Origin of the sequence: Sulfurospirillum sp., assembly GCF_036802865.1 — a bacterium.
GTDB lineage: Bacteria > Campylobacterota > Campylobacteria > Campylobacterales > Sulfurospirillaceae > Sulfurospirillum.
The window spans coordinates 493,547-551,217 of record NZ_DAIRVK010000001.1 but is presented as its reverse complement, the minus strand read 5'-3'; the positions used below and the strand labels follow the sequence as shown (position 1 = coordinate 551,217).

Sequence of the window (57,671 nt, the reverse complement as noted above, 5' to 3'; positions counted from 1 at the left end):
AAAATTTCTTCACCACTTTCATCAGGCTCTAATTCCATTAAAGAGCTTGTTTCAAGGGTGTTAATAGGAGTTTGTACTGGGACAACATCCACAATTTTCAACTCTTGTGAAATCATATTTTTATAACCATTATGGATTAGAATAACTTTGTCTGTTTTACCTTCGACAAAATCATCAATAGCACTTTTGATAATTTCTTGCGCTTTTTCATAACTTGGAGATGAACTTACCCCTGCATAAGAGGTTAAAAGTTCTACACCTTGGAAATTAAAAAATGCCATGCCTTTTCTTCCAACAGCACGTAGTCTGACCGTTACTTTTTTCTCTGCGTAGTCCGCTAAGAGGTTACGAACAGCTTTAATGGTTTGAATATTAAAGCCACCACATAGACCTTTGTCGGCTGTCACGAAAATAACATCTACTGTACCTGGAGTTTCATTTTTATCAAAAAAACGACTCTCAACCGCACCATTTTTATACTGGTTGATTTTATAAGCAATCTCAGAGAGTACCTCGTTAATTTTAACGGCATACACACGAGATTGTTTAGCGGCCATTTCGGCTCGTTTCAACTTTGCAGTTGAAACGAGCTTCATAGCACGTGTTGTTTTTTGAGTATTTTGAACACTCTTAATTTTTCTTTTTATCTCTTTAAGGTTTGCCATAGCTTATCCTTACTTAACTGCAAATGTCGCTTTAAACTCGCTCAATGCCTTATGTAATTGCTCTTCAAGCTCTTTATCAATCGCTTTTTTAGCCTTTAGTTGTTCAAAAATATCTGGATATTTTGCTTCAACATAAGAGTTAAGTTCTGCTTCAAAACGCCCTACTGATTTAACATCAATACTGTCTAAATAACCTTTTGCACCTGCAAAGATAACAAGTACTTGCTTTTCAATTGCAATTGGAGCATAAGGAGGTTGTTTCAAGAGTTCAACCATACGTTGGCCTCGCTCTAACTGTTTACGACTAGATTCATCAAGATCACTTGCAAATTGAGCAAATGCTTGAAGTTCACGGTATTGTGCAAGATCAAGTCTCATTGTACCTGCTACTTGTTTGGTTGCTTTAATTTGTGCGGCACCACCAACACGAGAAACAGAAAGTCCTACGTTAATCGCTGGACGAATACCTGAGTTAAAGAGGTCTGACTCTAAGAAGATTTGACCATCTGTAATTGAAATAACGTTTGTTGGGATATATGCAGATACATCACCCGCTTGTGTTTCAATGATTGGAAGAGCTGTTAGTGAACCAGCACCTAACTCATCATTAACTTTTGCAGCACGCTCAAGAAGTCTGGAGTGTAGATAGAAAACATCACCAGGATATGCTTCACGACCCGGAGGACGTCTTAAAATCAATGACATTTCACGGTAAGCAACCGCATGTTTAGAAAGATCATCATAAACGATTAATGCATGTTTACCACTATCTCTGAAATATTCACCCATAGAAACACCTGCATATGGCGCCAAGAATTGCATTGCAGCAGAATCACTTGCACCTGCATTAACAATAATAGTATATTCCATTGCACCGTGCTCTTCAAGTTTTTTAACAACTTGAGCAACAGTAGATTGTTTTTGACCAATTGCAACATAAATACATGTTACATTTTGACCTTTTTGATTGATGATGGTGTCGATTGCAATGGTTGTTTTACCTGTTTGTCTATCACCAATGATAAGCTCTCTTTGTCCTCTACCAATTGGAACAAGTGCATCGATTGCTTTAATACCTGTTTGAAGTGGTTCATGAACTGATTTACGCGCCATAATACCATGTGCTTTTTCTTCAACGAAACGTGTTTCAGTTGCATTGATTGGACCTTTTGCATCAATAGGATCACCTAATGAGTTTACAACACGACCCACAAGTGCTTCACCTACTGGAACACGAAGAAGTTTTGCCAATCTTTTAACAGAAGAGCCTTCTTTAATTTCATTACAACTACCAAGAACAACGATACCAACGCTTGATTCTTCAAGGTTAAGTGCCATTCCTCTCTCGCCATTTTCAAACTCGACCATTTCACCAGCCATCACGTTTTTTAAACCATAAACGTTAGCAACACCATCTGCTACAGAAATAACTTTTCCTGTCTCTTCGATGTCAACATTGAGCTCAAAGTTTTCAATACGTTCTTTAATGATTGAACTGATTTCGTCAGCTTTCATTTTTGCTCCCACAAACTACTCCTTAACTTTCTTTTTATCTATTATTGTTATTAAATTGCTTTTAAGATATGCTCTGTCATTTGAGCTTTAAGTCGCTCAACTGAGAAACTCACTTCTACACCCAAATCATCCAGCTCAACTTTAATCCCTGGATAACTATTTTCATTAACATTCAATTTTATTTTAGCATTGAATTTTTTACTAAAATTCTCTTCTAGCATTGAAATTTGTGCTTGACTCATTTTAAAGTTTGTTGACACACTGCCTTCGAAAGTATTATTTTTCAAAGAGAGTTGATATTTTAACTCTTTGATCACAATAGGGATCAATTTTAATCGATCATTATTACTGAGCAATCTAATGAAATTTTGGAATTTCATATTTTTGTTTTCAACTAAAGATAAAACTAACTCTTCTTTAGCTTTTGAAGAAACATCAGGAGAGAGAACAATGTTATTAAATTTCTCTAACTTAAATGCTTCAACCACTTGAAGTAATAGCCCATATACTTCTGCTAATTCGCCATCATCACATCCACTCATCAGAGCATTAACATATTTTTTTGCTATCGCTCCACTCATTATGCAACCTTCTTATTGACAATTTTAACGATTTCGTCGTTATCAAGAGCAATAGATCCCTCTCTAAACATCTCATCTAAAACTTCACTCACGATTACTCTTTGCATTTTACGACGCTCAATAGTAACACGATCTTCAAATACTTTTTCTAAGCCTTCAATCTCAGCTTCTGCTTCAAGGGCAACTTTATCAGCTAATAAAACTGCTTCTTTTTTAGCAGTTTCAACAAGCACTCTTGCATTTGCTTTTGCCTCTTCAACTTTTTGAAGTGCAATTTCTTTTTTGCTATTAGATTCTTTCAGTTTTACTTGAATCGAATCTAATTTCGTTGCAATTTCAGTTTTTCGTCCAACATACCATTGTTTAGCAGCATCTGCTACATAATAGTACATAATTGCAGCGAAAATTAAAAAGTTAATGGTTCTAGGCAAAATATCCGTTGATCCACCACTTTCACCACTATTGGCTAAAAGCGCTATTGGAGCTAACAAGAGTAAAAAATAATTCATTTTCATACAGTTACTCCTTAAATATGGCTCAGTTTAGCAGCAACACTCTCTTTGAAAAGAGGCATTTGTGCCAACAGACCATTTTTAAACTCATCTTTTTCTGACTCTAACGCTTTAAAAAATGCTACACTTTGAGCTTCAAGATCACTCTTTTTTTGCTCAACTTTTTTTGCAGCTTTTTCTTTAGCCTCAGTCAATGCAGCTTCTCTAATTTTTGCTGCCTCCACTTTGCCCTCAGACAAAATCGTTTCTACTTCTTTATAGTAGGCTACAACGTCACTGGCATTTTTTCCTGCATTTTCTAAATCACGATTAATAGAGTTATTTCTATTGTCGATAAACTCCAAAAGGGGTTTATAAAGCGTTTTGTTAAGAAGTATTAACAAAACTAAAAATACAGTTCCAGTCACCAGTAACAGTGCTGGGATAATATCCAACATATTTCTTGCTCCTTTAGCTCGAGATCAGACTCAATTTTTAAGATTTTTTTAGCACAAACAAGATTGCTGTATCAAAATTTTGCGCGAATTGTAACACAGCAAAGGAAAATAGTTTATTAAATTAACGCAAACAACTAATTATCTTACTTTAATTGCTCCAAAAAAGTATAAATTGCTTCACCGTTTTTAAAATGGATTGTAATTGTATTAGCTTTTGGTGTAGCCTCAAAACCAAGCTCTTTTAGCCTACTTTTAAGTGTTTGGAGTTCTTCGGGAATAGCAGGGCTGGTCTTTTCTTGTTTACCAGTTGTTTCATCAGCGCTTTTGAGCTTTTTAACTAATGCTTCGGTCTCACGAACACTCAGTTTTTGACCTAAAATCGTATTAACAATCGTCTCTTCATCTTTAGGATCAAGTCCAACAAGCACTTTTGCATGGCCTTGAGAGAGAACGCCTTCTGCGAGATATTTTTTAGTTTGATCACTTAGGCTTAGTAACCTTATTGTATTGGTGATTTGTGTTCGGCTCTTGTGAATAATCTCTGAGAGTCCATCTTGAGTTATTTTATACTCTTCAATCAACTCTTTGTAAGCAATTGCTAACTCTACAGGATTAAGATCTTCTCTTTGAATATTTTCAATAAGCGCTAATTCGCGCAGATTTTTCGATTCAATGTCTGCGACAATCGCTTTAATCTTTGTAAAACCCGCAAGTTTCGTAGCACGTAAACGACGTTCACCTGCGAGAAGCATATAACTATCATCTTTAGCAACAACAATAATTGGTTGCAACAATCCATGACGCTTAATTGATTCACTGAGTTCTTTTAATGCTATTTCGTTAAAATGAGTACGTGGCTGATAAGGGTTTGGGACAATACGTTCAACATCAATTTCACGTACTAAATCTTTCGCTTGCTCAATATCTTGTTTGTAAGCCTCTTCTACATCCTCAATAATGGCACTCAGTCCTCGTCCTAAGACTTTCTTTGCGCTCATCACCTTAACTCACTAAAATTGAATTAGCAAGATTTTGGTACGCTTTAGAACCTGGAGATTCGACATCATATAAGATTATAGGTTTGCCGAAACTTGGAGATTCTGCAAGTTTGATATTACGTGGGATAACCACATAAGATGCACTCTCTTTATCAACAAATAGCTTGCTCTTAAAATGCTCTTTAAGGTCTGCGAAAACTTGTTTTGAGAGATTATTTTGGGTACTGTACATTGTTGGTAAAAAGCCCTTAATCTCTAGTGTTGGATTGATCGTTTTTTTAATCAATTTCACAGTATTGAGTAACTGCGCTAAACCTTCTAATGCAAAAAACTCGCATTGGATAGGAATAATCACTGAATTTGCTGCACTAAGTGCATTGATAGTAATACTTCCAAGTGCAGGAGGCGAATCGATAATAATATAATCGTATTGATCTTTAATCTCTTCAATTTTTGTTTTCAAAATAAGCTCGCGCCCTTTAGTGTTGTTGTCGTAAAATTCTTTTTCAACACCCACAAGACCAATATTGGAAGGTGCGACATGTAACGTTGAAAGTGATGTCTCAAGAATGACTTGCGAGAGACGTTTTCTGCCAATAAGAACGTGATAGATGTTGTACTCATAGTCACTTCTGTGAAAACCAAGACCTGTTGTAGCATTGGCTTGAGGATCGATATCGATCAATAATACGCGCTTTTCAGCAACTGCTAAGGAGGCAGCCAAATTGATAGCAGTGGTTGTTTTACCAACACCGCCCTTTTGATTTGCTATCGCTATAATCTCACTCATCGTAAACTGTACACCTTTTTATTTTCTAGCTCTATAGAGCCATCATCACACAATATCGCGTCACGCAACGAGACCAATTTGCCATCTAAATGGAAAGAGAAGTTTCTATTTTGATCAAATTCTATCTTATATTTACTAAAAACTTTCTTCCACGATATTTTTTCCTCAACCTTTTCAATCAAACCTTCGGCTAAAGTATTTGGTGTAACGATGATATCTAAAGTCCCAAAATTTTCAGGTGCAATACGAATATTAAGTCCAATAGAACCTACAATAATCGCACCTATTTTTGAAGTGATCATTCCCCCAACTTTTTTTTCATCACAGTAAAAATCATTGGGCCATTTCAACCATACTTTCGAGCCTTTCTCTTCTAAAATTTCTTTCATTAAAACAGAAAAATAGATAGAGACTGAGGCAAGTGGTAAATCAAATGGCAACTGTTTCTCTTCTACACAAAAAGAAAAAAAGAGATTTCCTGTTTCGCCAACCCAACTGTTACCACGACTTCCCACACCTTTGGTCTGCATCGTAGCTCCAACACCACATGGTGCAAGAAGTGTACCATCTCGTAGTTTTCCAATAAGATATTGATGTGTCGATTCAAGAGAATCAAACCAGTGGATCACCAATGTTAAGCCTTTTCCCACGAATATAATCAAGTGCACTCATCGCATTTTTAGAGACCGGTTGAAGCGTTTTAAGAAGCAACGAGCCTTGTTTACATGTTATCACAACACCATCAGACGTTATTGCTTTAACAACTCCTGAGATTACCTCATTTTCGTGACTAAAAAGACTGAGATCCATGAGTTTTAAACCAGAGTCTATAAAAAGCCCTGGCCAAGGGGTGAGTGCTTTGTAACGGGTAATAATATCTTGAACATCTTGATTAAAAGAGACTAATCCATCTTCTTTTTTTATTTTTTTACAATGCGTTGCATTGGCACTGACTTGTGTAAGAGGAGAGAGTAAGCTGAAATTTTTCAGTGTTGTGATGATAAGTAATGCTGCCAAATCTGCTAGTTTGTCAAATAAGGCAGAAGCATTATGCTCTGGCGTAATTTTCAAATAAGAAAATCCCAACATAGCTCCAGTATCAAGGCCTTCTTCCATCAACATTGACGTAACACCTGCGTACGCATCATTGGCAAGAAGGGTGGATTGGATAGGACTTGCTCCACGATATTTGGGTAGCAGTGATGCGTGAAGATTGATACAAGGGGCAATATCTAGCACTGCTTTAGGCAATATTTGTCCATAGGCCGCAACCACAATAAAATCAGGCTGATATGAAGCTATTTTTACTTGCGCTTCTTCCAAACGTAATGTTTTGGGCTGATAAATTTCAATCGAAGTATTCTGTTCAAGAAGCCATGCTTTGGTATGAGGAGGTGTTAAAAGTTGTTTTCGACCTACAGGCTTATCTTCTTGGGTGATTAAAAGTACTACTTCAATCCCAGCGTCCTTAAGTAGTGCTTCTAAGATAGTTGTTGCATAAGAAGGTGTGCCCATAAAAACAATGCGCATCTTAATCCTTACAGGTAAAGAGTGTTCCGCCGTTATGAACGCCCTCCAACATATAACTTTTTACATCACTGAGATCAAATCCACTGGCAATAAACATTGACTTGCCACGCTCTAGTAAAAAGTCCGCGGCTTTAAGTTTTGTTACAATACCACCTGTTGCAAAAGCAAAATTGGCTGACTTTTCAACTTCAAGCTCTGTTGGTTCAATCTCATGGACAATCTTACGCATAATAGCATCGGCATGTTTATGGGGATCTTTATCGTAATAACCATCAATGTCAGAGAGCAAAATAAGAAGATCTGCCTCAAAATAGTATGCTACACGTGAAGAGAGTTGGTCATTGTCGCCAAAAACAAGCTCTTCGGTTGCCGTAGCATCGTTTTCATTGATAATTGGAAGTATGCCATTTTCGAGAAGCGTATCAATCGTACACTTTGCGTGATAGCAACGTTTTCGTGAGTCAAAATCATCCGCAGTTAAAAGAAGTTGCGCACCACTTTTGCCAAATTTCTCCAATTTTTTATTGTACGTTGCCATAAGTTGTGGTTGCCCTACCGCCGCAATTGCTTGACGATTATGTAATAATTTCTTATCAAGCTTTAAAATAGAATAACCCGCAGCTACAGCACCGGAAGAGACCAAAATAACCTCATACTTTTCCATAAGTGCGACAATAAATTCTACTAAATTAAGAATACGCTCTTTGCATAAACGGTTTTGCTCGCTGAGTACATGCGTACCAACCTTAACTACTACTCTTTTCATCACGAACCTTTGTTATAACATCTGATAGGGCATATTTGATAGGATCAATATTGATCTTTGAAACAGAAGAAATTGGCATAACAAAAAATGGTAATGCACGTTCTCTCTCATGCACATCTTGACAATAAGAATGCAAATCTTCTCGTACTTTATACTTAGAAGCAAACCCATTAGCTTCAAGATCTAGTAACTTCAAAAACTGATCTACTTTTTCATTGGTTTCTTCAGGGCTTAATGTATCACAACGTGTAAGGGCAATCGCATAATCACGAAGCGCTAGTTTTTCTGAAAATTTTCGTAACTCTTGTTTAAGCGTATAGTACTGTTCTTTAAGATCACGGTAATTTGCAAGATCGACCATGAAAAGTAAAAATTTTGTACGTTCAATATGACGTAAAAATTCAATACCTAGCCCTTTACCTTCACTCGCACCTTCGATAATTCCAGGAATATCTGCCATGACGTAAGAACGAAAATCGTCTGTCACAACAACACCTAATTTCGGGGTGAGTGTTGTAAATTCATAGTTAGCGATCTCTGGTTGTGCATTAGAAAGAACTGAAATTAGTGTTGATTTTCCTACATTTGGGAAACCAACCAGTCCAACATCTGCAATAAGCTTCAACTCTAGTTTGATCGCTTTGGTCATGCCTGGACGTCCAGGTTGAGCAAATTCAGGTCTTTGATTAGTTGAGCTCTTAAAGTGTGTATTTCCAAGACCACCCATACCGCCTTCTAAGAAAAGCTTTTTGTCAGTATCTTCTAAAAGATCTAAAAGAATTTCACCTGTTTCAGCATCTAAGACTTGAGTACCAGGGGGGACAGTGACCACAAGGTGCTCTCCCATTTTACCGTACATTTTTCGCCCCATACCTGCTTCACCATTTTTGGCTTTGAGGTGTTGATTGTTTCGGAAATGCGAAAGTGTGTGAGTATTTTTATCAATTTGGAAATAGACATTGCCACCACGACCGCCATCACCACCATCAGGACCACCTTGAATAACATGTTTTTCCCTACGGAAAGAGACACTACCAGGTCCGCCTTTACCAGAGCTAAGTGTGAGTGCTACATTGTCTATAAACATCGTAAAAACCTTTTAATATGTAGAGTAATACCTTTAATCATTACATGTAATCGTATAATCATTAGAGGTATTTTTTTGTTTTTGAGGAGAAAAAAGTAGGTGGAGCGAACTCCACCTGTAAATTACAAACTTGCGGGGATAACAGAAACTTTGTTTCTTATTTTATCTTTACGTTGAAATTGTACAAAACCATCAATCAATGCATAGATAGTGTGATCAACACCAATACCTACATTATTTCCAACATGTACTTTTGTTCCACGTTGGCGAATAATAATATTGCCTGCACGTACAAATTCGCCACCAAATTTTTTAACACCCAGTCTACGTCCAGCTGAGTCTCTATTATTCTGGGTACTTCCCTGACCTTTCTTGTGAGCCATCGGTTACTCCTAATCTTTATGTATCTTAATTGGAGTTTTTAAACTCCTCTTCATGCTCTTAAAGCAAAGCTTTTCAAGCGATATTAGCCACTATGGCACTAAAGCTTGCCAACCTAAATTGGCAGAATTTTCTATTGTTTTTTGTTAAGCTTTAATGCTTACAACTTTTACTCTAGTATATTGTCTTCTAAAACCACGTTTAACTTTTGAGTCTTTACGTCTACGTTTTTTGAAAGTGATAACTTTTTTGTCTTTGCCTTCAGTAACAACTTCTAGTTCTACTGTAGCACCACTGACGAATGGGGCACCCACTTTAAGTTCGCCATTGTTCACAGCTAAAACTTCCGTCACTACGATTTTCTCTTTTGGCTGAGCGTCAAGTCTATCGACATTTAAATAGTCGCCTTCTTGAACTTTGTACTGCTTCCCGCCATTTTTTATAATTGCATACATGCGTATGTCCTTCTTGGGAGAGATTTATTTTGAGGTTGGATTGTACCTAAACCTTCTTTAAGGTAATATTAAAATAAATCCTACCTACAGGATCAAACTAAAGTACCATATCGGTATAGTATTCAATCTGTGCTTTTTTCAAGATACGAATAAAGTTTGTACTTCCCTCAACACCTGCAGGATAGCCAGCTGTGACAATATAAGATTTTTCTTTATCGATCAATCCACGTTCAATACCTTTTTGAAGTGTTTTACCAAGCATCATATTGAGATTACTTGCTTCAATATTCATAATCGGTTTAATACCCCAAGCAATGGTTAAAGAGCGTGCTGTTCGCTCATCGTGTGTAACCGCATAAATGTCTGCTTTAATGCGGTAACGTGCTAATTTACGTGCTGATTTTCCTGAGCTGGTCAGTGAAATCATAGCCTCAACACCTAAACGATCTGCGAGACGTGCTGTTGAAGAGGAAATGATATCGGTTTCATCCAAGAAAGGATAGACTTCAAATTTTCCATATGGGTAAATTGCTTCAATCTCTTTAATAGTATTAGACATAACCTCAACAACATGAATAGGATTTACGCCAATAGCACTCTCTTCGGAGAGCATAACAGCATCTGTTCCATCAAGAACAGCATTGGCAACGTCACTAATTTCTGCTCTGGTCGCCATCTCTTTTTCAGCCATGGAGAGAAGCATTTGTGTTGCTGTAATAACCGGTTTAGAAGCAGCATTTGCTTTGGCAATCAATCTTTTTTGAATACTAGGAACCTTATAGTAAGGTACTTCAATACCAAGATCACCCCTTGCAACCATAATGCCATCACTGACTTCTAAAATTTCATCAATTTTTTCAACCGCATCAAATTTTTCAATTTTTGCAAAAATATGCGCACGTGATTTATGCTCTTTAAGAATTTTACGTGCATGTAAAACATCTTTAGCGCTTTGAACAAATGAAACGGCGACAAAGTCAACACCATGTTGCGCACCCCATAAAAGGTCAGCCTCATCTTTTGGTGTAATGACTTCGATGTTAATTACAGTATTCGGGAAATTGACACCTTTATTGGACGAAAGTTTACCACTGTTCTCAACCTCAGTTACAATTTTTGTGTCTGCTTCAATAACTTTTGCTCTAATATTGCCGTCATAAAGATAAATGTACTCACCCTCTTTAAGCATGTCTAAGATTTGAGGTTGATTGATGCAAAGCTCATACTTGCCCTCTTCAATTTTTTTACCGACAATTTGGTCTTTGGTAAAATATAACTTGTCGCCTACTTCTAAATGAAAGTCTTCTTCTAACTTACCAACACGAATTTTAGGGCCACAAATATCTTGCAAAACACCTACTTTTTTTTGTACATTTTTTTCGGCTTCTCTAATCTTTGCTAATGTGCTTGCATGGTATTCATGGGTTCCATGACTGAAATTGAGTCGAAATACGTTAACACCAGCTCTAATTAATCCCTCTAAAATCTCTACGCTATCACTTGCTGGTCCGACGGTTGCTAGGATTTTTGTCTTTTTATCCATATCTGTTTCCTTTTTCAAAATGAGTTCTATTCTATCACTTTTTTGTTACAAAATTATATCATAAGCGTTACAGGTAACGCCTAAAGTTATGATGAAGTTTTGTACATTGTGTCTTTTCCCATATCATCAAATAAAAGCTTATAAATCTGCTCTGCTCTACTTTCAATATACTCAAAGGAATGCGCCTTTTTACATAATCCTATAAAATGACTCATAACTGCTTCATTAATTTTAATTTGTGCTTTTAGTAGGGCCTGAAGAAGATAGGTGTATCGCTCACTGCCATACGTTACCTCTAAATGATAGGTATCGATCACTTTTGCAGCATCTACTTCCCATACATGCCACTCATAAGGAAGCTTTTTTCGTAATATTTTTTTAAGTTTTTGAGTTGCTTTTTTAAAAACATCAAATTTAATAGTGTAACTGGAAAAGAAAATTAAATCTTCAAGTTCTTTATTTTTTTCTAAAGAAATTTCATTTGCGACATACGCACTGATGGCATTATCGATATCTGCAAAACGAGATTTCATCGGTATTCACACCTCATATTTTTCTTAATTCCTCATTATAGCGTTAGATCCATTCAATAAAATTAAAAGCTTTCTGTGGTATCATCTCTACTCATAATCCTAATTAATATAAATGGTTGAACTAAGGCAATGACAAATACTATCCAAAATTCTATTCTCATTTTTAACTACAACGAATCTATTCTTGAAAATCGCAATACTGTTTTATGTAATACCATTCTAGGACAAAAAGCTACTTTGAAAGAAAAAGGCATTAAAGGTATTTTTATTTCCTTAAAAGATGCACCTTATTCACCGCTTGTTAAAGAAGATCCCAATCTAGCAAACCTCGTTAAACAACTTGAAAAACTCAGTCTCACGATTGATATTCCACTATCGATTGGTGACTACAAACGAGATACTTTTACCTATCTTAGAAAACTTAGTTCCGATACATCGGTAAAACTTTTTCAAAATATTAATGTAGCCCTCCTCTTCTTTAACCCAAAAGCACTTAAAAAAGAGCTTGCCGTACTCATTTATGATGACGATAAAGTAAATGCCGATAAAATCTCAAGTGAACTTGTTAAGCTTGGCTATTCTATTGTCCATGCACATGATGCTGAAGATTTTAAACTCAAAGCATCTGCAAAGAAATACGATATGACTATTACACATACGGCTATCAATCAACTTAAAAGCAAACCTTCAACTTCCCAGAGTTTAGGGCTTTCCAAAGAACTTATTATTAATCTACCTGTCTTTATTGACACTGCGGTTAATTCTCTTGTTACGATTACAGGACTTGAAGCACAAAAAATTAAACACGAAATAAGACCTTTTAATGAAAAAATTCCATCGCAAGTCATTATCGCTGCGATGAAATTTAAAGGCGATATTAGTGGTGTTTTCTTTCTTGTTTTTCCACGAGAACTTGCTTTAATTTCACTTGAAGCAATGCTTGGAGAGGCTGTTGAATACGATGATACAGCAGCGATTGTAGATGGTGTCGCAGAGCTATGCAATATCATTACAGGTGGAGCAAAAGTCATCTTCTCTAACAAAAAACTCAAAGTTCTTTTTGAACTGCCTAAAACCTATCTCTCTTTGCAAGTAGCCCTAAGCGATACACTAGGATCCAATGGTGTTTGGATCGATATGCAATTGGATGAAAAACCTTTTTACATGTTTATCACAAAGTAGTTATTTTTTTTGTAAAAACCGCAATGCCTCTGCAAGAGGAAGATCTTCCTCTTCTTTTCCATGACTGACTTCAATATTAGGAATTACTCCACTAGGCCAAACACTTTTCCCTTTAGGTGTACTCCAACGCGCTGTTGCAAATTTAACCGCAGAAGTGTTGGTGCTCAGAGGGAAAAGTGTTGCAAAGGTGTCTTTACCAAAAGTGGGTGTTCCTATGATAGTCGCACGATTATACTCTTGTAACACAGCAGCAACAATTTCGGAACTACCTGCAGAATCACCATTCACCAAGATGACTAAAGGGATCGTTTTTAAAAAACCGAGTGCTTCAATTTTGTCAGCATACTCGCTCCCTTCATAATCTTGTGGCGTGTTTTTATACTGCTTCTTTCCCTCTTTACTGCGACCTTTTACGGTTAAAATCAGCTTTTCATTTTCTAAAAATAGAGAAGTTATGGCAATACCACTGTTCAAAATGCCACCAGGATTATCACGAAGATCCAATATCATACTATTGATTTTGCGGTGTTGCGCTTCGTAAAGAACTCCGATATCTTCTAACATTTCAGGTAATGCATCTTGTGCAAAGGAGCTAATTTTAACATATGCGACATCGTGTTCAAACATAAATGAACTAATGAGGTCAATGTTAACAACTTTGCGTGTTAATTGAAGCTCAATGGGCTTAGAACTCTTGGCTTTTAGAACAACGAGTTTGATTTTAGTGTTTGGTGAACCTCGAAGCTCCGCAACAACTTTATCAAAACCAAGATCCCGAACAAGAACACCGTCAATTTGGACAATTTCGTCTCCCTTTTTAAGATTTGCATTTTGGGCAGGCGAGTCATCAACAACAGATTTTACAAGAATACGGTTACGTTTTTGTGTAATAAACAGACCAATACCAGCAACTGGCTTAGAGCTTAAATAGAGTGTTTCGTACTCTTCTTCATTTAAATAGCGTCCGTTTTTATCAATGCTTGTTACCATTCCTTCCAAACAGCTATCCATGAGCTGTTTTTCATCAAAAGAATGAATGGATTCTTCTTTAATTTTTTGTACAACTTCTTGATAAAAAAGGTAAGGATCATTGGGAGTACTTCCAGCACTTAAAACTATTTCCATTACGACTAAAAAACAAAAAAACAATCTCAAATATACATCCTTTATCTTTTGAATAGCTATATAGTACTACTTTTATTTTATTTTTCCAAAAGTAAAACTTAAAAAACAACCTTCTCCTCTAGCATAATACGCATTGGTTGCATCAAAGAATTTTCAAAACCTAAGCGCTCATAAAAGCGATGTGCTTCATAATTGTCTTTGTCTGTTAAAAGTGTAATACGTTTGCAGCCAAACTTTTTTGCATATACAAGGCTATGTTCAAGTAACAACGTACCACCGCCTTTGCTTTGCCATAAAGGATCAACAATCATATCTTCTAACATAGCAACTTTTCCACCTAAAGCCGTACTGATCGTCCATAATAAACTAGCCATCCCAATGATATTTTGCTCAGATTTAAGGACAAAAATAGTACCAATGGTTACATCTTCTAAAATCTGCCTCAGTCCATCTTTTTGAACATCACGGTTGGGGATAAACTCAGCTTCTTTGGAAAACAACACGGTCAATAAATCAATCAAACGCTCAATATCTGTGAGCTTTGCCTCTTCAACAACCAGCATAGGACTCCTTTCTCGTACTATAATTGTAACATAGGAACCTTTTTTGCTTGTTATAATCATAAAGCTATAAGGAGTCTTTGATGACTATCAACGATACTCAAAACAAAATCAATACATTGTTTGGTGCAACACCTTCAACAACGAAAACTGAAAACTCCGCCGCACTTTCAACTTTTGAGGAAGAGTTTCAAAAACAACTTGCAAGTAACAGCAGTACAAACTCAAATCCAAATAAACCAGCTGCAACAGAACTAAGTGAATCCGATGCCATGGTAGAAGAGTTCAAAAATACATTGGGTAAAAAAGGTGCGCTGACATTCTTGCAAGATTATAATGCTGATAAAATTCAAAAGATACTGGATGAAAAGAAAGCGGAACTTATGGATAAGTTAGGGCTTAGTGATTCAGCCCAGCCATCACTCACAGGCGATGCAAGAAGTGAAGCACTTTCTACATTAGATCAAATGATGAGTGACTTTCAAAAACAGCTTATGGAAAAATTGAATGCAGACGATAAGCTTTCACAACAAAACACTATGCTGAGTACTTTCTTACAAAAAATGAGTTAACGTTTTTGCAACACTAAAATAGTTTTATCAGGCTCGTCACCAAAAAGCGTGACGGACTTGGTAGAGCAGAGTTTGAACGCTTTTAATTTCTTAAAAAATGAAAGTGCATGAAAATATTGGGTAATGATACCCTCTTCTTTACGGTAAAACTCACCCTCTTTTTCAAACAAAACAATTTTCGTTAAAAGCTCTTTATTGGAGAATGTGGCATCAACGCATAAAAACTGATCGCCTTTGTCTTGGCACATAACGCCTTCCGCTACCCCTTCAAAACCATATAAGGTATTGATATCGCACACAAAATAGCCCTCTTTTGGCAATACTCTTGCAACTGCTTCCAAAAAAGATTCTAATTCGCTAAGCGAAATATAATTCAATACATCTGCAATAGCCACAACACATTCAAAACTTTCTGACTCAAATTCATCCAACTCTTTAGTACTTGCACGCACACCTATAGCAATGGCACGTTCAACCATAGCAGCACTTCGATCAATTCCACACGCTTCAAACTGTTCGCGGTGCAAGTGCTTTAAAAACTTACCATTACCGCATCCAACATCTAAAATAGTTTTTACATGTAAAGATTTTAGCAGTGCCAAATACGTTTGATAGAGTGTTTCATACTGTTCATCGAAGCCAATGAGAGATTCGATTTTTGCGTAAAGATCAAGAGGATTTATCATATGTTAGCTTTATTTGGGGCTTTGAATTCAAAGCCCCAGTAAGATTTAGTCAACCAATTCTTTTTTGAAGAGTGTTTCATCAAATGTTTTGCCTAAGTAGTCACAAACGATTCGAATGTCACGTCTAGCATTACCAAGACAGCTTGTTGCACCTGGACTTGGTGTCATATTAAAGATGATACCCGTACCTGGGTTGATACTTGCTTCGCCAAGCATCAATTTTTTCTCTGTTTTGTTGATAACTTGAGGTCTTACACCACCAAAGTTATGCGCATACTCAAGCTCATCAAGTTGTAATGATGGAACAATTTTACGTGCATCTTTGATGAAAAGCTCTTTACCAAATTTAGGAATTTCAAAGAAAAAGTTTCTAAAGATATAATTTCTAATATCACTATCTTTCATCAAATCATAAAAGACTTTTGCGACTTTTCCATCAAACTGTAATGTTTGCCAGAAATCAAGATACGTACCACCCGTATAGCGTTCCAATTTTGGAAGTACCAATGCGGTTGGTCCAAAACGAGTACAGCCATCGGCTAAAATATCAGGATCACCATGCAATGCTGCAAACGGAAGTTTTGGGTGTTGTACCATGTAAACTTTACCATTGAGCATTTTTTTCTTGGTCATATAAAAACTACCCGCAACTGGTAAACACGCAAAGTCAAGACCAAAACCCATTTCATGAGCAAGGTATAGTGAATGTGCGCCGGCATTAACAACCACAAAATCAGCGGTAAACGTTTGATCTTTGGTCATAACAACGTGCATATCACCCAGTTTTGTAATGTTGGTTACTTGAGAATTCAAAAAGACATCAGCAACTTTACCTTCAACTTTTTGTGCTTCACTAACCAAACTCTCCGTCATAGCACCAAAATCTACGGTACTAAACTCTCCACCTTCAACACCTACACCAATAATGTTATCAGGGCGTTCTTTACCATCAATATCGTAAATAAGCTTTGGCTCAATTTGTGAGAGTTTTTCTTTGTCAAATACTTCCAAATACGGATACAGCTCTTTGAACTCTTCGTATCGTTTTTGCATGTATGCAACTTCAGTATCGCCAACACCAATTGCCATTTTCTGATGTGCAAATAAAATTTTGCCTTCAAGCCCATGATTCACGCAGTATTTTGAAATCATACTGGCAGTCTCTTTAACTTTTTTGGCTTTTTCTAGAGTATAGTTGGTCTCTATGTCACCACAGTGAATGGTTTGCGAATTCGATGTTCCAGCAGAATTTAGTTTTGCTAGACGATCATATTTTTCGACAAGCGCAATACGCTTGACATCTGTATATTTTGCAAGCTCATAAAACAGAGCTGCACCTGAGATTCCGCCACCGACGACCAAGACGTCATAGTGATTTTTTGTCATATTTAACAACTTCCTACTCTAAGATTTTTAGGGGGGGCGATATTCTATTATAAAAATCCTATAAAAACTTTAAATGAAGTTTATTTTAGGTTTTTAAAATAAAATTTTTACTTTACTGCGATTGCTTCGATTTCAACCAGCGCATTTCTAGGCAAGGTTTTTACACCAACCGTACTCCGAGAGGGTTTATGCTCTCCAAAGAAAGAGCCATACACACCATTAACTTTTACAAAATCATCCATGTTTGCTAGAAAAATGGTCGTTTTAACCACTTTTTGTAAACTACTGCCCGCTTCGTTTAACACTGCTTGGAGATTTTCTAACACTTGGGTCGTTTGCGCTTCCACATCACCATCCAAAAAGCTACCATCAGGCTTTAGTGCAATTTGCCCAGAAGTAAACACCATGTCATTCACAACTATAGCTTGTGAATAGGGACCAATTGCAGCAGGTGCATTGGTTGTTGAGACTATCTTCATACATCTTCCTTTTCAAAGTTTTCAATCACATTTTTAAATACAGCTACTAAAGAATCTACTTCATGCAATGGACAACACTCATTGGGAGCATGAATGGTGTCATTCACCACGCCACACTCGACGGTTGCAATGCCAAAACTTCCAAAAAAACGTGCATCGCTGGTTCCTCCAGCAGTCGAGAGTTTTGGTATTGTGCCTTTTACATCTAAAAGGGCCTTGCTCATTGCGCTAACAATCAAAGAATCTTTACGTGTAACAAAAGGTTGTGCACTTTCACTCAAATGAAGGCTAAAATTTATACCTGTTAAAACGTCTTCCACGTAGGTGCGAATTTTTTCGAGATTAGTTTTTGTGGAGTTACGAACATTGAACATGATTTTAAGATTTCCAGGTGTTACATTCGAAACTTCCATACCACCTCTGATGTCCGTAATAACAATCTGTGAAGGGGTAAAGAATTCATCCCCTGCGTCTAATAAATGTCCTGCTAGTTTGTGTAAGATGGGTGCGATTTGGTGTACGGGATTGATTGATTTTTCAGGGTATGCTGCATGACCTTGTTTGCCTATTATTTCGATCACGCCGTTAATGGAGCCTCTTCTGCCTACTTTAATGGCATCACCAAACACAACTTCGCTGGTCGGTTCAGCAACAATCGCATAATCGGGTAAAAAAGAGCGGATTTTTAATGCATTGAGTACTTCAATGGTGCCGTGTTTTGCATCACCCTCTTCATCACTGGTCAAAAGTGCAGAGAGTGTACCATGGAAAGTTTGTGTCTCTTTGAGCGCTTGTAAGAATGCACACACACCGCTCTTCATATCTTGTGCCCCTCTGGCATAAACAATGCCATTTTTTATAAGAGGCTCAAAAGGTTCACTTTCCCAACCATGACCAGGAGGGACAACGTCAATATGACCAGCAAAACAAAGGTGTGGACCTTCGCTAAAGCGTTTATATAAAAAAATGTTTTTCGTCTCTTCAACATTTATTTCAATGACTTCAAAGTCATTCAGATACTCTTTTATAAATGTAAATGCGCCTCCATCGTTTGGAGTGACGGAAACAAATTGTAAAAGTTTTAAAAAAAGTTCTTCTGTTTTCACCATAATACCTTCATTATAAAAGAGTCTTGTTTAGATTTTTGTTATTTTTAAGTTTATGATCTTCTATCAAGCTTTATTAAAGCTTGATCAACGTAGCTCCGAAACCGCCCATATTAATAGGCGCATCCCCATAGGAGACCAAAGCAGGATAAGTACTTAAAAAAGTACGTACCGCATAGGCTAATTTTCCTGTTCCTATGCCATGATAGACCAAAACTTCATCAAAGCCGTTAATCAGGGCATCGCTTAAAAACTTATCAAGTCGCTCCACTGCTTCATCGGCTCTTAACCCATGCAAGTCTAAAATCATCGAACCATTGGGAGTCTCTTTAGAAATAACAACGCCTGCTTTGTGCATTTTTGGCTGATTGCCACTGCGTTTGAGCTTAGAGAGTGGTACGCGAAGGCTAATGCCATCACACTCGATCATTGCTTCTTCTTTTTTAATACTCTTAATCACACCTTTTGAGCTTCCGTATTTGATCTTATCACCAACACTCAAAGCTTCAGCCTTATGCTCAGGAACGACGCGCTTGGTCTCTTGATGCAGTTGGTTTGCTTTATTTAACAAGCGGTGAGACTCTTTGCTGTCTTGAGATTTTATCGCTTTTTTGGCTTCACCAATTGCTTCATTGAACTCTTTGGACATCTTGGTATAAGCGCTATCAAACTCATCTCTCACACGCTCTTTTTCATCACGCAAAGACATTTTGAGCTTTTCCACTTCGTGCAATTTTTCATCTAAGATTTGAGATGTTTTGCGCATTTCAAGTTCAAGGTCAATGTTTTTTTGAATGAGTTCATTGAGTTTTTCTTTGTCCTCACCATACAAAACACGTGCTTCAGCAACCAATGTCTGCGGAATGCCGTAACGAAGGGCAGTTTCAAATGCATAACTTTTACCAATGGTTCCTTTTAAAAAGCCATAGGTTGGGCGTTCACTCTTTTCATCGTAAATTGCCGCTAAAAGTTCCACTTCAGGGTGGGTTGCAAGCAAAGAAGCAAGGCGTTTGTGGTGTGTGGTAATGACGATTTTCATCTCTTTGTCGATGAGCTTTTCGATCATCACCTTAAAAAGATTCGCCGCTTCATCTGCGTCCGTTCCAAGCTCTATCTCATCCACACCAATGAGTGCTACTTTTTTACCAAAAAGTTTACTAAACTCACTCATACGTCCCGCAAAAGTTGAGATGTCATTTTTGACATTTTGAGGATCATCTAAAATAGCAAAAACCTCTTTAAACGAGCCAATGCTTGAGTGTTTGGCATCAATGCGCATCGGAAGGAGGTATTTACTCAAAATGGCAGCAGAGAGTATGGACTTTAAAAGCATCGTCTTACCACCTGCATTCACACCTGTAATCATCAAAACCTGTTTTGAAAAATCAATAGTAATAGGCTTAGGATTGGCAAGTGCAGGGTGAGCAAAGTTTTCAAGTTTGATGACATTGGTTTTAGACGGTAGTACAAATTCCATATCTTTTTCTCTCGCATATGCGACTCTGGCATAGTACGCATCAAAACGATCAAACTCTTTGTTCACAAAAGCCAAAAATTTAAGTTGTTTGGTATATACCGACGAAATTTGCTTCGCATACTTGTACACAAGCTCTTCTTTACGGTCAATAAGCTCACTCTCACGACTCACCAGTTTGGCTAACGCTTCAGGTACGACGTAGAAGAAACCACTGCTACTGCGTCCAATGACATTGCCTTTTAAAACATGGTTAAAACCACCGCGCATCAAAAGTGCTTCTTGATTGTTGATATAGTGAATCTGTTTATCCGCAAGGTAAAGTGCGACTTTTTCAGTAGAAATAAAACGGCGAAGCGTGCTGTTCATCTCATCTTTGACCATTTTAAGACTTTGTGCTATGTTTGCAAATTGCTCATCGACACTGGGTTTAAGCTCGCCCTTTTCATCAAAATAGTTACAAATTTGCGTAATTTCAATCGGAATTAAAATACGCTCCATCCATTCACCAAGATTTTGGTCACTCAACATATTTTTAAGATACTGAATATAGTTAATAATCTGAACAAATGCAAATATCTCATTCAAACGCAATGTACCCATTTTGCTAAGGTGCATCAGGCTTACATCTAATGTTGGAACTTCAGGCAAAGGCTTGAGGCGATCACGCGTAAGGAGTTCATGAATCAATTTATAATGCAGATTTGCATCGCCCTCCATGAAAAGGGGTTTTTCACGTGCTAAAAAGTGTTTAAATCCAGTCGCATAATCAACCAGATCGAGTTTCGAAAAGAGCTTTTCCATTAGTGCTCTAGTTTACATGTAACCATATCGATGACTACGCCTTTATCATTTTTATTTTTATCATTTGCAATGAAGCTCAGCGTTCCACTGACAAATACAAATGTCGCTGAAGAGATTTCACGCCCATCACAATAGAGTGTTTTACCCTGCTTAAAAGCACTAATGAGCAATCGGTTGTGTTCTGTATTTTCACGTGTATGTCCTTCATACCACCATGAAAATAGAGCAAGAAGCGCAAAGGCAACTCCAAGCCCTACTTTTGCTTTTTTGGAAAGCGCACTCTTCTTGGCATAAAGTCCAAATACAATCAGAAAAGCCACTGCCAAAAAAAGTAAAAGTTGCATTACATCACACCCCTGAGTTGATAAGTTATATCGCCTGCTCCAAAACTAATCACCAAGCCTTCATTAAAGAGATGTTGATTTGCTTCATTGGAAAATATCTCAATACTATCATCTTTTCGGTAAACACGCGGTGGGAAAAGAGGAGAATAACGCGCAAATTCTTGTGCAAAATCAATAAAAACCTCTTTTTCCCCTGCTTTCCATACAGGCAAAATCACCAATTGATCGACCCCTTCAAAACAGTGAACAAAGCTCTCTAAATTATCAATGGTACGGGAATATTTATGTGGTTGCCAAATAGCTGTAATTTTTTTAAGTCCCATAAGTTTGGCATAGGTTTTAGCAGACCCCAATGTCGCTTTAATTTCTGTTGGGTGGTGCCCATAATCATCAATCAAGGCGAAATTCTCATGTTTCGTTAAAAGATCAAAACGTTTTTTAATCCCTTTATAGTTTTTGAGTTTTGCACGTGCTGTTTCGACATCCATCTCATGCAAGCTTGCTAAGATCGCCAAAGAAGCATCCAACGCTATATGCGCACCAATACCCCAAACTTCAAAACGTCCCAAATCTTTAAGAACAAAGGAAGTAAAAGGCTCACCATCACGCATGATCATTTGAATGTCTGTGATGTCACGACTCGGATAAAGACGGTCCGCTTCAAGTTCACTAAGTGTACTTAAAAAAGGATCTTCGGCATTAATGACGCGTATCTTTGCACTTTCTAAAAAGTGTCTGTAAGCTCCGTAAAAACGGTTTAAATCGTAGTTATAATACTCCATATGCTCAGGCTCAGCATTGGTCACAATCGCAATATACGGATTGGAATTTAAGAAACTCTCATCACTCTCATCGGCTTCAAAAATGACATTATTGCCCTCTTTGTAGTACATATTTGAACCGTACTGCTTACTTTCAGCCCCAATGACCAAAGAGCCCTCAACCATAGAAGCGAGCATCGCACTTGTGGTACTTTTACCATGGGCTCCACACACAGAAAAAACACGTCGATTTTTCAAAATAAAAAGCAATGCTTCACGACGTGGCATAATGCTCATACCTTTTTCACGTGCGCGTACGAGCTCTATATTATCGGGCTTAATAACAGCAGAGAAAACCACCAAGTCTTGGTCTGTAATACAATCAGGATCGTGCGGAATACGCACAAGAATACCCATTTCTTCCAAACCCGCTGTAATTTTTGTTGCCTTAACATCCGAACCCGTAATTTCATAACCCTCTTGCTTCAAATACTTTGCTAAGGCAGAAAGCCCAATTCCACCAATACCTACAAAATGAACTTTTTTCAACTCTTTTCCTTCGTCACTAAATCTATTTTTACACGCTTTACAAGCAAAGCTTGAAAAGCTACGCTGCGCTGTGCACTAAAGCTTGCCTCTTTGAGGCAGAAATATACCATTTTTGACATTTGCTGCCATCATGTTTTACGCTTTACTTTGAGGTAGCGATAAAATCTTTTATCTCTTTTAAAATAGCTTCTGTTTTCACACTGTTTTCAACAAGTGCGATGCGTACATATCCATCACCCATACCAGCACGTCCTAAGAAACGGCCTGGTAAAACTTTAATATTTTTCTGTGCATAAAGTTTACACGTAAACTCCAAATCATCCCCTACTTCTAGCCAAACATAAAATGTTGCATTTACCGCGGAGACGCCTAAAATTTCATGTGCTAAGGAGAGGTTTTTCGCGTATTGTGCACAGGTAAGCTCCACATGTTCCATATCGTTCCATGCCACAGTAGAAGCCATTTGAAGGGGTAATGGAATACCAGCCCCTATATACGTTCGGTACTTCATGTAACCACTCAATATTTTCTCATCTCCTGCAATAAAGCCTGAGCGAAGACCTGGAGCGGAGCTTCGTTTAGAGATAGAATTAATCACCAACACATTTTTAAACGTATCGTTTCCAACATGTAAACTTGCTTCTAAGAGTGAAGGTGGCTTTTCGCCCGCATAAATTTCACTGTAACACTCATCGTTTAAGAGAACAATGTCGTATTTCAGAGCAAATTTTACCCACTCGCCCAGTTCATCAAGACTTAAAACAGAAGTTGTTGGATTGTTTGGAAAATTCAAGATAATAAGATCAGCCTCTTTTAAAGCTGGCAAATTAATATCAGGCTTAAATGCGTTCTCTTTGGTAAGATTCAGATGCACAGCACGTGCACGACTGGCAATAGCGGCACCCTCGTAAATCTGATAAAAAGGGTTGGTATATGCCATGACAGGATTTGACTTGTCATGTAAGAGGTATTGTGGAAAATTAAACAGTACCTCTCTGGTTCCAAAAGTAGAGAGAAGTTCAGTTGATTTTAGTTCAACGCCAAAGCGCTTTTTTACAAAACTGCGTTGCGCTTCATTCACATATGCTTCGCCTGAAGATTTTGGGTATTTGTTCAACAATGCACTGCTGTTTTGAAGTGCTTGCTGAATGAAATCAGGCGTTTCAAACTGTGGCTCACCAATGGTAAGAGAGACAGCTGGATACGCACTACTTGGTGTAATATCTTTGAGTAACTCGGTCAATTTTTCAAACGGATACGGTTCAAAATGCAATGGTTTTCCTTTTAGATGTAAAACAATTTTTTAGTGTGGCATTCCAAATTTTTGGGTAATTAACTCACCCTCATCATTTATAAACAGATAATAAAGCAAATCTTTTTTAACACTGAGCCCTGCCAAATAACGAAGCGCTAAATTGGCTTGCAACGAGGCGATGTGCATCACAATGGGCGCGGCAATACCAGAGGGCGTTTTGTTGCTGATTTGAAAAGCTTTAAAACTACTCTTCTCAAAAAAACAGACCTGCCCATTAAATGCCTCAACCGAGCCATAAAGCCATGGTGTCTTCACCTTTTTAGCATAGATATCAATGAGCGCACGTGTGGGTAAATTATCGGTTGCATCGATGATGAGATCGACTTTAATATCTTTACCTGTAAAGTCTTCTAATCGACCAATATGCGCATAAACCTTCACAAACGGACAACGGTTTTCAATGCTCTCTTTCACGACATCGGCTTTGAGTTTTCCCTCATCCCCCACTTTAAAAGCGATTTGGCGGTGAATGTTATGTACACTCACCTCATCAAAATCTACGAGGTGAATTTCACCAATACCTGAACTTCCTAGAGCATACGCCAAAGAACTTCCAAGCCCACCACAGCCTATAATGACGATCTTTTTAGTTTGCAAACTTTGTTGTGTTGCTTCTCCCCACAGCTGTACTTGCCTGTGGAAATAATGCATCATAACGATTCCCTTTTGCTCACCTGTTTCTTCCATCCCCACAGTTTTCGTGCATCGCTTAGGCTCTCTTTTTCGATAGTCGCAACAAGCATCTCTTCTTTGTCTCCCAACGTGAGTTCAACATCTCCAAAAGGAGAAATGAGGCTACTTTTGCCGTAAAACTGCCATGTCTCTTCTTCTTTATAACTGCCAACACGGTTCGCACGCAAAATATAAACATTGTTTAGCATGGCTCTCATTTTCAAAAGCTCTTCCCAGCGATGTACTGAATCAAACGTCGAAGAGGTCGCTGTGAGTACCACATCCACATTTTTCTTCATCACTTCCATCCAAACAGCATCAAAATGAAGCTCATATCCACTTACGATTCCAAAGCGAATACCATCATGTAAAAAGATAGGCAACGTGTATTTAGAAACCGCATTGGCAAAAAACTTCTCTTCATTCCAGTGTTTATAATTGATCAAAAATTGTTGGTCAAAAAAATGAACAGATTTTGGCGAAAAATGGGCATTGCATTTGTAGCAAAATTCACCCTTTACATTGACAATAGGAGCAATGACATGTAAATCATAATCAGCGCAAAGCTTCTTTAAAACTTCTATTTTATGGTTTGATTGCTCTTTAATCATGGAGATCGGCATACTCTCTAGCTCTTTAAAAAAGCTATTCAGCGCATACTCGCTCAGTAACACAACTTCGACCTCTTTTTGTTTGCAGATACGAAAATAATAATCGAGTTTTGCCTCACTCATCGGAAGCGTGCTGAGTTGCAATGCCGCTATTTTCATGCCAATTCTTCCTTTGCTTGCAATTTAGTATAAGTCAATTTTGCTTCTTCAAGCATCTTCGTTGCATCTTTGAGAATCGCAATACCCTCTTGGTATTTTTTCATTCCCTCTTCCAATGAAAGCTCAGGGTTGGAAAGATTTTCCAAAATTGTTTTTGCGCTTTCTAATTTAGCTTCAAAGCTCTCTTTTTCATCTGCCATATTTAAACCTTTGCTTCTAGCGCTTTTGTGATATAAAAATCAAATTTATCGTACTCAATCAAAAAGGCATCGTGTCCATAGTGGCTGTCAATACAGACATAATCCACCTTTTCACCTTTACCCATATTTTCCATCGTCGTTTTTATAAACTCCATCTCTTCATGCATAAAAAGATAATCCCCCTGAAACGAAATCAGTGTGAGTTTGGCTTTAATATGTTTAAGTGAGTCTTCTAACGAATCATAATTACGCGTTGCATCAAAAATATTCATCGCTTTGATGATGTAAAGGTAACTGAGAGGATCGAAACGTTTGGCAAAACTGTAACCATTGTATTCCATGTATTTTTCAACTTGAAAACGCCCAAAAAGTTCATACAAACCATCGGTTTCAACGTAATTACGCCCAAACTTTTTATCCATAGAGTGGGGGCTTAAAAAGCTAATGTGTCCTGCCATACGACCAATGGCAAAACTTAGCAGTCCCTCTTCTTCAAAATCTTCCATCTCATAATTGCCATTTTTGAAACGGGGGTCTTTCACGATCCCTTCCATCGCCAATTTATTAAAAGCAATCGCCCAAGGACCTGTCGCATACGTTGTGGCAAGGAGTATGACACGTTTGGCAAAATGGGGATACTCAATCGACATACAAAGTCCTTGCATACCGCCCAGTGAGCCACCAATAATTGCATACGCTTCTTTGATACCCAAACGTGTAAAAAGGTTCATCTGAGCCCTCACCATATCGCTGATTGTCAGAACAGGGAATTTTAAACGCAAGGGTTCTTTAGTTTTTGAATTCACACTCATCGGTCCCGTTGAGCCAAAGCAACTTCCGAGGATGTTGACACAAATAACACAATACTTTGTTGTATCTACAATCTTATTGTCTCCGATAAGAGGATCCCACCAGCCTGCTTTCGTCTCACCTTCATAGCGACCTGCCGCATGATGACTACCTGTAAGTGCATGGAACACTACGATCACATTGCTTTTGGTCTCATTCATTTCACCATACGTCTCGTATTTGAGATCGTATGTCTCTAAGATACGCCCACTCTCAAGATAAAGTGGTTCGTCAAAATGTTCTACAAAGGTTTGAATATTCACAATTGACCTTATTTAAAATTGGGGTCACATGACCCCATGACTCTATAACTAACACGTTTTCAAAGCAAAGCTCTAAAAACTACGCTAACACTAGGTTTTCTTCGTAAGAGCGCCCATGCACCTTTGGTGCTTTAAATTCTTGCAAAACTAAATTTGCAAGAATTCTATTAGTTAACGCGATAATTTGGCGCTTCGTGTGTAATAATAACATCATGCACATGGCTCTCTTTTAAGCCCGCACTCGTAATTTCAACAAATTCTGCTTTTTCTTGGTAATCAATAATATCACGTGCACCCACATACCCCATGGAAGATCGAAGTCCTCCAACGAGTTGGAAAATGACATCGCGAATAGAGCCTGCATGAGGAACACGTCCTTCAATACCTTCTGGAACGAGTTTATCAGCAGCAGTTCCCTCTTGGAAATAACGATCGCTACTTCCTTTGGTCATCGCACCAATACTTCCCATACCACGGTATGTTTTGTACTGACGTCCTTGATACGTAATAAGCTCACCCGGGCTCTCATCGGTTCCAGCGAGTAAACTTCCCACCATAACACTTTGAGCACCTGCAGCTAAGGCTTTTGCAAAATCACCTGAATACTTAATACCACCATCAGCAATAACAGGAACACCGTGTTTACGGCCTACATCTGAACACTCTTCAATCGCTGACATTTGAGGCACACCGACACCCGAAACAATACGCGTCGTACAAATACTTCCAGGTCCTATACCTACTTTAATACCATCCACTCCCGCAGCAACCAGTGCTTCAGCAGCTTCACTAGTTGCAATATTTCCAGCGATAATATCGATCTTAAGCTCTTTTTTAATCAATTTAACCGTATCAATAATACCTTTTGAATGCCCATGTGCAGAATCTAAAACAAGCACATCCGCACCCGCAGCTTCAAGTGCACGAGCACGATCCAATTGACCAACACCAATTGCCGCACCAACACGAAGTCTACCAAAGGCATCTTTATTAGCATGAGGATACTCTTGGCGTTTTTTAAGATCTTTGATCGTAATAAGACCTGCAAGTTTATTATTTTCATCTACAACAGGGAGTTTTTCTACTTTATTGGTTCTAAAAATAGCTTCAGCATCATCCAATGTTGTGCCTTTTTTCACTGTAATCAAAGGCATTTTCGTCATTAATTCTTCGACATTTTTACTATAGTCATTTTCAAAACGAAGGTCACGGTTGGTTAAAATACCAATAAGTGTATCGTTATCATCAATAACAGGCACACCTGAAATACGGTATTCAGACATAATATCCAAAGCCTCTCGAAGCGTTGCTTTTGCTTTAATAGAGACAGGATCAATAATAATGCCACTTTCGCTTTTTTTAACACGTCTGATTTCACGTACTTGAGATTCTATGTCCATATTTTTATGAATAATGCCCAAACCACCAAGTCGTGCCATCATAATCGCTGATCTGTGTTCGGTTACTGTATCCATCGCAGCCGATACCAAAGGAATATTCAATGTAATATTTTTAGTCAGTTTTGTTTTGATATCTACCTCTTTAGGTAAAATCTCTGAATATTTTGGTACTAATAATACGTCTTCAAATGTTAATGCTCTTTTTCTAATCTTCATCTATGTTCTCCTATAATCCTAATTCGCGCTCTAAGCTTAATGCACCATCTAACAGTGCTTGCTCACCGTATGCTTGACCAATCAATTGTCCACCGACAGGAAGACCTTTGCTATCCATTCCAAGAGGAACAGAAATGCCTGGAAGCCCTGCTAAATTGAGAGAGATAGTATAAATATCACTCAAATACATCTCTAATGGATCTGCTTTTGAGCCAAACTCAAACGCACTGGTTGGAGTTACTGGCATAAAGATCAGATCAGCCTCTTTAAAAATTGCTTCATACTGTGCTTTGATAAAATGACGAGCACGTTGCGCTTTGATGTAATACGCATCGTAATAGCCACTGCTTAAAACAAAGGTTCCCAGGAGAATTCTTCGTTTAACTTCTTCACCAAAACCAAGGCTTCTGCTTTGAATAAACATCTCTTTAAGGTTTTCATTACTTCCACGATTGCCATAACGAACGCCATCATAACGGCTTAAGTTTGCACTTGCTTCTGCGGTTGCGATAACATAGTAGGTTGCAATATCATATTTTGAGTTGATAAAATTGCGATAAATAATTGTATGCCCCGCTTTTTCAAGCGCCTTAATACCATCCATCATACGTTCACGCACTTCAGGGCTGGCTTCATTCAAATAGTTTTCAATCACAGCAATCGTCATTTTACGGCTTGCATCGAGTTTATCAGCCACACTTTGATGTGCCATATTCGCACTGGTAGAGTCTTTAGGCTCATGTCCTGCGATAATGTCATACAAAATGGCCGCATCTTCAACATTTTGCGTAATCGGTCCAATTTGATCCAGTGAACTCGAATATGCACCCAAACCGTAACGACTCACTTTTCCATATGTTGGTTTAAGCCCAACACAACCGCAAAAAGCCGCTGGTTGGCGAATACTTCCTCCTGTGTCACTGCCAAGTGCCGCAATGGCTATGCCACCAGCAACCGCAGCAGCACTTCCACCACTACTGCCACCAGGAACACATTTTGGATTGTGAGGGTTGAGTGTTTTACCGTAAAATGAAGACTCAGTAGAACTTCCCATGGCAAATTCGTCCATGTTTGTTCGACCAAATGGCGACAAGCCATGGCGAAGCATATTGTCAATAACGGTGGCATTGTAAGGCGCAACATAACCTTGAAGAATATTAGAGCCGCTCGTGACTTCCCATCCATTGACTTGAATATTATCTTTAATCGCAATAGGAATGCCTGCGCCGTATTCACTTACACTTGTGCCGATCAATTGCTCAACATAAGCACCCAACTCTTTTTTCGCTTCAATCTCTTTTTTCAAATCACTTCTAAATGCTTCAATTTCTTCTTTAGGAAGTTTCAACGCTTCTTTTAAGGTAATCAACTGTGATCCTTTAACTTTTTCGTTCTTTGATTGATCAGATAAATACACACACCAATGACGACGAAAATTGCGCCAACGGTTGAAAAGACAAAGCTAAGCTCAATAGGTACACTTAAATCAACCATTGATTGCCTCGTTACATCGGTGACAAAGCTCTTCTTCACTTTTTGCACGGTATTTCCAGCAACGTGGGCATTTGCATTTGGTCGCTTTAAGAATTTTAAAACGATCACCATCTACTTCAAATACACCCATTTCACCGGCTTCATCATGTTCTATCACTTTACTGACCGTAAACCAATCTTCTGCATCTACTTTTTCAAGGGCTACAATTTTGGGTGAAGCTGTCTGAATAATCAACTCTAGCGTTGATTTAATGATCTTCTCTTTTTTCAAACTATCTACGATTTCAAAGAATTTCTCTCTCGCTTCCATCATATAGGCTTCATCAAAAGCGCTTGAGACCTCAGGAAGTGGTTGATATACAAGGTCAAAAACACTCTCACCGTTTTGTTTCAAAATAGCAGGAGCGTATTCCATCATCTCATCAATCGTATAGGTCAACGTTGGTGCCATCAACACCATCAACTTCTCAGCAATGAGCGCCATAGCACTTTGTGCGGAGAGACGAATGGAATCGTTTTTAGCGTTACAATAAAGTCTATCTTTTGAAATATCCAAATAAATTCCGCTGAGTTCTACAGCAATAAAATGATTGAGAAGCGCAAATCCTTTGGAAAATTCATACTCTCTAAAGTAACCTTGAGCCTCATCAAACACCGCTTTGGCATGGGCTAAGATCCATTGATCTAAAACACCCATCTCAGAACTTGGCATAATGGTTTCAAGATCATTCACATTTGCCAGTAAAAATCTAAACGTATTACGGATTTTACGGTACTGCTCGCTAATTTGTTTTAAGATGTTATCACTGATTTTAAGATCGGTTGTGTATTCACTTGTTCCAACCCAAAGGCGAAGAATTTCAACACCGTATTGCTTTGCGACATCTGCAGGAGCGACGACATTACCTTTAGACTTGCTCATCTTCTCACCCTTCTCATCAACGGTGAAACCATGTGTCAAGATTTTGCTGTATGGAGCAATGCCATTGTTAGCAGTACTGACCAAAAGGGAGCTTTGAAACCAACCACGGTGTTGGTCACTTCCTTCAAGGTACATTGTTGCAGGGTAAGTTCCAGCATCATAATCAGAAGACTGCAAAACCGCTTTCCATGTGCTACCACTGTCAAACCACACATCCAAAATATCCATCACTTTTTCAAGGTTTTCAGGTTTATAGCCACTGTTTTCAACCAAAAGATCTTCAATCTCTAAATCCCACCACGCATCAGCACCTTTTTCTTCAAAAATAGCAGCAATATGCGTAACAACTTTAGCATCAAAAATCGGTTTACCCGTTGTTTTATCTCTAAAAAATGCAATAGGAACACCCCAATCACGCTGACGAGAGATACACCAATCTGGTCTATTTTCAATCATCGAACCTAAACGATTAATGCCTGATTTTGGGTAAAAGCGTACTTTCTCAAGCTCATCCATTGCCATTTTACGAAGACTCTCACGTCCACCCATGGCTTCGTCCATCGCAACAAACCACTGTTTGGTCGCACGGTAAATGACGGGTTGATGCGTTCTCCAGCAAAATGGGTACGAGTGTGTGAATTTTGAGCATTTAAGCAATCTGTCGCCTAAAAGCTCTAAAATACGTTCGTTGCATTTAAAAATATGCTCACCTACAAAACTCTGCGCATCTGGAAGCAGTCCTAAACGAACTACCGTTTCATCGTAACAACCTCGCTCATCGACTGGCATTACCACTTCAAGCCCATAACGAAGCCCTACTTTATAGTCGTCATCGCCATGCCCTGGTGCTGTATGAACACAACCGCTACCACCATCCATCGTAACATGATCACCTAAAATAAGTTGTGATTTTCTGCCATTGAGTGGGTTAATCGCAAAACTGTTTTCAAGCACACTCGCTTTAAACGTTTTAATTATTTCACCCGTAACTACGCCTTGCTCTAAAAGTTTGCCATGTAAAGGTTCCGCCACAATGTAACCGTCACTTGTGAGCACATAATTTTCATCCGGACTAAATGAAATACCCACGTTTGCAGGTAACGTCCAAGGTGTAGTCGTCCAGATAATAACCGAAGCATCGGTGTTAATCTCAAGTTTGTCTTTTGCTTCAGGACTTAGCGCAAACGCTACAAAAATAGAGTAGTCTTCTTTGTCTTCATACTCAACTTCTGCTTCTGCAAGTGCACTACGAGCTGCCCATGACCAATAAACAGGTTTACTACGCTCAACCAACAGCCCACGGTCTGCAACACCACACAGTGCTCGGTAAATATCCGCTTCAAATTTAAACTTCATCGTCATATACGGATTATCCCAATCCGCAATAACACCTAAAGACTTAAACTCTTCACGTTGAATGTCTATAAATTTACGAGCATGTTCACGACATAACTCTCTAATTTTACTTTTAGGCAGTGCATCTTTTTTCTCTTTGCCAAGGTTTTTTTCCACTTGTTGCTCAATCGGCAAACCATGACAATCCCAACCTGGAACATAACGCACTTTCTCGCCAAAAAAATAATGGGTTTTGATAATAACATCTTTGAGAATTTTATTGAGTGCGTGACCGATGTGAATGTGTCCATTGGCATACGGAGGTCCATCGTGAAGAATAAATGTCGTTGGGGCATTTTCTCTGTTTTGTATCATTTTAGCATAAGCGCTCTCCTCTTTGGAAAACCACTTAGCATAGCGTGCAGGCTCGTTTTGAGGAAGATTGCCACGCATTGGAAAATCGGTTTGAGGAAGAAGCAAGGTCTCTTTATAGTCCATCTATTATTTCTCCTTAGAAGCTACAACTCTTTACATGTAAGCGTCTCTTAAAATGAGGCAAGTTTATCTAAAAACGATTTAAGAAGCACTTACGGTATAATGCGAGGTACGTTATAACTCAAAGTAACACTGATGACAAGCGTTAATTAAAGCACCAAATGAGGCGTAGGCTTTCTTTCGAGGAAAACCCAGTGTTAACGTAGTTTTTAAAGCTTTGCTTCAAAACGTGTTAAGAGTTCTTGCAGAACTCTATTAAAAAAATAAAAAGGTTGTTCACATGAAAAGCTCTTTGATCGTAGTCGGTAAAGCTCTACGATACAATCTGCCATTTTTAAACTATATCCATGCCACCATTACGAAACATCTTGATCTACCTGATCAAACCGTTTATATCGATAAAAACGATAAAGATCTCTTTTTTGTTTTGGAAGAGTCCATTGCCCATGCTGATGAAATCGTTATTGTCACATCCAACGATAGCTTCAATTTGGTCAATAAAGTCATTGCAACGCTGGGTGAAGAAGCACTAGAACTCAAATCAGGTATGCTCATTCCTTCGAAAACCGTACGCTATGAAGATAACAGTTATCTTTTAGCAAGAGATGGAAAACACATCAATGTCATTAAAGCATGTGAAAATAAAAAACTTCCAACCATACTCATCGAAAATAGCAACAGTTCAGCACTTTTTTCAATTATCAACATTGATGAGGACTCTCTTAAAATTCTTGTTGAACCACTTGCCCAAAACTATGAAATAAGAATTACACCCACAACAATTGTCGATGGATGGATTATGGTTGAGGCTATCTCTAACAAATATGGTAACTTGGAGAGTTTCTTTAAAGCTATTAAGTCACTCCTACCTACAAAAGTTATTAACCATCCTGATGTCATTACACATATTTCACAATGCCTACAAAGAGAAGAAAAAACACTGAGTATTGCAGAGAGTTGTACAGGAGGTCTTATTGCCTCCATGCTTACTAAACGTGCAGGTATTTCGGCAGTTTTTAAAGGTGGCATTGTTTCTTACTCCAATGACATTAAAGAGTCATGGTTAGGCGTAAATCCTGAAACCATTGAACGACATGGGGCAGTGAGTGAACTCTGTGTACGTGAAATGTTGGAAGGTGTGCTCAATGCTAGCCTCTCAGATTATGCCATTGCAACCAGTGGTGTAGCAGGTCCTGATGGGGGAAGTATGGAAAAACCAGTAGGGACTGTGTATGTTGGTGCACGCAACAAGGAAGGGGTTATTATGATTGAAAGACTCCTTTTAGAGGGCGATAGAGAATACATTCAAACCCAAAGTGCATACCATGCTTTAAAGTTACTTTTACATGTAGGTGAAAATATTTTTTTAAAAAGTGAAAAAATGTCTTGACAAATGATTTTTTTTTCTCTATAATTTCAGCCTCATTACGAGAAGAACGGTGAATGACTCGTTAGCTCAGTCGGTAGAGCATCTCCCTTTTAAGGAGGTGGTCGATGGTTCGAATCCATCACGGGTCACCATTTTTATATTTTGTGCGACCCCATCGTCTAGTGGTCCAGGATCCCGCCCTTTCACGGCGGTTACAGGGGTTCAAATCCCCTTGGGGTCGCCAAATAATTCTTCTTTAATGTCCCTAATGGTCGCTTAGCTCAGTTGGTAGAGCGCCACCCTTACAAGGTGGATGTCATAAGTTCGAGTCTTATAGCGACCACCATTTATGCGCGGCGGTAGTTCAGTTGGTTAGAATATCGGCCTGTCACGCCGGGGGTCGCGGGTTCGAGCCCCGTCCGCCGCGCCACGATTTTATTTTCCCTCAGCATTTTCTTATTGTATTTGAAACTGTCTGAGCATGACTCGTTAGCTCAGTCGGTAGAGCATCTCCCTTTTAAGGAGGTGGTCGATGGTTCGAATCCATCACGGGTCACCATTGTCCTAAACAAACACACTTGTGCGACCCCATCGTCTAGTGGTTAGGACACCGCCCTCTCAAGGCGGGAACGGGGGTTCAAGTCCCCCTGGGGTCGCCATTTCTTCTTCCCAGTTTTCAAACTCTATTTCCTCTTTGATTTATTCCTTCATTTTCATACATATCAATTTCACGTTTATAATCTGGATTGGCTTTTTTAAGCTCTTCATCCATAAAAGCGATTAATTTAGCATCTGCATTAGGATGACTTGCTATCAATAAAACAAAATTAAGATATATTTTTGAGACTTTAGGAGCAATACCTTTTTCTTTTGCAGGGAAAGGACACTCTTTGGCTGCTTTTAAAATAGCATTGGTAAGATCATTACGAGAAGAAGTACGTTTAGCCGCAATATCAATTAAAGCCTCAATAGCGATTTTACGTGCTTTTTCTTCTTGTGCCTCAGTATGTTTGACTTCGACAATAACTGTTTTTTGCATATTGGCTACGACAATAAAAAGCGAGATTATAACGATTGAGATAACCAAAACAACCGTTATAATGAGATAATTCTCTTGCATGAAGGAGACTCCCCCTCTTAAGTTTTTACCTATTATAGCACAACTTAAAAGAGGGACAAATATCTTTACTTTACTTTATAACGTTTTAGAAATCTCACGTTTAGGATAAGCAAAGGCTATGACAAGTGCGACAATCGCAACGGTGTAGTAGACAAATGTAGGCACAGGAATTGGATCGCCTGCTGCATACGAATGCATACCTGATAGGTAAAAGTTAACCCCAAAATAGGTCATAATGATTGATGCAAAGGCAACCGTTGAAGCAACGGCAAAAACAAAAGGTGTATTGAGTTTAGGAATAAACCTAAAATGTACAACAGCGGCATAAAATAGAATAGAAACCAATGCCCATGTCTCTTTAGGATCCCAGCCCCAATATCTACCCCATGATTCATTCGCCCAAACACCGCCCAAAAAGTTACCAATCGTTAAAAGACTTAGTCCTAATATCATCGCCATTTCATTGATACGTGTTGCTTCAATAATATTGCGTTCAATTTCTTGATTTTTTTTGACTTGTGTTTTGTTACGTAAAATGAAAAGAATCAGCGTGAAAAAGCCCAAAAGTGAACAAAGCCCTAAGAAACCATAACTTGCAGTAATCACTGAAACATGGATATTAAGCCAATAGGACTTCAATACGGGAACTAAATTGGTAATTTGAGGATCCATCCAACTAAGATGCGCTACAAAAAGTGTGACACCTGTTAAGATGGAGGTTAAGGCAAGAGAGACAACAGATTGTCGCGAAAAGAAAATACCAGCTAGTGCTATCGCCCATGCAATATAAATCATCGATTCATAACCATCACTCCATGGAGCATGTGTCGAGATATACCATCTTAGTCCTAGTCCAAATGTATGGATCAAAAACGCTATAAAATTGATACCTAAAACTATTTTTGTGATCATTCCAAGGCGAATAGATGATTTGACCATTTTTGCAAAAATGAAACAGAGAAGTACAAGTCCACTAAGAAGATAAACCGGTGTCAGGCGATCAAAAATTTTGGCATGATTAAAAAATGTCTCAGCTTTAATGCGGCTTCCACTTGGAATGATCTCAGAACCATATTGCTCTTGGTAAGATTGAAGTTTGTCTAGAGCTTTATCTGCATTTTCCCACTTTCCTTTCTCCAACCCTTCACTAATGGATTCAAAGTAGCCACCTAAAAGAGCGCGTACTTCATCGCCTTCTTGTTTGGAAAAGCTCATAACAGATTCTTGTGGTGCAAACCATCGTTTATTAATATCATTTTGCTTCGGAATCATTTTAAAGACTTCGCCCGTATAAACCATGTAGCAAATGTTAACACGTTCATCAACTTTGAGAATATCTTTATCAAATTGATTACGAAGCGCTGGTTTTTTACGATTTGCCTCTTCTGAGTATTTTGTTAGTTTATAAGCATGGTCACCTTCTTTGTCAAAAAAATCATTAAAAGAGGCATACTTTTGATTTTCAGCAATTCCAATAATCTTTTTAAGATCAGGATGAAACACTTTAATAACAGGTAAAGATTGCCACTCACCAGGAGAGCTCATCATACTCAGTGCTACTTGATTAGCACTCATACCTTCAAAGGTCGAACTACCATAGATTTTATTGAGAAGTTCTGTAGAGACTGTATCAATCGGTTTAATTCTTCCATCAACACTTTGAACCAGTAAATTCCCAAATTTATCTGCATGTTTTACATCGTATTGCTTTAAAAAAGAGAGATACTCTTCAGTAGTATACGTTGTAGCAGCATGCACATTACTGCCTTGAAGCAATGCGAGACCCATAAAAAGAGCTAAAAGAATAGATTTTATTTTTGTCATATCTTTTTGTACCATTCCTGCAAGTTTACGAAAACGGCTTTTTGGATTGAGTAAATTAAAAAAAAGGCCTATTCCTAGGAGAAGATAGCCAAAGTAAGTTGGGAGTTTTCCAGGGTCATTATTTACAGACAAGATTGTTCCTTTTTCGTCTTTGTCATACGAACTTTGAAAGAAGCGGAATCCTCGATAATCAAGCACATGATTCATGTAAATACGATAAGGCATATGAACACCTTTTTCACTATCTACCACTTCAACTTCACTTGCATAGGACATTGGTGACATTGAACCCGCATAACGATCGAGCTGAAATTCATTGAGTTTGATCGCAAAAGGAAGTGTAAAAGTTTGAGAACCCCACTCAAAGATAAACGGGATACCCGCAATCAGCTCTTTTGTTTGCTCGCCTTGACTTCCTTTTCCTTGTCCAAACATTGCCACTTCTTTGGTTTCACCTTTAAAGGTGACATCTGCAACAATGGCAGAAATAGCACCATTTTTAGCCATAGGATTTTTATCTGCAACTACTTTCTCTTTACCTTTTAAACCAATATAACGTGGTGCAAAGTTGACATTGCCAATAGTATAAAGCTGACCCGTAACAAAATCTTCTTTTTTATCGGCTTCATACTCTCCACGTTTGTTCTCTACCATTTTAAACCAAGAAATTTTTGCTTTTGAAGTGAAATAAAATTTTCCATCTTCAAGTGTAAAACGGACTTCTTCTTTTGGCGAAGTCGATGCTTTGCCATTAAAGCTAAAAATATATTCGCTTGATTCGTATGTTTCGCCCTCTTTTAAAACAACGCTCAGACTTTCGCCATAACCGCTAAGCATCATCGAAATCATCGGAACACCCGATGGATCATCAACAACTTTTGCCGTAGCATTAGGCAAATACTCTTTAAATTTTACAACGGCTTTATCGCCATCCACATCCACCTTGAAAGAAAAGTCATTGCTACCAACATGTGAAATGAGTTTAGGATGGCTATAACCATACGTTTTACCATCTTTAAGAGCACTCACTTGGATAAACGCATCACCTGATGTGACCTTGTTTTCAGACATACCATTTCTGACGTGTAACGATCCCTCAAAACCAAAATAGCGTGTCATACCTGAACCAATAAGAATGAAAATAAAGCTAAGATGAAATATAAATGAAGGTAATTTATCAAGAGAGGCATATATTTTATATCGGATGATGTTATTAATTAAAATGAGTCCTAATGCAACTTGAAGTAACTCAAACCACCAAGAGGTATAAATCAGTGCCCAACTCGTCTCGACACCAAAATCATTTTCAATAAAAGTTGCTACCCCGCTAAAAATTCCAAAAAAAACTAAAAGGATGATGGCTGACTTCATCGAAAAAACCTGCTTCAATACAAAATCCATAAAACGTCCTTGCCTGTAAAGAATGAGCCTTCTTTCATACCCCTTAGTGCATAAATACCTAAAGAATTATCAAAGAAGTCTATTGAGTTATGTTACCTTTTTAGAGTAAATAATTTATAAATCATTAAAGAAGAGCAAACCTCCTGCTTGGAGGTTTACAAGTAAAGAGATTTTGGCTTTAACCGCCGAGGTATTTTTTACGTATAGTGTCATCGCCTATCATATCTTTAGCGACACCGCTCATAACAATCTTTCCATTTTCGAGGACATACGCTTTATCAGAAATTTTAAGGGCAGCAAAGGCATTTTGTTCCACTAAAAGAATCGTAATTCCTTCATTGCGTAAACGCATAATGATCTCAAAAACTTCGCCGACTATTTTGGGAGCAAGACCCAAACTAGGCTCATCAAGCATCAAAAGCTTAGGCTCACCCATCAATGCTCTTGAAATTGCAAGCATCTGTTGTTCGCCTCCACTCATGGTTCCTGCAAGTTGATGGCGTTTGTCTTTAATACGAGGAAACAGTTCATACATAGTATCTTTAAGATGTTCATAATTTTCATCATTGTTAAATGCCCCCATACGAAGGTTCTCCTCAACCGTAAGATTGATGAAAATCTTTCTACCTTCGGGGACTAAAGAAAGTCCATGTTGTACAAGCGTGTGCGTTTTATGGTTACGGGTGTCATAACCTAAAAAGTTGATATCACCTGTTTTTTTCACACTGTTAAGCAGTGCTTTGAGTGTTGAGCTTTTACCCGCACCATTAGAGCCGATAAGCGAGATAATTTCTCCCTCTTTCACTTCAAAATCAATCCCTTTAACAGCTTCAATGAGTCCATAATAGACATGCAAATTTTTAACACTAATCATTATGAAAATCTCCTAAATACGCTGCTATTACTTCAGGGTCTTGAATGGCATCACTTGGTTTACCCTCAAAAATTGTCTTGCCATAGTCAAGGACTAAAACTTTATCACACAGTTGATTGACAAATTTCATATCGTGTTCAATTAAAAGAACCGTCAAGTCAAAATCAACACGCGCCTTTTTGATGATCTCACCCAACTCTTCTGTCTCTGAAGGGTTCATACCAGCGGCAGGTTCATCCAGTAGTAAAAGAGATGGATTGGTTGCTAATGCCCTTGCAATTTCTACTTTACGTTGTTGTCCGTAACTAAGATCCACTGCTTTATCCTGTGCAAATGAACTTATTCCAAAATAGTCTAGGATCTCCATAGATCGGGCTTTAATACGTTTTTCTTCTCCAATAAAACGGGGAAAACGCAAAATAGCCTCAGCAAATCCATAACGTGCTTGGAAGTCAAAGCCAATGAGAACATTGTCTAAAACACTCATACTTGAAAAAAGTCTGATATTTTGAAACGTACGTGCAATGCCTTTACGAACAATATGGTGTGGCTTAAGTCCACTGATCGTCTCATTTCTAAAAAGTACCTCACCCGAAGTTGGAATGTAATTACCTGTAATGATGTTAAACATTGTTGTTTTACCTGCACCATTAGGGCCAATCAGTCCAAAAATTTCTTTAGGAGCAACGCTAAAACTGGTTTCTTTGATGGCAGTGACGCCACCAAAGTTTTTAGTGACATTATCAATTTTTAAAATCATTTGTCACCCTTTTTACGCCATTTCAAGATATCCGTTAACTCTCTTTTACCCATAACACCCTCACGTGCAAAAAGCATAATAAAAATAAGAATAAGTGAGAAAACAACCATACGCATACCTGGCATCGCCGTTGTTGTATATCCCAAAATATGAATTGGTTCATCTAGGAAACGCATCCATTCGCTTCCTCCCATAACAAGTACGGTACCAATAATCGCACCTGTTGTACTGCCAAGACCACCAAGAACGATGATAATAAGCAACTGGAACGTAAAGAAAAAGTCGAAAAGATCAGGTGATATACTCGTAAGGAGTGCCGCTAAAAGTCCACCACCGACACCTTCAAAAAAGGCACTGGTACAAAAAGCCAATGTTTTAGCCTTAAACGTATTAACACCCATAGCTATGGCAGCATCTTCATCATCTCTGACGGCTTTCATCGCTCGACCATATTTAGAATTAATAATATTCAAGACCACGATAACAGCGATTATTGCAATGCCACCTGTCCAGTAGAGATTGGAAAACTCAGGAATATCATTCAATCCTAAAGAGCCATTCGTTACTTCAGGTGTATTGATTGCTAAAATTTTGATAATAAATCCAAATCCAAGGGTTACGATAGCAAGATAATCCCCACGTACTCTAAAGACAGGGAAAGAGAGAATTGCTGCTAATGTTGCTGCAAATGCACCACCCACAAGAAGAGCAACCACAAAGTTAGCATGAAGCGTTAAAACAAATGGATAAGGATCGACAATCGCATATTGATACTGCTTAGCATCTGGGCTTACAAGTAAAAGGGCTGCTACATAAGCACCAATAGCAACAAAACCATTAGGCTCAAGTGAAAACTGACCCGTAACACCATTGATCAGGTTATAACTGACCGCTAAAATAATGAAAATAGCAATATTATTTAAAATTCTTACCGTGTATTCATCAAAGTGCGTGTTAGCGAACCAAATGAACCATAGGGTAATCACAACAAATGAAATTTTAAGCCATTGTTCTTTTTTTATCATGAGACTGTTCATCTTAAAACCTACTTTTTTCAAAATCAATACCCAAAATACCTGTGGGTTTAAAAAGAAGAATTAAGATCAGAAAGATAAACGCAAACGCATCTTTATAACCGCCCAATTCTGGGAAAAAAGCAATAACAACGACTTCAGTAAAACCGATGATTAGTCCTCCAAGAACAGCACCACCAACACTTCCAATACCACCAACAACGGCAGCAGCAAAAGCTTTAAGTCCAACAAGAACACCCATCATTGGCTCAACAGAAGGATAATTGACTGCCCAAAAAATACCACCAACAGCAGCAAGAGCTGAGCCCATACCAAACACCATTGTAATAATACGATTTGCATCAATACCCATAAGATTGACAGTACCTACATCAAATGCAAGAGCTCGAATTGCCATTCCATATTTTGTTTTATAGAGTACCCATAAAATGATTACCAATAAAATTGCTGTGATAATGGGAACAAGAAGAGCCGAAACAGGCATTGTTAATCCCACTATATCTACAACATTTTCTAAATAAGCTGGAACAGGAAATGCTCTAGGTACGCCTCCAAAAAAGACATTGAAAGCATTTTCAAGAAAAAAGCTTACACCAATAGCTGTAATTAAAAGTGAGATTTTAGGGGCACTACGCAATGGTCGATATGCGATGCGATCACTTGCCATTCCAAGAAGTGCTGATCCAACAATAGCCAAAAGCACTGCCGCACCAAAAGGAAGATCTAAGACAGCGATACCAAAATAACCTAAAAATCCACCCACCATCATGATGTCACCGTGCGCAAAATTGATGAGTCTTAATACTCCATAAACCATTGTATATCCAATGGCAATGAGCGCATACATACTGCCAAGGCTAAAACCATTGACCATTTGTTGCATAAACATTGTTAAATCCAAATAGATTCTCCTAAAATATTTTAGAACAATTCTCACTTACTCAAATGAGAATTGTTCTAAAATCTCTGCCTTTAGGAATAAAGGCAGAGATAAGAATTTATGGATTTACAGTTGCTTTATAAACTGCTTTTGCATTTTGTACAACTTTGATAACTGCTGAACGCGTTGAGTTACCTGATTTGTCAATATTGAGAACGCCAGAAACGCCTTCAAAATTGACTGTTGATTTAATTGCATTGTTAATACATACGCTGTCTTCTGGATTTGCACAACGGTTCATAGCATCTACCATAACATTATAAGCATCTGCACCAAGCGCTACAAAAGAGTTCATCTCTTGTTTACCAGTTTTTTGAGCATACGCAGCAATAAAGTCTTTTGAACGTTGTGTTGGAGGAGCGCCATAGTCAAAAAAGTCTGTAAACATGTAACCTTCGACCGCATCGCCACCTAAGTCAATAAACGTTTGGTTAGCAACACCGTCCCCTGAAAACATTGGTTTTGAAAGTCCAATTTGTTTTGCTTGACGTGCAATCATAGAAACTTCAGGATGGTACATTGGAAGGAACATAAAGTCAGGATTTGCTGCTTTAATTTGAGAGACAACCGCTTTAAAGTCTTTATCGCCTGAACTTACTTTTATCTCTTTTACAATTTTACCGCCTGCTTTTGTAAATGCATCGGTAAATGCTTTTGCAAGCCCAAGAGAGTAAACTTGTGCTTGATCAACCACAACAACAGCAGTTTTGAGTTTAAGGTCTTTTGTAGCATAGTTTGCAACAACAGCACCTTGGAAAGAGTCAGTAAAACAAACACGGTTTGCAAACTCTTTTTGTTCTGTGAGTTTATCGTTTGTTGCAACAGGAGCAATAACAGGGATCTGTTTTTTCTCAGCAATAGCCATAACTTGCGCTGTATTGGTACTGGTTAATTCACCAATAATTCCAACAACTTTGTCTGAACTAATCAATCTTGTTGTTGCATTAGCTGATTCAACTTTGTCACCTTTAGTATCAATAAGTACCAATTTAACAGTGTCTCCATTTTTGAGTTTTGGTTGCAAAGAATTTGCAAACTCAATACCTTCATACGCCGTTTGTCCATATGCCGCGAGTGGTCCACTCATAGACATTGTAACACCGACATTAATCTCTTTGGCAAAAGAAGAAGATGCCAAAAGCGCAACAGATGTAGCAAGTACAGCTAATTTTCTCACGTAGACTCCTTGTGATAATATATAAAATATAGTACAAAAAAGTTACTTAAGAATGAATGTAAAATTTTAAAGGGGTTGTATAAAAAATATGCAGATTAAGAATTTTAGAAGAACTATAACGTAGAATTCCACCCCAAAAAGAGGTGGAATAAAAAGATAGAAATTAGAATTTGTATCCAGCTTTAACCCAAAGGTCATTACCGTCTTTATCTTTACCTAAATCTTCATATTCTACGCCAAGTTTCAGGCCTTTAAGCGCGCCATCAAATTTGTAGTATCCATAGACTGAAGTGAAAGAAACTTTTTCAGTAATTGCTGCACTTTTATCTTTTGTTTCTACATAACGAGCACCCACATTTGCTGCAGATGTAATGTCATAGTTTAAATCTGCTGCATACGCTTCAACATCAGCGCCATAGTTAGCACCATTGATTACTGGATTTGTGTAAAGTAAGTCTGCACCATTTCCTAAGCCAGAGATAACTGCACCAGTTGCAACATTGTCGTTACTTACTTTTGAATACGCTACATAACCATTGATACCTTTAAAGCTTGCACCCGCTTTAAGACCATAAGCATTAATTGAATCATCTTCGCCTGGAGAAACAATAGCATTATCAAATTTATTATAATAATATTGTCCCGCAAGGTTATATCCTACTGCACCGACTTTACCTTCATATAGAACTTCTGCATAACTAATTTGGATTAAATCATTGGCATATGCATACGCTGCTGTTAAAGTTAAACCTGTAATTGATTTGTTAATAGCGGCAAGAGTAAATGCACCATCATCAGCAGGTACAGGATCTGCAGAACCTGTTGCAAATGTTTTTGTAAATTTACCAATACTACCTTTACCATCTGTTCTATCTTGTCCTTTTTGAACATAGCCAGCGATTAATGTTGTATTTGGTAGATCTGTATTGATGATAGCAGCACCCTCAAATGAATCTTTAGTCATACGAGAACCTGAGCTTGCAACAAGTGGAGTGTCTAAGAACATACGACCAACCATCGCTGTTGTTTTACCAATATTGTACGCTAAGTATGCTTCAGAAAGTTGTGCACCTGTACCATATTCAGAGCCTTGGAACATACCTTTGCCACCAGTACGAAGTGCTGGTGTATCATTTACAGCACCATCAGCAAATGGTGATGAGTTACCTTGGAATGTTAAGCCTAGGCTTAAACCATAGAAAGATGCCGTTTTATAACCAAGTGTTACACCTGTTGTAAAAAGGTCTTCTGTTTTTGAGCCATCATCTTTACTAAAATAGTAAGCTTTTAACTCTCCATTTACTGATCCATTTTTAAACGCGTCAGCAAGTGTGTCTGCTGCGAATGAGCTAGATGCGAGTCCAGCAACAACGATAGCCGCCAAGCTAAGTTTAGCTAATTTCATATTTTCTCCTTGAAAATGTTTATTACCATTTGGTTACAAGGGGAATTATACTAAAAAAAATACTAAAAGGAAATAAAATATGTGATTAAAAAATAAGTTTTTTAGGAATTGTGAGGAATTTTAGAAGAAACAGTGGCGATTTTCGCCACTGTTCTGAAGATTTAGCAGAGGTACAAATTAGAATTTGTAGTTAGCTCTAAATCTCATTTCATTTGAATCTACATCAGATTTATTAGCAACTTCTTTTGTAGCATTTTCATACTCAAGAGATAGTGTTAAACCTTTAAGCGCAGGGATGTCATATGAAACTTGTCCTTCCCAGAATTTGTTTTTTGTCTTAGCAGATGCACCATTGTATACAACACCTGTTACAGCATCTTGATCAACATATACATATTGTCCTAATACTTTAAGACCTACAACACCTACTTTGCTGAAATCGTAAGTTGCTTCAACTTTATATGCATCTGTATTTGCACCTGAAGTTACTTCAGCCGCTTTGATTAGTGGAGCAGTATATGTTGTTGGTCCGTTACCTGCACCTAAAAGGACACTTTGGTCACTTGATACAGTACTATATGCAAAAGATGCACCAAAACCTGCTAGCTCTTTAAAGCCAATACGTCCTTGATACATATCACCTTCAAGATGTGCAGTATCAAGAACACTCGTTGTTCTTGAACCACGGTAACCAGCATCCAAGATTACTTTCATATTGCTTAAAGGCACTACATAGTTACCCTCAGCATAGAAAACATTTGCATCACCAAGTACAGTATTTGTAAGAGTACCTGTACTTACGTCATTAACAAACAAATATTGACCTGTTAATGTTAAGTTTGAAATAGAGTTATTGATCGCACCAATAGTATAGGCTCCATCAAATCCAAAAACATTTGATGCAGCAACATTATTACCTGCACCATAGAATACTGCTGTTTTTTTGAATGTACCGATCTCACTGTCAGCAGTTTTTGCCAAAGATTTATCAATATTTGTTGTTCTACCTTGGAATTTATCAGCATAACCACCAAATACAGTTGTTGAAGGAATGTCTGTGTTAACAACAACTGCACCTTCGAATGCTTCTTTAATCATACGTGAACCAGAACCATTGACAAGAGGTGTAGCGATATATTGACGACCAACTTTAGCAGTTGTTTTGCCAATTTGGTATTGGATATATGCTTCAGAAAGAACTGCTCCTGAACCAGCCATATCAGAAGTATACATTTTTTGTGCAGCATCACTTGCAAACGGTGAATAGTTTGACTGGAATGTAGTACCTAAGCTTAAACCATAAAGTGAGTCTGTTACAAAACCAAGGCTTACACCTGTATTGAAAATATTTTCAGATCCAGTAGAAGTACCTGTATCTCTATCAAAGTACCATGCTCTTAATTCGCCGTTTACTTTTCCGTTTTTAAATGCGTCAGCAAGAGTAGTGCTTTCCGCAAAAGAGCTAGATGCAAGACCTGCAACTACGATAGCCGCCAAGCTAAGTTTAGCTAATTTCATATTATCTCCTTGAATTTTTTTGAAGGCGAGACAAGTCTATCACAAAAAATAATAAATTACAATAAATCTTTATAGAAAAATGCCACTCTTATGCGAATTTGTAATCAAATCGTTATTAAAATAACTAGACGTAAAATATCGTTTACCTATTTTGTTGCTTGAACTTTTTTGATCAAGTCTTCACCAATAACACCATAGAACTGTGGATAAATCGCTTCCATTATTTTTTGCCATACCTCTTTTTGTTCAGCACTTAATGTATGGATATGAAAGCTATTTGAAGTTTTGGCATAGGCTTCAAGCTTTAAGAGTGTCGCTTTATCGTCTTCTGATGCTAGTGTACGCTCATACGCTGTCGCTTCTTTGACCGCTTGGAGGATCAATGGTTTAAGGTCGCTTGGAAATTTTCGCCAGAAACTCTCGCTCATAATCACAAGATAGCCAAGGTAGCCATGTGCTGAGAGGGTTAAGTCTGATTGGACTTCATAAAACTTCTTTGTATAAAAATTAGAAAGTGGATTTTCAGCACCATCAACAATACCCTTTTGAAGCGCAGCATAAACTGAGGCAAATGGTAAGGCGTGTGGCGTTGCTCCAATTGCTTTAATTTGTGATTCAAGGACATTGGATTTCATTGTTCTTACTTTTTGGCCTACAGCGTCGCTTGGGGTTAAAATTGCTTTTTTATTGGAAGAAAAATGTTTAAACCCTGCATCCCAATAATCCAGTGCCACAAATCCTTTTGCAGTGACTTTATCTTTGATGATTTGCCCTACTTCACCATCTAAAACTGCATGAACATGATTTTCGTCTCTAAATAAAAAAGGTAAATCAAACAACTGCATTTGGGGAACCATGCTTGTAAACTTTGAAAAACTTGGCATAGCAATGTGGACATTACCGAGTTTAAGTGCTTTAATCTCTTCGCCATCACCGTAAAGTTCCGAGTTTGGATAGACAATGACTTCAACTCTGCCTTTGGTCAACTCAGAAACTCTCTTGGCTAAGAAGTCTGCTCCTTTGCCCTTTGGGGTATCTGGACTGACGACATGGGTTAGTTTAATGGTATATTCTGCTGCCAAAAGAGGCGAGATACAAAGCGTTGTTAGACATAATGCTAAACACCATTTCATCATGTTTACTCCTATGTTTTTTTTGATTATAGGTGAAAATAAACAATCTTGAGATGGAAAAGAGATGTGCATCCTAAATATGCGCTAGAAAGCTTCTTTTGGTAACGCTTATTATATGGTAGGAAATTTTATTTTAAAGTTTGTAACCAATTCCTTGAATGTTTTTCAATGTACCCTCAGGTAATTTCTTACGCAAATTTTTAATCATCAAGCGAAGTGCGTTAAGGCTCATATATTCGCTTTCCCACAATTTTTGTTCGATCTCTTCGTAGCTAATAATTGAATCTTTTTGCAACAAAAGCTCTATCAGCTTTGCTTCTTTTTTGGTCAGTTCGTAAACGTGTGTATTGTGGATGACGACCTTTTGAAGGCTATCGTAGAACCAATCGGGGGCTAATTCTTGAAGATGTGCTTTCTCTTTAGCCTGTAAAAACTTTTCAAGCGCATCAAAAAGCTTAGGCTCAGTAATAGGTTTAACGATGTAACGAAGCAAAGAGAGTTCAATCGCTTCAAGCATGAAATCAACTTCGGTATAGGCGGTAATAATAATGATATGTGCCTTACTATCACTCTCTCGTATCTTTTTAGATAACTCAATACCACTTAAATGAGGCATTTTGATGTCTGTAATAATAAGATCTGGTTTATGCTGCAAGAAGAGTTGGTACGCCTCTTCACCATCATTTGCCAGATAAACCTCTTTGAAAAGAAGGCTTAGAAGTTCAGAGACATTTTTTCGAACACCGACCTCATCTTCTGCATATAAAACTCTGTAAGGTGCAAGCTTTTTCAGCATCTTTTCATCCATATTCAAACCCTTTACATTTCTCAAAAGAAGCACTATCATTCTTTTTCCTTATTATAGCAGTCAAGGCAGGAATTTTTTGTGAAAATTATTAAAGAGAGCAATATCTCTAATATCATCATCTTTAGTACCATCTTTATTATCAGCTCTTTAATGCTTTTTAATGGCTATTTTTTTATCACCAAGCAGTATGAAATCGTACAGGCACAAATTGAAGACAGCAAGAAAACTTTTGTTGAAAATAAGCGCAATGTTCTTAAGCGTGAAGTTGATGCCATCATCGAATTTATAGAGTTTAAAAAGAGTCGAACCAACCTCAACAACCAACAAGCATTGGAGAGTTTAAAACTTGAAGTCTATGACTGGATTCGTCATATCCGATACGGTGGGCAAGAACACAACTATATTTTTGTCTATCAGGTTGAACAGATAAGCGGTGGCGATAAATTCGCCAAAATGCTTATCAATCCCAATCGTCCTGATTTAGAAGGTGAGTACATTTCCGACGCTTATACCGATGAAAATGGTAAGGCTTTTCGCAAAATTTTCCTGCAAGATATTCACGAAAAAGGCTACTCTTTTGTAGATTACATCTATAAAAAGCCCGAGAGTGACATCATTCGTCCCAAAGTCTCTTACTTTAAACTCTACAAAGAGTGGAATCTCATCATTGCTGCGGGCGCCTATACAGATGATATAGACAAAGAAATAGATATCGCAAAGGCTGATTTTAAAAAGAAAATGAAGATAGAAGTAACCTCAGCCATTATCATTTTTTTACTCTTTGCCCTCATCGCCAACACTTTTGCGGTTATGCTCGGTAAACGGATTGAACGCTTTTTACATAACTATCACAAACAAGTGCAACAAAAAACACTTGAACTTGAAAATCTCAACAGAACACTGGAAAGCCGTGTTTCTGAAGAAATTCAAAAAAATAGAGAACAAGAACAGCTGTTGATCCAAAAGTCTAAATTTATCGCTCTTGGAGAGATGATCAGCAACATTGCACATCAATGGCGACAACCACTTTCACAGCTTTCAGCGCTTTTGATGACACTGAAGCTTAAATACAACATGGATAAACTCGATAAATCTGCAATGGAGATCAAATGTGTCGAGGCGGAAAACATTGTCGAGTACATGTCACATACCATCGATGACTTTCGTAACTTTTTTATGCCGAACAAAGACAAAAAAAACTTTAGCATCCACACGTCTATCGATGAAGTCTTGCGTATTATTGGTATGTCTATCACCAACCAAGAGATAGCCATCGAGGTTAATATCTTACACGATGAGTACATTGTGGGCTATAAAAGTGAGTATGAGCAAGTTGTGCTTAACCTTCTTTCCAATGCTAAAGATGCCATTATCGCTTCAGGAAAACGGGATGGAAAAATCACGATTAGCCTAGAAAGTGATGAAACGACTGTTCGACTCATCATTCAAGACAATGGTGGTGGTATTAAGATAGAACCTATTGAAAAAATCTTTGAACCTTACATGAGTACTAAAGAGCAAAATGAAGGTACTGGTATTGGGCTTTATATGGCAAAATTGATTATCGAGAAAAGTATGAGAGGAAAACTTGAGGCGAGAAATGAAAATGGAGGAGCTATTTTTACGATAGAGTTAGAAAAAGGTTTCAAAGAGGCGCTTGGCGGATTGCCTCTTTGAGTCTCCATAATTCAGAAGAAAATATGAAATTCGCTAAGAGAAGTATAGGAACTCAAAGTAAACGATCGGTTAACAATAGTAAATCTAATTTAATTTAACAGTCTCTTCTTGTGGAACACCTACAACTTGGTGTGCTTTGTCGCGTTTACCTGCACCACCATCGTCACTATTTTTACCTGAACTTTTTTTCTTCACTGGTGGCGTTGTTGAAGCACGTTTGGTGCTTTTAAATCCCTCTTTAATAACAAACATCTCGGTTACGCGCATACCATCAAACGCAACATAGACAAGATCACTTTCATTTGCAAGTACTGATTTGTGATTGAAATTCACATAAGACAATTTACCATTGGTCGTATCAATTCCATCAACTTCATAGTTCCATGCTTGTGCAGCTGGATCTTGGGTTAATGTACGAACAATTCCCTTAACATAATTTTTACCAACAAGCTTAGAAAGTTTTGGGTTAACATTATCTTGTTTCTCTCCACGATTTTGTGTAGAAGCCGCTGGTGCAGGTTTTTTATTGACACAGCCTTGGGCAAATAAAAGCAAAAACACTACACAAAGAGACGATACGATTCTTTTCAAAACAAATTCCTTATATATTTTTGCGGATTATAGCAAAATTCCTATTTATTATGGTAAAATTCGTTTCTCGAATGGGGATGACATGGCTTCGACAGGAGTAGTTTTAGCTTATGGCTGCATGTCGGAAGTGAGGGTCTTCCGTTACACAACCTTCAATCAATAACTGCTAACAACAGTAACTATCGTCCTGCTTACGCACTAGCTGCTTAAGTTTAATAAATAAGGACTGCTTCTCCCTTTAATGCTATCTAAGGAGGATTGGGAAGTATCATAGCTATGATAGATATACTGCATGAACGCCTTTACATGCAGCGAAGTTAAAGGCTCGTTTTGCGTAGTTTTCTGATTGTTGTACGAAGCAAAATTAAACACTATCAACAATATCTAAGCATGTAGACGTCATAGGTGGCTATTTTTGGACTGGGGTTCAATCCCCCACATCTCCACCATTCGAATTGATTTTAACGCGGTTAAAATGGAAGTTTTAAACTTCTATTCCCTCCCTGTTACTCCAAACTCTACTCAATTTTTACCTATTTTTATCATATCGCGTTGCAACCAAAAGGAATTTTTACATTATGAACATACTCTCAAAAAATGCGTCACTCGAAGCCTCTATTTTAAAAATGGAAACTGTTTTAAGCGATCTTGGCTGTGGCATGACCTTTGCAAGTGAAAAACACCCTCTTAAAAACTGCTACTCCGTCAATCTTGCCTCTGTTGAAGCACCTAATCATATTTATTCTAACGGGAAAGGTACGCTTTCTCTTTCTTCCAAAGCAAGTGCACTGGGCGAATATATCGAGCGCCTTCAAACCAATAACTGTTTCATCGACTTTCATCTTCCAAACCGTGCGTACTATCCTGACCAAAAAGTATTTGAGTTTGGCGGAGAGTATCTTAGTCCTTCTTTATATGGTATCTACAATCCGTCGAATGATATGAGCAACGAAGACTTGGTCGACTTTAACAGTGACTACCACGACAAAGTTGTAGCACTTCCGTTTCAAAGCTTTTTTGGTCAAGAAAAAGTTTATATTCCCATCAATATCCTCAGCAATCTTTATGTGAGCAATGGACTCGCCAGTGGCAACACCCCCGATGAAGCCAAAGTACAGGCACTTAGCGAGATCTTTGAGCGTCATGCCAAAATGGAAATCATTAAAAATGGTTATGCACTTCCAAAGTACCCAGAAGCCATCATCACTTCTTTTCCAAAACTCCAGTCTGATTTGGTAGAGCTTAGAAATGCGGGCTTTATCGTCGAAATTTTAGATGCCTCTTTGAGTGGGAAATTCCCCGTAACCGCCATCTCGCTCATTAACCCACGCAATGGTACACTGTTTGTCTCGTTTGGCGCACACCCCATTTTAGAGGTTTCTTTGGAGCGCACCATGAGTGAGCTGATGCAAGGACGAGGTGTTGAAAATCTTGACGCGTTTGAGATGCCAACATTTGACATGAGCATCGTGGAAGATAGCTTCAACCTCGAAGCACACTTCATCGACTCTAACGGTAAAATGGGCTTTGGTTTTTTAAGTGCAACCAAAAGTTTTGAGTACGCATCTTGGACTTATGAAGGTGCAGGAAGTGCTGATGAATACGCCTTTTTGTGCGACATCGTTAAGTCGATGGACAAAGAGATTTACTTAAGAGAATACACTTACTTGAATTTTTACTCTTGCCAGATGATCGTACCTAGCATCTCCGAGGTTTACCCCATTGAAGACATGGTTTACCAAAACCGTAACTGCGGCAAATTCATTCGCTCTTCTGTGCTCAACTTTAAAGAGGAAAACCATGAGGTGCTTTTGGAAACCATCGACCCACTTGAAGATTCCCTCAATATGGAAAAATACATCGGTGTCATTTTCGAGCAAAACTTTCAGATGATTGACCTCAAAGCACAAGTTCACCTGCTTTTGGAAAATTATGAAGAGGCACAAATGCTTCTCTCTTTTAGTCAAAACCCTATGAGTAAGCTTCTGTGCGAAATACTCTCTTTAAGGGAGCAAGAACTTGTTTGGGCGGAATATGAGAGTGCTCTTTGGGACATTTTTGGTAAAGAAAAAGTCGAACATGCCGTAAACATTTTAGATGGTAAAGCCTACCTCATCGATGTAAGCCTACACCAACACTATGTCAATATTCTCGATATGTACGATAGACTCGAAGTTAAAAAAGCGGCTATCGTTGCTTAAAAGTTGTGAGTCAGGCTTCTCCAGCCTGCTCTCTTAACTTGTCTTTTTTACTTTTGCGCTTGCCTTTGATGGGCGCACTTCCCTTCTCTTTTTGAGGTGCTTCGCCTTCTAACTCAAAACCTTTGATCTGCTCTTTTTCAAATTTTATCCCACATCGTTTTTCAATCAACGCAAAATGTGCCTTATCAACATGGTCGATAAATGAGATAGCCAAGCCCTTTTTACCCGCACGCCCCGTTCGCCCAATCCGGTGAATGTAATCTTCCGTAGCACGCGGCAAATCAAAGTTGATGACACAGTGCACATCGTCGATGTCAAGTCCTCGCGCAGCGATGTCGGTGGCAAATAAAATGCGAATCTTTCGCTCTTTAAATGACTTAAGTGTCCACGCTCTGTCTTCTTGGATGAGATCACCATGAAAAGATTCGGCTCGAAAACCATGCTTTCGAAACTTGACAGCGATATTGTCACACGCGCGTTTATTTGCCATAAATACTAAAACGAGTTCCCATTTGTTTTCGCGCAAAAGTTGGCGTAACAGAGGCGCTCTGTTTTCATGACTGACTTCAATGACACGCTGTTGTATCAACGCCACCGTTGGGGCTTCTGCTTCGATGCTCACGTCCACAGCGCTTTTGGTTATCTTAGAGGCAATGGCTTGCATTTTCGCAGGATAAGTCGCTGAAAAAAGAAGATTTTGTCGTTTGGCAGGTAAGGCTTCAAGGATGGAGCTAAGCTCTTGCTCAAATCCAAGGTCGAGCATCTTGTCTGCCTCATCGAGGACAAAAAACTCCACATGCGCTAAATTAATCTGCTTTTTACTCATGATGTCAAGCAATCGCCCCGATGTTGCCACTACAATGTCGCACCCTTGCTGGATGTCGTACAGTTGCTCACCGATCTTCTCCCCACCAATGATGCTCACCACTTTTGGCTTCGTTGGTAAAAACTTTCCAAAACTCGTAAACGCTTCTGCCACTTGTGTGGTAAGCTCACGTGTCGGCGTTAAAATCAGCGCTTTTATCTTCGCTTTCCCCTCGCCCTTATTCTGACTCCAAAGCTCCAAAATAGGCAATACAAACGAAGCACTCTTCCCACTTCCTGTCTGCGCACGTGCCATGACATCTTGACGCGCCAAAACAAGGGGAATCACTTTTTCTTGAATCGGTGTTGGTGCTGAAAAACCCACCTCCACAAGCGCTTGTTGGATTTCGGGGCAGAGTTTGAGCGTTGAAAATGGCATCGTTTAGCATCCTTTTAGTCTTTGTGCCATTGTAGAATGTTTTCACTTTAGAGGAGGTTTGAGCGGTCTACATGTAAAGTGAGATTCGGATATTATTATCAAAACAAAAGGATTAAAATGAAATTTGAATTGGATGAAGAGTACATAGAGTTATTTAAACTGCTCAAAGTGATGGGAATTGCCGAGAGTGGTGCACACGCTAAAACGCTTATCGAAGAAGGACAAGTTACACGAAATGGCGAAGTGGAAACGAGGAAACGGGCTAAAATCGTTTCGGGTGAGAGAGTTGAAGTGGGTGAGGATGTGATTGAGGTTGTGGGTGTTTAAAAGTAGACACAATAATGGTGATTTTATTTTTTACATGTAAAGGAAAATAAAGTGATTTTCTGGTTTCTTGGTTCTGTTTTTGTACTAGGCATTTTATTTAAAACACCGTGGATGGAAGGCAAAGTTGGAGAATTTATGGTCAATGTTGCGACTTCTTTGCGCCTTGACAAAGAAAAATATGTCAATATTAAAAACATCACTTTGCAATTAAATGATGGCTCAACCACCCAAATAGATCATGTCATTGTCTCACGCTTCAGCGTTTTTGTGATTGAGACAAAAAACATGAAAGGGTGGATTTTTGGAGATGAGCACCAAGAAAAGTGGACACAGCAAATCTTTAAAGAAAAACACCGCTTTCAAAACCCTTTACGTCAAAACTATCGCCATACCAAAGCCTTAGAAGAGATATTAGCGTTACCCACAGAAAGCATTATTCCAATCGTTGTTTTCATTGGTGATTGCGAGTTTAAAACAACTATGCCAAAAAATGTTTTTATCAATGCAAAATACACGTCTTACATTGAATCTTTCCAAGAAAAAAAACTCTCCGCCTATCAATTTAACATGACGATAGGAACCCTAAACCAAAAGCGCCTCAAACAAAGCTTTTAAACCGATAGAGAACATGTTGCCAACTTGTATGAGCGATACAATGCAAAACCAACGCCAACATCATCAACTAAAACATGCTCACGATGTGGCAAAGAGATGGTTTTAAGACACAATAGACAAACAGCAGAAGCGTTTTACGGATGTAGCGGGTATCCAAAGTGTAGAAATGTTGTAAATGATATGTCTAATGAATGGGTATAAATTAAAATTACGTTGCTTAGTCACTTGTTTGGAACTGTAAGTGACTAGATATAGAAATTAAAATTATTGGCTAAGAGCACGTGCTTGAAGTGTGATATAATTAATGAAAATATTATTTAGGGATTCTTAATGAATGGCATTTTATCTTCGCATCCTTGGTTGTCTCAACAGTCTAAAGAAACATTAAAAAAAATTGTTGATAAGATTAATGAATATGAACTTACTGAACAGACGGTTGTAGATTGGTTCTCAAATTTTTCTAATGAAATTCAATATGAACTCGCACTAAAAATATTTTTTTTAATAGACTACCGTACGAACAAAAAATCAATTGATGCTATAAAAATCTATAAAAAACAAATAGAACAAGCAATGCATAGACTCTCTCGTGATAATATAGTTTTAGTTAGCTCAAATAGACCTGATGATAGTTCCAATCGTTTTATTTATGATATAGCGAAAAATTGGGGGTTATTAGAATTAAATATATCTAGAAAATCAGAGCTTAAAGATAATGTAATAACTGATAAAAATAATTTTTTTATATTTTTCAATGATACACATGGAACTGGAAATCAATTTGTCACGGAGTTTAAAGAGATTATAAATACAATCAAAGAAGAAAATTGTGCAATTATAAGTATCACTATGACAAATACTGCCATAGAAAGATTTAAAAAAGAGTTTCCAAAGATTGCCTTAATCCAACCTAACTTCCAATCAACAAAAAATATTTATAAACATCAAGATGAAAATAGTCTTACATCTTCAGATATAAAACTTTTAAAAGAGTTGGGGAAAAATGTATATTCAAGCCATCCTTTAGGATATAAAGATACTGCACTCCTAATTGCATACTCTCATCAATGCCCGAATAACACATTACCTATCGTTTGGGCAAATGGTGAGAACAACGAAGTGGATGGGAAAGCATATCCTTGGAATCCCTTATTTGAATATAAAAAAATCAAAAAAAAGACAACTGATAAAACTGAACAAAAACAGCAAGAAGAAAGAAATCTTACTATTTTACCACCTATCAATCCTGATTTTATAGGTAGGAAACAAGAGCTAGGAGAGATTGAAAAAAATCTTACGGCTAATAATCTTATTTATATAGTCAATGGTATAGGTGGAGTAGGTAAAAGTGAGTTATCTTATGAATATTTTCATCAGCAAAAAGATAAGTATAAAAAAATTGCTTTTATAGAACTATCGTCTGAAATATCTATAGAAGAGGCATTTATCATCAAATTTAAAGAAAAATTTCAACTAGATAGTTTTGAAGCTATTCTGAGAAGACTTCAAGAGTTTCCTTCTAAAAATTTATTTTTAATAGATAATCTAGAGAATAGAGAAGATTTTGAGAAAATCAAGGTGTTAAATACCAATTTTGATTTACTCTTTACAACACGATTGAAAGATATTGATACAAAACATCAACTAAATCTTGAAACATTGACCCACGAAGATGCACAAAAACTTTTTGTAAGCATCTATGGAACAGATGAAAATATTGAAGATATATTAAATTATTTGGATTATCATCCTTTATTTATCAATCTAACCGCAAAATCTTTGCAAAGAGAGTATCTAACTCTTGATGAGTTAAGAGAAGAGATAAAAAACAATACTTTGGTCAAGATTGATTCTAAAGATAATAAAACTTTTCAAGAACATTTACATAAAAGATTTAATACTCAATTTGAAAAAGAGACCAATCAAGAGTTAAAAATACTTTTACAAAAATTAGCTATTTTCCCATCTATTGAAATAGATTTTGAAATATTTTCCAAACTCTTAAATATTAAAAAAGTTGAATTACAAAAGTTGGTAGATAGAGGTTGGTTGACTCAAAAAGAGAACCAATACAAATTGCATCAAATTATAAAGACTTTTATACTCAGCGAATATCCATTGAAGTATGAGCAAATATGCCCAATATTTCAAACAGTTGCTACCTATATTGACCCTGATGATTCAGCATTGATTGCAAACTTGTTACATAATTATATACCTGTGATAGAGTCTTTTGTAAATCTATATGAAAAAAAACAAGATAGATATATCGCTGGACTTTTAGATTCTTTGACATATTTGTACTATTCTTTGGCTAAGTATGCCAAAGCTTTAACTATACAAAATGAGTCAAAAAAAAGAAAAGAAAATATGAAAGAACCTAATGATGAAGCATATCTTGCTAAAAGCTATGCTATCTTAGGTGTCATATATGATTCAAAAGGCAATTACGATAAAGCCTTAGAGTGGTATGAAAAAGCCTTAAAGATAAGGGAAAAAGTACTAGGGTCAAATCATCCTGATAGCGCCACAACTTACAATAATATAGCTGGGGTATATCATTCAAAAGGCATCTATGATAAAGCCTTGAAGTGGTATGAAAAAGCTTTAGAGATAAGGGAAAAAGTACTAGGGTTAAATCATCCTAGCACCGCCACAACTTACAATGAGATAGCTAGGGTATATCATTCAAAAGGCATCTATGATAAAGCCTTGGAGTGGTATGAAAAAGCTTTAGAGATAAATGAAAAAGTACTAGGGTCAAATCATCCTGATACCGCCACAACTTACAATAATATAGCTTTGGTATATCATTCAAAAGGCATCTATGATAAAGCCTTGGAGGGGTATGATAAAGCCTTGGAGGGGTATGATAAAGCCTTGGAGGGGTATGATAAAGCCT

The 57,671-nt window shown here is 37.8% G+C and carries 55 protein-coding genes, 6 tRNA genes and 1 other RNA gene (1 of these 62 cut by a window edge); 16 read left to right on the top strand and 46 right to left on the bottom strand.

What is annotated here, in order from left to right:
• From atpG to V7Q04_RS02755, 15 genes are all read right to left on the bottom strand, one after another.
• Positions 1-665: the 5' portion of an ATP synthase F1 subunit gamma gene (atpG, locus tag V7Q04_RS02825; RefSeq protein WP_333803391.1), read on the bottom strand. It extends 220 nt beyond the left edge of the window; 665 of the gene's 885 nt are visible here — the first part of the coding sequence; its start codon is at positions 663-665; its stop codon lies beyond the left edge, outside the window.
• Between the two features lie 9 nt (positions 666-674).
• Complete coding sequence (gene atpA / locus V7Q04_RS02820; protein WP_333803693.1) at positions 675-2,180, bottom strand: F0F1 ATP synthase subunit alpha; 1,506 nt, start codon at positions 2,178-2,180, stop codon at positions 675-677.
• Positions 2,181-2,230: 50 nt separating this feature from the next.
• A complete protein-coding gene (locus V7Q04_RS02815; RefSeq protein ID WP_333803390.1) occupies positions 2,231-2,761 on the bottom strand; it encodes a F0F1 ATP synthase subunit delta in 531 nt (176 codons plus the stop codon).
• The gene (locus V7Q04_RS02810) at positions 2,761-3,276 is read right to left on the bottom strand and encodes a F0F1 ATP synthase subunit B (RefSeq protein ID WP_333803389.1); all 516 of its coding nucleotides are present in this window, start codon (positions 3,274-3,276) and stop codon (positions 2,761-2,763) included. Before V7Q04_RS02810 ends, V7Q04_RS02815 begins: the two co-directional genes overlap by 1 nt.
• Positions 3,277-3,287: 11 nt before the next feature.
• Complete coding sequence (locus V7Q04_RS02805; protein WP_333803388.1) at positions 3,288-3,710, bottom strand: FoF1 ATP synthase subunit B'; 423 nt, start codon at positions 3,708-3,710, stop codon at positions 3,288-3,290.
• Positions 3,711-3,853: 143 nt separating this feature from the next.
• The gene (locus tag V7Q04_RS02800) at positions 3,854-4,708 is read right to left on the bottom strand and encodes a ParB/RepB/Spo0J family partition protein (RefSeq protein ID WP_333803387.1); all 855 of its coding nucleotides are present in this window, start codon (positions 4,706-4,708) and stop codon (positions 3,854-3,856) included.
• 4 nt (positions 4,709-4,712) lie between these two features.
• The gene (locus V7Q04_RS02795; protein ID WP_025343857.1) at positions 4,713-5,498 is read right to left on the bottom strand and encodes a ParA family protein; all 786 of its coding nucleotides are present in this window, start codon (positions 5,496-5,498) and stop codon (positions 4,713-4,715) included.
• Positions 5,495-6,148 (bottom strand): biotin--[acetyl-CoA-carboxylase] ligase, encoded by a 654-nt coding sequence (locus V7Q04_RS02790; RefSeq protein WP_333803692.1) that lies wholly within the window; start codon positions 6,146-6,148, stop codon positions 5,495-5,497. The genes V7Q04_RS02795 and V7Q04_RS02790 overlap by 4 nt, the downstream gene beginning before the upstream one ends.
• Entirely contained in the window at positions 6,111-7,028 is a 918-nt protein-coding gene (fmt, locus tag V7Q04_RS02785; RefSeq protein ID WP_333803386.1) for a methionyl-tRNA formyltransferase, read from the bottom strand. Before fmt ends, V7Q04_RS02790 begins: the two co-directional genes overlap by 38 nt.
• 1 nt (position 7,029) lies before the next feature.
• Positions 7,030-7,794, bottom strand: a complete 765-nt coding sequence (gene proB, locus V7Q04_RS02780; protein WP_333803385.1) for a glutamate 5-kinase — start codon at positions 7,792-7,794, stop codon at positions 7,030-7,032.
• The gene (gene obgE, locus V7Q04_RS02775) at positions 7,775-8,881 is read right to left on the bottom strand and encodes a GTPase ObgE (protein WP_333803384.1); all 1,107 of its coding nucleotides are present in this window, start codon (positions 8,879-8,881) and stop codon (positions 7,775-7,777) included. The genes proB and obgE overlap by 20 nt, the downstream gene beginning before the upstream one ends.
• Positions 8,882-9,003: 122 nt before the next feature.
• Positions 9,004-9,264, bottom strand: a complete 261-nt coding sequence (gene rpmA, locus V7Q04_RS02770; protein ID WP_025343852.1) for a 50S ribosomal protein L27 — start codon at positions 9,262-9,264, stop codon at positions 9,004-9,006.
• A 144-nt stretch (positions 9,265-9,408) separates the two neighbouring features.
• Positions 9,409-9,717, bottom strand: coding sequence for a 50S ribosomal protein L21 (gene rplU / locus V7Q04_RS02765; RefSeq protein ID WP_333803383.1), 309 nt, complete (start codon positions 9,715-9,717; stop codon positions 9,409-9,411).
• A 97-nt stretch (positions 9,718-9,814) separates the two neighbouring features.
• Positions 9,815-11,260, bottom strand: a complete 1,446-nt coding sequence (gene pyk / locus V7Q04_RS02760; protein ID WP_333803382.1) for a pyruvate kinase — start codon at positions 11,258-11,260, stop codon at positions 9,815-9,817.
• An 86-nt stretch (positions 11,261-11,346) separates the two neighbouring features.
• Positions 11,347-11,793, bottom strand: coding sequence for a hypothetical protein (locus V7Q04_RS02755; protein ID WP_333803381.1), 447 nt, complete (start codon positions 11,791-11,793; stop codon positions 11,347-11,349).
• Between the two features lie 129 nt (positions 11,794-11,922).
• On the opposite strand from V7Q04_RS02755, the gene V7Q04_RS02750 reads away from it, so the two are divergent.
• Positions 11,923-12,975, top strand: coding sequence for a chemotaxis protein CheX (locus tag V7Q04_RS02750; protein ID WP_333803380.1), 1,053 nt, complete (start codon positions 11,923-11,925; stop codon positions 12,973-12,975).
• On the opposite strand, the gene V7Q04_RS02745 is transcribed toward V7Q04_RS02750, so the two are convergent.
• On the bottom strand, positions 12,976-14,130 hold the full coding sequence (locus tag V7Q04_RS02745) for a S41 family peptidase (RefSeq protein ID WP_333803379.1): 1,155 nt from the start codon (positions 14,128-14,130) through the stop codon (positions 12,976-12,978).
• A 68-nt stretch (positions 14,131-14,198) separates the two neighbouring features.
• On the bottom strand, positions 14,199-14,663 hold the full coding sequence (locus tag V7Q04_RS02740; protein ID WP_333803378.1) for a GNAT family N-acetyltransferase: 465 nt from the start codon (positions 14,661-14,663) through the stop codon (positions 14,199-14,201).
• Between the two features lie 80 nt (positions 14,664-14,743).
• Between V7Q04_RS02740 and V7Q04_RS02735 the strand changes: the two genes are divergently transcribed.
• Positions 14,744-15,232, top strand: coding sequence for a hypothetical protein (locus V7Q04_RS02735; RefSeq protein WP_333803377.1), 489 nt, complete (start codon positions 14,744-14,746; stop codon positions 15,230-15,232).
• Here V7Q04_RS02735 and V7Q04_RS02730 read toward each other — a convergent pair.
• From V7Q04_RS02730 to ileS, 16 genes are all read right to left on the bottom strand, one after another.
• Positions 15,229-15,918, bottom strand: coding sequence for a class I SAM-dependent DNA methyltransferase (locus V7Q04_RS02730; RefSeq protein WP_333803376.1), 690 nt, complete (start codon positions 15,916-15,918; stop codon positions 15,229-15,231). The genes V7Q04_RS02735 and V7Q04_RS02730 overlap by 4 nt on opposite strands.
• A 45-nt stretch (positions 15,919-15,963) precedes the next feature.
• Positions 15,964-17,304, bottom strand: a complete 1,341-nt coding sequence (locus V7Q04_RS02725; RefSeq protein ID WP_333803375.1) for an FAD-dependent oxidoreductase — start codon at positions 17,302-17,304, stop codon at positions 15,964-15,966.
• Positions 17,305-17,411: 107 nt separating this feature from the next.
• Positions 17,412-17,783 carry a RidA family protein gene (locus tag V7Q04_RS02720; protein ID WP_333803374.1) on the bottom strand — a complete coding sequence of 124 codons (372 nt, stop codon included), beginning with the start codon at positions 17,781-17,783 and terminating at the stop codon, positions 17,412-17,414.
• Positions 17,780-18,892, bottom strand: coding sequence for a succinyl-diaminopimelate desuccinylase (gene dapE, locus V7Q04_RS02715; protein WP_333803373.1), 1,113 nt, complete (start codon positions 18,890-18,892; stop codon positions 17,780-17,782). Before dapE ends, V7Q04_RS02720 begins: the two co-directional genes overlap by 4 nt.
• A 73-nt stretch (positions 18,893-18,965) precedes the next feature.
• A complete protein-coding gene (locus V7Q04_RS02710; RefSeq protein ID WP_333803372.1) occupies positions 18,966-21,167 on the bottom strand; it encodes an endonuclease MutS2 in 2,202 nt (733 codons plus the stop codon).
• The gene (locus V7Q04_RS02705) at positions 21,167-21,511 is read right to left on the bottom strand and encodes a hypothetical protein (protein ID WP_333803371.1); all 345 of its coding nucleotides are present in this window, start codon (positions 21,509-21,511) and stop codon (positions 21,167-21,169) included. The genes V7Q04_RS02710 and V7Q04_RS02705 overlap by 1 nt, the downstream gene beginning before the upstream one ends.
• Positions 21,511-22,821 carry a UDP-N-acetylmuramate--L-alanine ligase gene (murC, locus tag V7Q04_RS02700; protein ID WP_333803370.1) on the bottom strand — a complete coding sequence of 437 codons (1,311 nt, stop codon included), beginning with the start codon at positions 22,819-22,821 and terminating at the stop codon, positions 21,511-21,513. Before murC ends, V7Q04_RS02705 begins: the two co-directional genes overlap by 1 nt.
• Positions 22,822-22,963: 142 nt before the next feature.
• A complete protein-coding gene (locus V7Q04_RS02695) occupies positions 22,964-24,094 on the bottom strand; it encodes a succinyldiaminopimelate transaminase (protein ID WP_333803369.1) in 1,131 nt (376 codons plus the stop codon).
• 30 nt (positions 24,095-24,124) lie between these two features.
• The gene (locus V7Q04_RS02690) at positions 24,125-24,790 is read right to left on the bottom strand and encodes a HesA/MoeB/ThiF family protein (protein ID WP_333803368.1); all 666 of its coding nucleotides are present in this window, start codon (positions 24,788-24,790) and stop codon (positions 24,125-24,127) included.
• Positions 24,787-25,578, bottom strand: coding sequence for a carbon-nitrogen hydrolase family protein (locus V7Q04_RS02685; protein WP_333803367.1), 792 nt, complete (start codon positions 25,576-25,578; stop codon positions 24,787-24,789). Before V7Q04_RS02685 ends, V7Q04_RS02690 begins: the two co-directional genes overlap by 4 nt.
• Positions 25,575-25,778, bottom strand: a complete 204-nt coding sequence (gene xseB, locus V7Q04_RS02680; RefSeq protein WP_333803366.1) for an exodeoxyribonuclease VII small subunit — start codon at positions 25,776-25,778, stop codon at positions 25,575-25,577. The genes V7Q04_RS02685 and xseB overlap by 4 nt, the downstream gene beginning before the upstream one ends.
• 2 nt (positions 25,779-25,780) lie before the next feature.
• Positions 25,781-26,893: a homoserine O-acetyltransferase MetX gene (gene metX, locus V7Q04_RS02675; RefSeq protein ID WP_333803691.1), complete on the bottom strand. Its 1,113-nt coding sequence runs from the start codon at positions 26,891-26,893 to the stop codon at positions 25,781-25,783.
• Between the two features lie 164 nt (positions 26,894-27,057).
• Positions 27,058-28,506 (bottom strand): IMP dehydrogenase, encoded by a 1,449-nt coding sequence (guaB, locus tag V7Q04_RS02670; RefSeq protein ID WP_333803365.1) that lies wholly within the window; start codon positions 28,504-28,506, stop codon positions 27,058-27,060.
• A 10-nt stretch (positions 28,507-28,516) separates the two neighbouring features.
• Entirely contained in the window at positions 28,517-29,875 is a 1,359-nt protein-coding gene (gatA, locus tag V7Q04_RS02665) for an Asp-tRNA(Asn)/Glu-tRNA(Gln) amidotransferase subunit GatA (protein ID WP_333803364.1), read from the bottom strand.
• Positions 29,872-30,000: a hypothetical protein gene (locus V7Q04_RS02660; RefSeq protein ID WP_333803363.1), complete on the bottom strand. Its 129-nt coding sequence runs from the start codon at positions 29,998-30,000 to the stop codon at positions 29,872-29,874. The genes gatA and V7Q04_RS02660 overlap by 4 nt, the downstream gene beginning before the upstream one ends.
• A complete protein-coding gene (gene ileS / locus V7Q04_RS02655; protein WP_333803362.1) occupies positions 29,993-32,755 on the bottom strand; it encodes an isoleucine--tRNA ligase in 2,763 nt (920 codons plus the stop codon). The genes V7Q04_RS02660 and ileS overlap by 8 nt, the downstream gene beginning before the upstream one ends.
• 277 nt (positions 32,756-33,032) lie before the next feature.
• On the opposite strand from ileS, the gene V7Q04_RS02650 reads away from it, so the two are divergent.
• The 7 genes from V7Q04_RS02650 (at position 33,033) to V7Q04_RS02620 (ending at position 34,780) form a co-directional block, all read left to right on the top strand.
• Complete coding sequence (locus V7Q04_RS02650) at positions 33,033-34,142, top strand: CinA family protein (RefSeq protein WP_333803361.1); 1,110 nt, start codon at positions 33,033-33,035, stop codon at positions 34,140-34,142.
• Positions 34,143-34,197: 55 nt separating this feature from the next.
• Positions 34,198-34,273 (top strand) — tRNA-Lys (locus tag V7Q04_RS02645).
• Positions 34,274-34,289: 16 nt separating this feature from the next.
• Positions 34,290-34,365 (top strand) — tRNA-Glu (locus V7Q04_RS02640).
• A gap of 26 nt (positions 34,366-34,391) precedes the next feature.
• A tRNA-Val gene (locus tag V7Q04_RS02635) sits at positions 34,392-34,467 on the top strand.
• Positions 34,468-34,474: 7 nt separating this feature from the next.
• Positions 34,475-34,551: transfer RNA gene (locus V7Q04_RS02630), tRNA-Asp, on the top strand.
• Between the two features lie 53 nt (positions 34,552-34,604).
• A tRNA-Lys gene (locus V7Q04_RS02625) sits at positions 34,605-34,680 on the top strand.
• A gap of 25 nt (positions 34,681-34,705) precedes the next feature.
• Positions 34,706-34,780, top strand: a tRNA-Glu gene (locus tag V7Q04_RS02620).
• A 17-nt stretch (positions 34,781-34,797) separates the two neighbouring features.
• Here the strand turns inward: V7Q04_RS02620 and V7Q04_RS02615 are convergent.
• The 11 genes from V7Q04_RS02615 to V7Q04_RS02565 all read right to left on the bottom strand — a co-directional run bounded on the left by V7Q04_RS02615 (position 34,798) and on the right by V7Q04_RS02565 (position 48,154).
• Positions 34,798-35,241, bottom strand: a complete 444-nt coding sequence (locus V7Q04_RS02615) for a hypothetical protein (RefSeq protein WP_333803360.1) — start codon at positions 35,239-35,241, stop codon at positions 34,798-34,800.
• Between the two features lie 75 nt (positions 35,242-35,316).
• Positions 35,317-38,466 carry a cytochrome c biogenesis protein CcsA gene (ccsA, locus tag V7Q04_RS02610; protein WP_333803359.1) on the bottom strand — a complete coding sequence of 1,050 codons (3,150 nt, stop codon included), beginning with the start codon at positions 38,464-38,466 and terminating at the stop codon, positions 35,317-35,319.
• 178 nt (positions 38,467-38,644) lie between these two features.
• The gene (locus tag V7Q04_RS02605) at positions 38,645-39,340 is read right to left on the bottom strand and encodes an ABC transporter ATP-binding protein (protein ID WP_333803358.1); all 696 of its coding nucleotides are present in this window, start codon (positions 39,338-39,340) and stop codon (positions 38,645-38,647) included.
• Complete coding sequence (locus tag V7Q04_RS02600) at positions 39,333-40,100, bottom strand: ABC transporter ATP-binding protein (protein ID WP_333803357.1); 768 nt, start codon at positions 40,098-40,100, stop codon at positions 39,333-39,335. The genes V7Q04_RS02605 and V7Q04_RS02600 overlap by 8 nt, the downstream gene beginning before the upstream one ends.
• Positions 40,097-41,125, bottom strand: coding sequence for a branched-chain amino acid ABC transporter permease (locus V7Q04_RS02595; protein ID WP_443070031.1), 1,029 nt, complete (start codon positions 41,123-41,125; stop codon positions 40,097-40,099). Before V7Q04_RS02595 ends, V7Q04_RS02600 begins: the two co-directional genes overlap by 4 nt.
• 13 nt (positions 41,126-41,138) lie before the next feature.
• Entirely contained in the window at positions 41,139-42,035 is an 897-nt protein-coding gene (locus tag V7Q04_RS02590; protein WP_333803355.1) for a branched-chain amino acid ABC transporter permease, read from the bottom strand.
• A gap of 97 nt (positions 42,036-42,132) precedes the next feature.
• Positions 42,133-43,251 (bottom strand): ABC transporter substrate-binding protein, encoded by a 1,119-nt coding sequence (locus tag V7Q04_RS02585; protein WP_333803354.1) that lies wholly within the window; start codon positions 43,249-43,251, stop codon positions 42,133-42,135.
• A gap of 163 nt (positions 43,252-43,414) precedes the next feature.
• A complete protein-coding gene (locus tag V7Q04_RS02580; protein ID WP_333803353.1) occupies positions 43,415-44,656 on the bottom strand; it encodes an OprD family outer membrane porin in 1,242 nt (413 codons plus the stop codon).
• Between the two features lie 177 nt (positions 44,657-44,833).
• On the bottom strand, positions 44,834-46,174 hold the full coding sequence (locus V7Q04_RS02575) for an OprD family outer membrane porin (protein ID WP_333803352.1): 1,341 nt from the start codon (positions 46,172-46,174) through the stop codon (positions 44,834-44,836).
• 146 nt (positions 46,175-46,320) lie between these two features.
• Positions 46,321-47,307 (bottom strand): DctP family TRAP transporter solute-binding subunit, encoded by a 987-nt coding sequence (locus V7Q04_RS02570; RefSeq protein ID WP_333803690.1) that lies wholly within the window; start codon positions 47,305-47,307, stop codon positions 46,321-46,323.
• A gap of 133 nt (positions 47,308-47,440) precedes the next feature.
• Positions 47,441-48,154: a response regulator transcription factor gene (locus V7Q04_RS02565; protein WP_333803351.1), complete on the bottom strand. Its 714-nt coding sequence runs from the start codon at positions 48,152-48,154 to the stop codon at positions 47,441-47,443.
• 39 nt (positions 48,155-48,193) lie between these two features.
• Between V7Q04_RS02565 and V7Q04_RS02560 the strand changes: the two genes are divergently transcribed.
• Positions 48,194-49,792: a cache domain-containing protein gene (locus V7Q04_RS02560; RefSeq protein WP_333803350.1), complete on the top strand. Its 1,599-nt coding sequence runs from the start codon at positions 48,194-48,196 to the stop codon at positions 49,790-49,792.
• A gap of 84 nt (positions 49,793-49,876) precedes the next feature.
• Here V7Q04_RS02560 and V7Q04_RS02555 read toward each other — a convergent pair whose 3' ends face one another.
• Positions 49,877-50,383 (bottom strand): hypothetical protein, encoded by a 507-nt coding sequence (locus V7Q04_RS02555; RefSeq protein ID WP_333803349.1) that lies wholly within the window; start codon positions 50,381-50,383, stop codon positions 49,877-49,879.
• A 73-nt stretch (positions 50,384-50,456) separates the two neighbouring features.
• Between V7Q04_RS02555 and ssrA the strand changes: the two genes are divergently transcribed.
• Positions 50,457-50,832: a transfer-messenger RNA gene (gene ssrA / locus V7Q04_RS02550) on the top strand.
• A 129-nt stretch (positions 50,833-50,961) separates the two neighbouring features.
• On the top strand, positions 50,962-52,584 hold the full coding sequence (locus V7Q04_RS02545) for a YcaO-like family protein (protein WP_333803348.1): 1,623 nt from the start codon (positions 50,962-50,964) through the stop codon (positions 52,582-52,584).
• A gap of 10 nt (positions 52,585-52,594) precedes the next feature.
• Here V7Q04_RS02545 and V7Q04_RS02540 read toward each other — a convergent pair whose 3' ends face one another.
• Entirely contained in the window at positions 52,595-53,827 is a 1,233-nt protein-coding gene (locus V7Q04_RS02540; protein WP_333803347.1) for a DEAD/DEAH box helicase, read from the bottom strand.
• Positions 53,828-53,944: 117 nt separating this feature from the next.
• Here V7Q04_RS02540 and V7Q04_RS02535 point away from each other — a divergent pair, with 117 nt between their 5' ends.
• The 4 genes from V7Q04_RS02535 to V7Q04_RS02525 form a co-directional block, all read left to right on the top strand.
• Positions 53,945-54,154 carry an RNA-binding S4 domain-containing protein gene (locus V7Q04_RS02535; RefSeq protein WP_333803346.1) on the top strand — a complete coding sequence of 70 codons (210 nt, stop codon included), beginning with the start codon at positions 53,945-53,947 and terminating at the stop codon, positions 54,152-54,154.
• Positions 54,155-54,205: 51 nt separating this feature from the next.
• Entirely contained in the window at positions 54,206-54,769 is a 564-nt protein-coding gene (locus V7Q04_RS02530) for a nuclease-related domain-containing protein (RefSeq protein WP_333803345.1), read from the top strand.
• 24 nt (positions 54,770-54,793) lie between these two features.
• On the top strand, positions 54,794-54,970 hold the full coding sequence (locus tag V7Q04_RS13135) for a topoisomerase DNA-binding C4 zinc finger domain-containing protein (protein ID WP_443070028.1): 177 nt from the start codon (positions 54,794-54,796) through the stop codon (positions 54,968-54,970).
• Between the two features lie 129 nt (positions 54,971-55,099).
• Positions 55,100-57,671, top strand: a 2,572-nt coding sequence (locus tag V7Q04_RS02525) for a tetratricopeptide repeat protein (protein WP_333803344.1), incomplete at its 3' end; no start/stop codon positions are given.

Excerpts from the sequence above, each read along its gene's own strand:
- V7Q04_RS02650 (WP_333803361.1), top strand. The coding sequence starts at position 33,033 with ATGAAAAGCTCTTTGATCGTAGTCGGTAAAGCTCTACGATACAATCTG.
- V7Q04_RS02595 (WP_443070031.1), bottom strand. The coding sequence starts at position 41,125 with ATGATAAAAAAAGAACAATGGCTTAAAATTTCATTTGTTGTGATTACC.
- rplU (WP_333803383.1), bottom strand. The coding sequence starts at position 9,717 with ATGTATGCAATTATAAAAAATGGCGGGAAGCAGTACAAAGTTCAAGAA.
- V7Q04_RS02795 (WP_025343857.1), bottom strand. The coding sequence starts at position 5,498 with ATGAGTGAGATTATAGCGATAGCAAATCAAAAGGGCGGTGTTGGTAAA.
- V7Q04_RS02565 (WP_333803351.1), bottom strand. The coding sequence starts at position 48,154 with ATGATAGTGCTTCTTTTGAGAAATGTAAAGGGTTTGAATATGGATGAA.
- V7Q04_RS02810 (WP_333803389.1), bottom strand. The coding sequence starts at position 3,276 with ATGAAAATGAATTATTTTTTACTCTTGTTAGCTCCAATAGCGCTTTTA.
- V7Q04_RS02720 (WP_333803374.1), bottom strand. The coding sequence starts at position 17,783 with ATGAAGATAGTCTCAACAACCAATGCACCTGCTGCAATTGGTCCCTAT.
- V7Q04_RS02575 (WP_333803352.1), bottom strand. The coding sequence starts at position 46,174 with ATGAAATTAGCTAAACTTAGCTTGGCGGCTATCGTAGTTGCAGGTCTT.
- V7Q04_RS02580 (WP_333803353.1), bottom strand. The coding sequence starts at position 44,656 with ATGAAATTAGCTAAACTTAGCTTGGCGGCTATCGTTGTTGCTGGACTC.
- V7Q04_RS02660 (WP_333803363.1), bottom strand. The coding sequence starts at position 30,000 with ATGGTTGATTTAAGTGTACCTATTGAGCTTAGCTTTGTCTTTTCAACC.
- V7Q04_RS02685 (WP_333803367.1), bottom strand. The coding sequence starts at position 25,578 with ATGAAAATAGCGGCATTGCAACTCAGCACGCTTCCGATGAGTGAGGCA.
- atpA (WP_333803693.1), bottom strand. The coding sequence starts at position 2,180 with ATGAAAGCTGACGAAATCAGTTCAATCATTAAAGAACGTATTGAAAAC.
- V7Q04_RS02545 (WP_333803348.1), top strand. The coding sequence starts at position 50,962 with ATGAACATACTCTCAAAAAATGCGTCACTCGAAGCCTCTATTTTAAAA.
- V7Q04_RS02815 (WP_333803390.1), bottom strand. The coding sequence starts at position 2,761 with ATGAGTGGAGCGATAGCAAAAAAATATGTTAATGCTCTGATGAGTGGA.
- V7Q04_RS02570 (WP_333803690.1), bottom strand. The coding sequence starts at position 47,307 with ATGAAATGGTGTTTAGCATTATGTCTAACAACGCTTTGTATCTCGCCT.
- V7Q04_RS02800 (WP_333803387.1), bottom strand. The coding sequence starts at position 4,708 with ATGAGCGCAAAGAAAGTCTTAGGACGAGGACTGAGTGCCATTATTGAG.
- proB (WP_333803385.1), bottom strand. The coding sequence starts at position 7,794 with ATGAAAAGAGTAGTAGTTAAGGTTGGTACGCATGTACTCAGCGAGCAA.
- V7Q04_RS02535 (WP_333803346.1), top strand. The coding sequence starts at position 53,945 with ATGAAATTTGAATTGGATGAAGAGTACATAGAGTTATTTAAACTGCTC.
- V7Q04_RS02805 (WP_333803388.1), bottom strand. The coding sequence starts at position 3,710 with ATGTTGGATATTATCCCAGCACTGTTACTGGTGACTGGAACTGTATTT.
- V7Q04_RS02710 (WP_333803372.1), bottom strand. The coding sequence starts at position 21,167 with ATGGAAAAGCTCTTTTCGAAACTCGATCTGGTTGATTATGCGACTGGA.
- V7Q04_RS02600 (WP_333803357.1), bottom strand. The coding sequence starts at position 40,100 with ATGATTTTAAAAATTGATAATGTCACTAAAAACTTTGGTGGCGTCACT.
- V7Q04_RS02605 (WP_333803358.1), bottom strand. The coding sequence starts at position 39,340 with ATGATTAGTGTTAAAAATTTGCATGTCTATTATGGACTCATTGAAGCT.
- dapE (WP_333803373.1), bottom strand. The coding sequence starts at position 18,892 with ATGGTGAAAACAGAAGAACTTTTTTTAAAACTTTTACAATTTGTTTCC.
- V7Q04_RS02615 (WP_333803360.1), bottom strand. The coding sequence starts at position 35,241 with ATGCAAGAGAATTATCTCATTATAACGGTTGTTTTGGTTATCTCAATC.
- V7Q04_RS02735 (WP_333803377.1), top strand. The coding sequence starts at position 14,744 with ATGACTATCAACGATACTCAAAACAAAATCAATACATTGTTTGGTGCA.
- xseB (WP_333803366.1), bottom strand. The coding sequence starts at position 25,778 with ATGGCAGATGAAAAAGAGAGCTTTGAAGCTAAATTAGAAAGCGCAAAA.
- V7Q04_RS02740 (WP_333803378.1), bottom strand. The coding sequence starts at position 14,663 with ATGCTGGTTGTTGAAGAGGCAAAGCTCACAGATATTGAGCGTTTGATT.
- obgE (WP_333803384.1), bottom strand. The coding sequence starts at position 8,881 with ATGTTTATAGACAATGTAGCACTCACACTTAGCTCTGGTAAAGGCGGA.
- rpmA (WP_025343852.1), bottom strand. The coding sequence starts at position 9,264 with ATGGCTCACAAGAAAGGTCAGGGAAGTACCCAGAATAATAGAGACTCA.
- V7Q04_RS02705 (WP_333803371.1), bottom strand. The coding sequence starts at position 21,511 with ATGCAACTTTTACTTTTTTTGGCAGTGGCTTTTCTGATTGTATTTGGA.
- V7Q04_RS02730 (WP_333803376.1), bottom strand. The coding sequence starts at position 15,918 with ATGATAAATCCTCTTGATCTTTACGCAAAAATCGAATCTCTCATTGGC.
- V7Q04_RS02725 (WP_333803375.1), bottom strand. The coding sequence starts at position 17,304 with ATGACAAAAAATCACTATGACGTCTTGGTCGTCGGTGGCGGAATCTCA.
- ileS (WP_333803362.1), bottom strand. The coding sequence starts at position 32,755 with ATGGACTATAAAGAGACCTTGCTTCTTCCTCAAACCGATTTTCCAATG.
- V7Q04_RS02750 (WP_333803380.1), top strand. The coding sequence starts at position 11,923 with ATGACAAATACTATCCAAAATTCTATTCTCATTTTTAACTACAACGAA.
- pyk (WP_333803382.1), bottom strand. The coding sequence starts at position 11,260 with ATGGATAAAAAGACAAAAATCCTAGCAACCGTCGGACCAGCAAGTGAT.
- V7Q04_RS02540 (WP_333803347.1), bottom strand. The coding sequence starts at position 53,827 with ATGCCATTTTCAACGCTCAAACTCTGCCCCGAAATCCAACAAGCGCTT.
- fmt (WP_333803386.1), bottom strand. The coding sequence starts at position 7,028 with ATGCGCATTGTTTTTATGGGCACACCTTCTTATGCAACAACTATCTTA.
- ccsA (WP_333803359.1), bottom strand. The coding sequence starts at position 38,466 with ATGGATTTTGTATTGAAGCAGGTTTTTTCGATGAAGTCAGCCATCATC.
- V7Q04_RS02690 (WP_333803368.1), bottom strand. The coding sequence starts at position 24,790 with ATGATGCATTATTTCCACAGGCAAGTACAGCTGTGGGGAGAAGCAACA.
- V7Q04_RS02755 (WP_333803381.1), bottom strand. The coding sequence starts at position 11,793 with ATGAAATCTCGTTTTGCAGATATCGATAATGCCATCAGTGCGTATGTC.
- guaB (WP_333803365.1), bottom strand. The coding sequence starts at position 28,506 with ATGAAGATTAGAAAAAGAGCATTAACATTTGAAGACGTATTATTAGTA.